At 47.1% G+C, this 57,671-nt stretch carries 51 protein-coding genes, 1 other RNA gene, 1 riboswitch and 1 other annotated feature; of the genes, 12 read left to right on the top strand and 40 right to left on the bottom strand.

Annotated features, from left to right (window positions below; genetic code table 11):
- Positions 1-139 precede the first annotated feature (139 nt).
- Entirely contained in the window at positions 140-1,528 is a 1,389-nt protein-coding gene (locus tag ACWP87_RS05205; protein WP_005714714.1) for a hemolysin family protein, read from the top strand.
- A 227-nt stretch (positions 1,529-1,755) separates the two neighbouring features.
- Here the strand turns inward: ACWP87_RS05205 and ACWP87_RS05200 are convergent, their stop codons facing one another.
- A complete protein-coding gene (locus ACWP87_RS05200) occupies positions 1,756-2,553 on the bottom strand; it encodes an alpha/beta hydrolase (protein WP_005684645.1) in 798 nt (265 codons plus the stop codon).
- The gene (locus ACWP87_RS05195) at positions 2,540-3,541 is read right to left on the bottom strand and encodes an acyltransferase family protein (RefSeq protein WP_005684644.1); all 1,002 of its coding nucleotides are present in this window, start codon (positions 3,539-3,541) and stop codon (positions 2,540-2,542) included. The genes ACWP87_RS05200 and ACWP87_RS05195 overlap by 14 nt, the downstream gene beginning before the upstream one ends.
- 162 nt (positions 3,542-3,703) lie before the next feature.
- On the opposite strand from ACWP87_RS05195, the gene ACWP87_RS05190 reads away from it, so the two are divergent.
- Together ACWP87_RS05190 and ACWP87_RS05185 are read left to right on the top strand one after the other, a co-directional pair.
- Complete coding sequence (locus ACWP87_RS05190; RefSeq protein ID WP_005692504.1) at positions 3,704-5,161, top strand: MDR family MFS transporter; 1,458 nt, start codon at positions 3,704-3,706, stop codon at positions 5,159-5,161.
- Positions 5,158-5,652 (top strand): DUF4811 domain-containing protein, encoded by a 495-nt coding sequence (locus tag ACWP87_RS05185; RefSeq protein WP_014569991.1) that lies wholly within the window; start codon positions 5,158-5,160, stop codon positions 5,650-5,652. The genes ACWP87_RS05190 and ACWP87_RS05185 overlap by 4 nt, the downstream gene beginning before the upstream one ends.
- Before the next feature lie 109 nt (positions 5,653-5,761).
- On the opposite strand, the gene ACWP87_RS05180 is transcribed toward ACWP87_RS05185, so the two are convergent.
- The 7 genes from ACWP87_RS05180 to groES all read right to left on the bottom strand — a co-directional run bounded on the left by ACWP87_RS05180 (position 5,762) and on the right by groES (position 15,928).
- Positions 5,762-6,310 (bottom strand): Maf family protein, encoded by a 549-nt coding sequence (locus ACWP87_RS05180; protein WP_014569992.1) that lies wholly within the window; start codon positions 6,308-6,310, stop codon positions 5,762-5,764.
- Complete coding sequence (gene mutL, locus ACWP87_RS05175; protein ID WP_014569993.1) at positions 6,307-8,259, bottom strand: DNA mismatch repair endonuclease MutL; 1,953 nt, start codon at positions 8,257-8,259, stop codon at positions 6,307-6,309. The genes ACWP87_RS05180 and mutL overlap by 4 nt, the downstream gene beginning before the upstream one ends.
- Positions 8,260-8,263: 4 nt before the next feature.
- On the bottom strand, positions 8,264-10,837 hold the full coding sequence (mutS, locus tag ACWP87_RS05170) for a DNA mismatch repair protein MutS (protein ID WP_015765033.1): 2,574 nt from the start codon (positions 10,835-10,837) through the stop codon (positions 8,264-8,266).
- Positions 10,838-11,289: 452 nt separating this feature from the next.
- Positions 11,290-13,119 carry an APC family permease gene (locus ACWP87_RS05165; RefSeq protein WP_005692494.1) on the bottom strand — a complete coding sequence of 610 codons (1,830 nt, stop codon included), beginning with the start codon at positions 13,117-13,119 and terminating at the stop codon, positions 11,290-11,292.
- 195 nt (positions 13,120-13,314) lie between these two features.
- A complete protein-coding gene (locus ACWP87_RS05160; RefSeq protein WP_005684635.1) occupies positions 13,315-13,659 on the bottom strand; it encodes a DUF1827 family protein in 345 nt (114 codons plus the stop codon).
- Between the two features lie 317 nt (positions 13,660-13,976).
- Positions 13,977-15,611 carry a chaperonin GroEL gene (gene groL, locus ACWP87_RS05155; RefSeq protein WP_005687137.1) on the bottom strand — a complete coding sequence of 545 codons (1,635 nt, stop codon included), beginning with the start codon at positions 15,609-15,611 and terminating at the stop codon, positions 13,977-13,979.
- A gap of 35 nt (positions 15,612-15,646) precedes the next feature.
- Positions 15,647-15,928: a co-chaperone GroES gene (gene groES / locus ACWP87_RS05150; RefSeq protein WP_003567052.1), complete on the bottom strand. Its 282-nt coding sequence runs from the start codon at positions 15,926-15,928 to the stop codon at positions 15,647-15,649.
- Positions 15,929-16,080: 152 nt separating this feature from the next.
- On the opposite strand from groES, the gene ACWP87_RS05145 reads away from it, so the two are divergent.
- Both ACWP87_RS05145 and ACWP87_RS05140 read left to right on the top strand, forming a co-directional pair.
- Positions 16,081-16,725 carry a CPBP family intramembrane glutamic endopeptidase gene (locus ACWP87_RS05145; RefSeq protein WP_005687126.1) on the top strand — a complete coding sequence of 215 codons (645 nt, stop codon included), beginning with the start codon at positions 16,081-16,083 and terminating at the stop codon, positions 16,723-16,725.
- Between the two features lie 78 nt (positions 16,726-16,803).
- Complete coding sequence (locus ACWP87_RS05140; protein WP_014569996.1) at positions 16,804-17,862, top strand: LCP family protein; 1,059 nt, start codon at positions 16,804-16,806, stop codon at positions 17,860-17,862.
- A 150-nt stretch (positions 17,863-18,012) separates the two neighbouring features.
- Here the strand turns inward: ACWP87_RS05140 and ACWP87_RS05135 are convergent, their stop codons facing one another.
- The 4 genes from ACWP87_RS05135 to ACWP87_RS05120 form a co-directional block, all read right to left on the bottom strand.
- A complete protein-coding gene (locus ACWP87_RS05135; protein ID WP_014569997.1) occupies positions 18,013-19,083 on the bottom strand; it encodes a hypothetical protein in 1,071 nt (356 codons plus the stop codon).
- The gene (locus ACWP87_RS05130; RefSeq protein WP_014569998.1) at positions 19,083-19,970 is read right to left on the bottom strand and encodes an ATP-binding cassette domain-containing protein; all 888 of its coding nucleotides are present in this window, start codon (positions 19,968-19,970) and stop codon (positions 19,083-19,085) included. Before ACWP87_RS05130 ends, ACWP87_RS05135 begins: the two co-directional genes overlap by 1 nt.
- Entirely contained in the window at positions 19,967-20,332 is a 366-nt protein-coding gene (locus ACWP87_RS05125) for a GntR family transcriptional regulator (protein WP_005687119.1), read from the bottom strand. The genes ACWP87_RS05130 and ACWP87_RS05125 overlap by 4 nt, the downstream gene beginning before the upstream one ends.
- A 110-nt stretch (positions 20,333-20,442) precedes the next feature.
- Positions 20,443-21,096: a redox-sensing transcriptional repressor Rex gene (locus tag ACWP87_RS05120; RefSeq protein WP_005687118.1), complete on the bottom strand. Its 654-nt coding sequence runs from the start codon at positions 21,094-21,096 to the stop codon at positions 20,443-20,445.
- 218 nt (positions 21,097-21,314) lie between these two features.
- Between ACWP87_RS05120 and ACWP87_RS05115 the strand changes: the two genes are divergently transcribed.
- The gene (locus tag ACWP87_RS05115) at positions 21,315-23,267 is read left to right on the top strand and encodes an ABC-F family ATP-binding cassette domain-containing protein (RefSeq protein ID WP_014569999.1); all 1,953 of its coding nucleotides are present in this window, start codon (positions 21,315-21,317) and stop codon (positions 23,265-23,267) included.
- Between the two features lie 125 nt (positions 23,268-23,392).
- Here the strand turns inward: ACWP87_RS05115 and ACWP87_RS05110 are convergent, their stop codons facing one another.
- The 6 genes from ACWP87_RS05110 to ACWP87_RS05085 all read right to left on the bottom strand — a co-directional run bounded on the left by ACWP87_RS05110 (position 23,393) and on the right by ACWP87_RS05085 (position 27,979).
- Positions 23,393-23,719 carry a PTS sugar transporter subunit IIB gene (locus ACWP87_RS05110; protein WP_005698355.1) on the bottom strand — a complete coding sequence of 109 codons (327 nt, stop codon included), beginning with the start codon at positions 23,717-23,719 and terminating at the stop codon, positions 23,393-23,395.
- 98 nt (positions 23,720-23,817) lie between these two features.
- A complete protein-coding gene (gene tsaD / locus ACWP87_RS05105) occupies positions 23,818-24,840 on the bottom strand; it encodes a tRNA (adenosine(37)-N6)-threonylcarbamoyltransferase complex transferase subunit TsaD (protein ID WP_005687115.1) in 1,023 nt (340 codons plus the stop codon).
- A 35-nt stretch (positions 24,841-24,875) separates the two neighbouring features.
- Positions 24,876-25,409, bottom strand: a complete 534-nt coding sequence (rimI, locus tag ACWP87_RS05100; RefSeq protein ID WP_014570000.1) for a ribosomal protein S18-alanine N-acetyltransferase — start codon at positions 25,407-25,409, stop codon at positions 24,876-24,878.
- The gene (tsaB, locus tag ACWP87_RS05095; protein WP_005715381.1) at positions 25,393-26,115 is read right to left on the bottom strand and encodes a tRNA (adenosine(37)-N6)-threonylcarbamoyltransferase complex dimerization subunit type 1 TsaB; all 723 of its coding nucleotides are present in this window, start codon (positions 26,113-26,115) and stop codon (positions 25,393-25,395) included. The genes rimI and tsaB overlap by 17 nt, the downstream gene beginning before the upstream one ends.
- Before the next feature lie 182 nt (positions 26,116-26,297).
- The gene (locus ACWP87_RS05090; protein ID WP_029943834.1) at positions 26,298-26,903 is read right to left on the bottom strand and encodes a hypothetical protein; all 606 of its coding nucleotides are present in this window, start codon (positions 26,901-26,903) and stop codon (positions 26,298-26,300) included.
- 557 nt (positions 26,904-27,460) lie between these two features.
- The gene (locus ACWP87_RS05085) at positions 27,461-27,979 is read right to left on the bottom strand and encodes a folate family ECF transporter S component (protein ID WP_005687111.1); all 519 of its coding nucleotides are present in this window, start codon (positions 27,977-27,979) and stop codon (positions 27,461-27,463) included.
- Between the two features lie 37 nt (positions 27,980-28,016).
- Positions 28,017-28,111: riboswitch (THF riboswitch) on the bottom strand.
- A 464-nt stretch (positions 28,112-28,575) separates the two neighbouring features.
- Here ACWP87_RS05085 and ACWP87_RS05080 point away from each other — a divergent pair.
- A complete protein-coding gene (locus tag ACWP87_RS05080) occupies positions 28,576-29,550 on the top strand; it encodes an asparaginase (RefSeq protein WP_015765036.1) in 975 nt (324 codons plus the stop codon).
- A gap of 88 nt (positions 29,551-29,638) precedes the next feature.
- Here the strand turns inward: ACWP87_RS05080 and ACWP87_RS05075 are convergent, their stop codons facing one another.
- The 15 genes from ACWP87_RS05075 to mprF all read right to left on the bottom strand — a co-directional run bounded on the left by ACWP87_RS05075 (position 29,639) and on the right by mprF (position 41,596).
- Positions 29,639-30,382, bottom strand: a complete 744-nt coding sequence (locus ACWP87_RS05075; RefSeq protein ID WP_005687109.1) for an acyl-[acyl-carrier-protein] thioesterase — start codon at positions 30,380-30,382, stop codon at positions 29,639-29,641.
- A gap of 63 nt (positions 30,383-30,445) precedes the next feature.
- On the bottom strand, positions 30,446-31,303 hold the full coding sequence (rsmI, locus tag ACWP87_RS05070; RefSeq protein ID WP_014570004.1) for a 16S rRNA (cytidine(1402)-2'-O)-methyltransferase: 858 nt from the start codon (positions 31,301-31,303) through the stop codon (positions 30,446-30,448).
- Position 31,304: 1 nt separating this feature from the next.
- Complete coding sequence (locus tag ACWP87_RS05065) at positions 31,305-31,643, bottom strand: DNA replication initiation control protein YabA (protein WP_005687107.1); 339 nt, start codon at positions 31,641-31,643, stop codon at positions 31,305-31,307.
- Between the two features lie 4 nt (positions 31,644-31,647).
- The gene (gene holB / locus ACWP87_RS05060) at positions 31,648-32,625 is read right to left on the bottom strand and encodes a DNA polymerase III subunit delta' (protein WP_014570005.1); all 978 of its coding nucleotides are present in this window, start codon (positions 32,623-32,625) and stop codon (positions 31,648-31,650) included.
- Positions 32,625-32,954: a cyclic-di-AMP receptor gene (locus tag ACWP87_RS05055; protein ID WP_005687105.1), complete on the bottom strand. Its 330-nt coding sequence runs from the start codon at positions 32,952-32,954 to the stop codon at positions 32,625-32,627. Before ACWP87_RS05055 ends, holB begins: the two co-directional genes overlap by 1 nt.
- Before the next feature lie 56 nt (positions 32,955-33,010).
- Positions 33,011-33,658, bottom strand: coding sequence for a dTMP kinase (tmk, locus tag ACWP87_RS05050; RefSeq protein ID WP_005687104.1), 648 nt, complete (start codon positions 33,656-33,658; stop codon positions 33,011-33,013).
- Between the two features lie 246 nt (positions 33,659-33,904).
- Positions 33,905-34,168: a YaaL family protein gene (locus ACWP87_RS05045; protein ID WP_005687103.1), complete on the bottom strand. Its 264-nt coding sequence runs from the start codon at positions 34,166-34,168 to the stop codon at positions 33,905-33,907.
- The gene (gene recR, locus ACWP87_RS05040; RefSeq protein WP_005687101.1) at positions 34,168-34,767 is read right to left on the bottom strand and encodes a recombination mediator RecR; all 600 of its coding nucleotides are present in this window, start codon (positions 34,765-34,767) and stop codon (positions 34,168-34,170) included. Before recR ends, ACWP87_RS05045 begins: the two co-directional genes overlap by 1 nt.
- Positions 34,768-34,894: 127 nt before the next feature.
- Positions 34,895-35,203, bottom strand: a complete 309-nt coding sequence (locus ACWP87_RS05035) for a YbaB/EbfC family nucleoid-associated protein (protein ID WP_005687099.1) — start codon at positions 35,201-35,203, stop codon at positions 34,895-34,897.
- A gap of 16 nt (positions 35,204-35,219) precedes the next feature.
- Complete coding sequence (dnaX, locus tag ACWP87_RS05030) at positions 35,220-36,917, bottom strand: DNA polymerase III subunit gamma/tau (protein ID WP_014570006.1); 1,698 nt, start codon at positions 36,915-36,917, stop codon at positions 35,220-35,222.
- Between the two features lie 144 nt (positions 36,918-37,061).
- Positions 37,062-37,148: signal recognition particle sRNA small type (ffs, locus tag ACWP87_RS05025), an RNA gene on the bottom strand.
- 16 nt (positions 37,149-37,164) lie between these two features.
- The gene (gene tadA / locus ACWP87_RS05020) at positions 37,165-37,671 is read right to left on the bottom strand and encodes a tRNA adenosine(34) deaminase TadA (protein ID WP_015765037.1); all 507 of its coding nucleotides are present in this window, start codon (positions 37,669-37,671) and stop codon (positions 37,165-37,167) included.
- 190 nt (positions 37,672-37,861) lie between these two features.
- A complete protein-coding gene (locus ACWP87_RS05015; RefSeq protein WP_014570008.1) occupies positions 37,862-38,188 on the bottom strand; it encodes a hypothetical protein in 327 nt (108 codons plus the stop codon).
- 56 nt (positions 38,189-38,244) lie between these two features.
- On the bottom strand, positions 38,245-38,841 hold the full coding sequence (locus tag ACWP87_RS05010) for a class I SAM-dependent methyltransferase (RefSeq protein WP_014570009.1): 597 nt from the start codon (positions 38,839-38,841) through the stop codon (positions 38,245-38,247).
- 145 nt (positions 38,842-38,986) lie between these two features.
- A complete protein-coding gene (gene mprF / locus ACWP87_RS05005; RefSeq protein WP_014570010.1) occupies positions 38,987-41,596 on the bottom strand; it encodes a bifunctional lysylphosphatidylglycerol flippase/synthetase MprF in 2,610 nt (869 codons plus the stop codon).
- Between the two features lie 505 nt (positions 41,597-42,101).
- Here mprF and ACWP87_RS05000 point away from each other — a divergent pair.
- Together ACWP87_RS05000 and ACWP87_RS04995 are read left to right on the top strand one after the other, a co-directional pair.
- Positions 42,102-42,515 carry a hypothetical protein gene (locus ACWP87_RS05000; RefSeq protein WP_014570011.1) on the top strand — a complete coding sequence of 138 codons (414 nt, stop codon included), beginning with the start codon at positions 42,102-42,104 and terminating at the stop codon, positions 42,513-42,515.
- Between the two features lie 113 nt (positions 42,516-42,628).
- Positions 42,629-43,564, top strand: a complete 936-nt coding sequence (locus ACWP87_RS04995) for a LacI family DNA-binding transcriptional regulator (RefSeq protein ID WP_014570012.1) — start codon at positions 42,629-42,631, stop codon at positions 43,562-43,564.
- A gap of 157 nt (positions 43,565-43,721) precedes the next feature.
- Here the strand turns inward: ACWP87_RS04995 and ACWP87_RS04990 are convergent, their stop codons facing one another.
- Positions 43,722-49,643, bottom strand: a complete 5,922-nt coding sequence (locus tag ACWP87_RS04990) for a S8 family serine peptidase (RefSeq protein ID WP_014570013.1) — start codon at positions 49,641-49,643, stop codon at positions 43,722-43,724.
- Positions 49,644-49,928: 285 nt separating this feature from the next.
- On the opposite strand from ACWP87_RS04990, the gene ACWP87_RS04985 reads away from it, so the two are divergent.
- Positions 49,929-50,831: a peptidylprolyl isomerase PrsA gene (locus ACWP87_RS04985; protein WP_014570014.1), complete on the top strand. Its 903-nt coding sequence runs from the start codon at positions 49,929-49,931 to the stop codon at positions 50,829-50,831.
- A gap of 201 nt (positions 50,832-51,032) precedes the next feature.
- Here the strand turns inward: ACWP87_RS04985 and rplL are convergent, their stop codons facing one another.
- Together rplL and rplJ are read right to left on the bottom strand one after the other, a co-directional pair.
- Entirely contained in the window at positions 51,033-51,401 is a 369-nt protein-coding gene (gene rplL / locus ACWP87_RS04980; RefSeq protein WP_005687079.1) for a 50S ribosomal protein L7/L12, read from the bottom strand.
- Between the two features lie 40 nt (positions 51,402-51,441).
- Positions 51,442-51,948, bottom strand: a complete 507-nt coding sequence (gene rplJ / locus ACWP87_RS04975; protein WP_005687078.1) for a 50S ribosomal protein L10 — start codon at positions 51,946-51,948, stop codon at positions 51,442-51,444.
- A gap of 31 nt (positions 51,949-51,979) precedes the next feature.
- Positions 51,980-52,101: a sequence feature (ribosomal protein L10 leader region), on the bottom strand.
- A gap of 169 nt (positions 52,102-52,270) precedes the next feature.
- On the opposite strand from rplJ, the gene ACWP87_RS04970 reads away from it, so the two are divergent.
- Positions 52,271-53,503: an MFS transporter gene (locus ACWP87_RS04970; RefSeq protein ID WP_005688269.1), complete on the top strand. Its 1,233-nt coding sequence runs from the start codon at positions 52,271-52,273 to the stop codon at positions 53,501-53,503.
- 102 nt (positions 53,504-53,605) lie between these two features.
- Here the strand turns inward: ACWP87_RS04970 and ACWP87_RS04965 are convergent, their stop codons facing one another.
- The gene (locus ACWP87_RS04965; RefSeq protein ID WP_014570015.1) at positions 53,606-54,427 is read right to left on the bottom strand and encodes a hypothetical protein; all 822 of its coding nucleotides are present in this window, start codon (positions 54,425-54,427) and stop codon (positions 53,606-53,608) included.
- Complete coding sequence (locus ACWP87_RS04960) at positions 54,420-54,950, bottom strand: hypothetical protein (RefSeq protein ID WP_005688267.1); 531 nt, start codon at positions 54,948-54,950, stop codon at positions 54,420-54,422. The genes ACWP87_RS04965 and ACWP87_RS04960 overlap by 8 nt, the downstream gene beginning before the upstream one ends.
- A 264-nt stretch (positions 54,951-55,214) precedes the next feature.
- On the opposite strand from ACWP87_RS04960, the gene ACWP87_RS04955 reads away from it, so the two are divergent.
- The gene (locus ACWP87_RS04955) at positions 55,215-56,438 is read left to right on the top strand and encodes an MFS transporter (protein WP_005688266.1); all 1,224 of its coding nucleotides are present in this window, start codon (positions 55,215-55,217) and stop codon (positions 56,436-56,438) included.
- Positions 56,439-56,788: 350 nt separating this feature from the next.
- Here the strand turns inward: ACWP87_RS04955 and ACWP87_RS04950 are convergent.
- The coding region (locus ACWP87_RS04950; protein WP_463843714.1) for an LPXTG cell wall anchor domain-containing protein at positions 56,789-57,671 on the bottom strand (883 nt) is incomplete at its 5' end.

Genomic DNA, 57,671 nt, shown 5'->3' with positions numbered 1-57,671 from the left:
GCCGCCGCAACTACCCCAAAATAATTTCTGACCGATCTCAGCATAACATAGAAGCAATCAACTCATGAATTATCGTTCATCCGGCCAATTCAATGTTAAAATTAAGTTTGTAAGTAACATGAAATGAGGAATGGAATACATGGAAAGTGGCCAAATCGTCCCCAATTTATTGGTGATGCTCGTCACCTTTTTCTTCGCGGCATTTTTTGTCGCCTGTGAATTTGCATTGGTTCAAAGTCGTCCGAGTGCCTTGGAAGATATGATTGACAAAGGCACAGGCCGCAAAGCGAAAATCGAGCGCGCCTTGCGAATGGTCCACAACTTGAATGAATATTTGTCCACAACCCAAGTCGGCGTTTCGCTGGCAGGTATTATTTTAGGGTGGATTGGTGAAACCACCGTTGAATTCCTGCTGGTCGATTTGTTCGGGTTGACGCATTTAAGCTTGCCTAATGGTAGTTTACATGCGGTAGGTGCAGTTTTAGGGGTCATTATTTTAACTTATTTGGAAGTGGTGCTTACCGAAATTGTGCCGAAAAACATTTCGATTGACTATCCAATTAAAACTTTAATGTTAGTTGTCACCCCTTTGCATTATTTCCACATTTTGTTCTTCCCCTTCGTCTGGTTACTGAATGTCAGTGCGACCGCCATTGTCAAAATGATGGGCATGAAGCCGGCTGATGAAGGTAACGAGGCTTTTTCGCAAGCCGAAATTTTGAGTCTTAGTAAAAACGCCGTAACATCAGGCGATATGGAACAAAACGATGTCATCTACATGCAGCGGGCATTCGAGTTAAACGACAAGACCGCCAAAGATATCATGGTTGATCGCACCAGCTTGTTTGTGATTGATATTAATACCACCGTTAAAGAAGCCTTACGTGATTATTTAACCCAAGGCTATAGTCGCTTCCCAGTCGTTGCAAATGGCGATAAGGACAAAATTTTAGGCTATGTCTACATCTATGATCTGGTTAAACAAGGTCAGGTAGATCCGTCCGTCAAGGTTTCCAAACTCTTGCGCTCCATCATTAATGTACCGGAAGTAACGCCGATTCATAACATCTTAGCCCAGATGATCAAGAAGCAAACGCCTATCGTTGTCGTTGTGGATGAATACGGCGGCACCAGCGGTATTGTGACAGATAAAGATATTTATGAAGAACTTTTCGGCACTGTTAAAGATGAAATTGACGATGTGTCTGATGAATATATTCGCAAAACCGACAATCCTAAAGTTTTCCGAGTCAGCGGCAAGACCACACTTTGGGACTTTGAGCGCTATTTCCACACCGACATTAAAGCGTTCACCGACTCCGAAATCATTACCATAGCCGGCTTCATCATGGAAACACATCCGGATCTAAAGTTACATGACAAGGTCAAAATCGATCACTTTAACTTTACGGTTGCCGATTTCTCCCGCGGTTTTGCCAACTGGTTTGATGTGACTGAAGACCCAAAGCCGGTTAAGCAAACCGTTGCCGAAGAGGTTAAGGAAGCCAAGAGCCAGCGTCAAGACTAATGTTGTCACGTCATCTGCTTTTGTTGGTGAAGTTTTTAGCTCAAGACAAAAATATGCGGCCTTATTAAAACAATCAAGACCCATCATTTCAAAATAATAGCGTACCATTTCTCGACTTTTGCAAGAAATGGTACGCTTTTTGACTCTTTCGTATTAGTAACGTTAACTTTAACGATTTCAGCGCCCGCTACCTCCACGCCACTGCCTCACGCCTCATCATTCGGTGGCTACTTGCCCCAGATAAACTGCAACATCGCGCGGTCAACGGCGACATTGTGTTCATGCAAGCGGCTGTGTTGGGCATGCGGTCCGGTCACTGCTAACGTTTGATACTTCGTTAGCCCTCGCAACAAATAGCCTAGACTCAAAGCCGAATTAACGCTTACGACCGTATCTGTGTCACTGCCGTCTTGAACATTACCATAAATATTCAAAACGGATTTAGCTCGGAAGTGTTCACGGCTTTGCAAAAGTCGCGCGTACTCGGGTCGAATTAAACTAGGCCGCCCATCAGCTGCCAATTGCAGTTCATGGGGTTTGTCATTCCATCCCAGTAAACCATCGTACGGGCCGGCAATCACAACTACCTTTTCCAGTTCTACCGGTGTTTGTGCCATCGCGGCGGCAATCACGGCATAAGCGCCCATACTATGGCCAACCGCATTTAACCGGGTAACGCCATAGCGCTGATGCAACATAGTTAGAATTTTGGCCAGCCACTGACTATCGACTTCTTCGCCAGCCGTATTGTTTTGAAAAATCACCTGAATAATGGGTGCAGCTGTGGCATGCAAGTCTCCTTGCACATTTAATTGGCCATTTGGACTGACGGTCACGACCATGCTTCGTTTGGCCACCCCCGCAGCCTCCGCCGATTCTATAAGTTGGTTAGTGGAAAACGCGGTCCCCCGATAACCATGAACAAATATAGTCGGTGTCGTGTCGGCTTCGACTAATTGACCGCTTGGGGCCAAGCCAATGATTAGAACCGCCACAACTAGCAGTATTCGTTTAATTAAACGCATATAATCCTCCACCTTGCCAGCGTTCGCGCACATAGCGGCCCGCGTAAGCAAGGAAAAGAGGAATCGTCACACCAGCAGCAACTAAAACAAGTAAATTCGGATCGCCCAACTTTTCCAGCACATAGCCGACCGCCTTGTGCCCATACATTATGGGTAGTGTACTACGACCAATGCGATCTAGCCAGTCTCCAAGCACGGTTCCGGTTAATGTTTTCGCACCGGCAAATAAACCGCCGCAGATAATAACCGGCACAAAGCTAGCAAGTAATGGATCCGTTAGATGGTGCGACTTCATGTAAAGCAAGAAGTCGATTTGACCGCGCGACTGGGCAACAAATAAACCGGCAAAAACACCAAGCGCAACTAGCATAAACCATGGTTGCGTGACAATATGGCGAGCGTAATGAAATAACCACCAGCCCACAAACATGTAAGGCAATGCAACCAATACTAAATCAAGATTGCCGGGAATCGGAAATCCCAAAACAGTTTCAGCGTTAGGGTAACTAAACCCTAACCAGAACAATCCGGCCATTAAAATTGCTTCGTGCCAGACTTTTGGCAAATACCCGCGCAATAAGCTAAACAGCAAGCTACTGAACGCATATACCGTCACAAACCAAAAAACTGACAAGTAGCCATTCAATTCGGTCCCACCATAAATTAACCGTCGCAAATAATCAACGGTAAACGCTGGGGTGCGCTGTTCAATAATAAAGTTCAACAAGATTAAACCGACGCCGTAACCAAAGTATTGTTTCAATAATGGCCAAAAACGTCGCGCTAGAAAAGCTTTTAAGGTTGGCAGCGTTGTCGGCTTAACAAAAAAACCGCCAATCATGAAAAACAACGGCATGTGCCACCAATACAGACTTTCATAAAAGGTTGTGTTGCGCGGATAGAAATGTCCCAGCACAACCGCAATGATTCCGAGGCCCTTGGCAACATCAATCCATTCAATTCGCTGATGCGATGATCGGACTTTCACGTTTTTAAACGCCCCTTTCGTTCGACTAACTTACTTTTAGCCTAACAAGGTGAGTGGGGTATTTCTTTGATCCCTTTTTAAAGATTTTGTGAAGGCCATTTACCCAAAATTGTCAGTTTACGTGCTAGACTAGATTATAATGTTTTTAGAAAGGACACGATATTGTTGACAACAACTGATGTTAATGGTCATCCTTACAATCGTTTGCTGCTTGTCATTACGCTACTGATCGGGACCTTTACGACTTTTTTGACTCAAACGATTCTGACGACTGCCTACCCGACCTTAATGGCGGATTTTCACATTAGCGCCAGCGCGGTTCAATGGTTGACGACCGGCTTCATGCTGATTATGGGGATTATGATTCCTGTTTCGGCTTGGCTGCTGGATAAATTCAACGTTAAACATCTTTATTTAACCGCTATGACGATTTTCTTTTTGGGGTCGCTGCTATGTTGGCTCGCCAATGATTTTCAAATGTTGCTGCTTGGGCGACTCATTCAGGCAATCGGCGTTGGGATGTCGATGCCAACTTTCCAGACCGTCATGTTCACCATTTTCCCACCTGAAAAACGCGGTAGTGCCATGGGGTTGGCCGGCATTGTGATCGGGTTGGCGCCGGCAATTGGCCCGACGCTTTCCGGTTGGATTCTGCTGCATCACACCTGGCGCGCATTGTTTGCGGTCATTATGCCTATCGCTGCCGGTGTTGTTCTTCTGGCGATTTACAGCATGCGTCAGGTGCTGCCTACCTCACATCCCAAAATCGATGTGCCGTCCATTATTGCCTCAACGTTAGGTTTTGGTGGCTTATTGTATGGCTTTTCAACGGTTGGTGACGCTGGCTGGACAGACTCACAGGTACTCATCAGTCTTGCGATTGGGATCGTTTTTGTGGCTCTTTTTTGCTGGCGGCAGTTGCATCTCAAAACCCCGCTGTTGGAGTTACGGGTTTTTAAATCGAAAACCTTTACTTTGAGTGTCATTTTGACCGCTGTTGCTTTCATGTCCATGGTTGGCGTGGAAATGGTGCTGCCGATGTACATTCAAACGATTCGCGGCGAAAGTGCTTTTCACTCTGGAATGATCCTTTTTCCAGGCGCCATTATGATGGGGATCATGAGTCCGATTACTGGCCGGATTTTTGATAAAATCGGAGCTAAGCGTTTGGCCGTTGCCGGTTTATTTCTCTTAGTCGCCGGTACGCTGCCATTGATGACTGTCACCGCAACAACACCACTGATTTACATCACGGCCATTTATACGGTGCGGATGTTTGGTATCACCATGGTAACGATGCCCGTCACTACTGCCGGTATGAATGCACTGCCAACCCATCTCATCAACCACGGCACTGCGGTTAACAATACGATTCGGCAGGTCGCGGCTTCAATCGGCACCGCCATCTTGGTTTCGGTTTTATCCGTCGTCACAAAAGGGGCCACGCCCTCGGCTAGCGGGAAAGTCCTGGATCCAATTGACTACACCAACGCGATGCATCAAGCAACTCTTGCCGGCTATCGTGCTGCTTTTGCAGTTTCGTTGGTCATGGCCGCTTTAGGGTTAGTTCTGAGTTTCTTTTTGAATAACGATGCCATGGATCGGAGGCACCCATCATGATTATTCTGCTGTTGATTATTGGCGCCGTTGCCTTCTTTTGGACGATGGTATTGATGAAACCCAACCGGCGTCGACCCTTGGCAATCGCTGTGAGCGCCTTGCTAATTATGATACCGGTTGTACTTTTGAGTTTGAATGATTTGTATCACATCGGCTTTACGATTGACGAAACCACTGAATTGCAACCGCTAGCACCCATGAATGACCAGTTACAAATTCAAAGCCACCCCATCGGCACGGCTAAGAAACACATGGCCTATCAATATCGTATTTCGGGTGATGCAACGATTCATACCGTTAAACCAAGTACTACCGTCAAAACCAAACTGACACACGGTACGATTCCGCAAGTCGCCGTGACTGCGCAGAAACTCCAGTACACCAATATTTTCACCGCTATTATGTTCGCCGGATCCGGTGAACAAGGCAAAACCATTGGCAAGATTTACACGTTCACTTTACCGAGTAATTGGCAGGTTGTGAGTTTTTAAAGTATCTATATCCGTAAAAAGCCGTCTAAAAAGCCGTCCCTAGATTTCTCTAAGGGCGGCTTTTTATAACCTCTGAATTTCCATACGGTTGAATAAAAGCGCAAACGCCTTACGCCAACAACATTCGATACAACGTACTGATCGGCAAACCCATGACGTTGTAAAAATCACCATTGATCGCCTTAACCAGTAAAGCTCCGGCGTCTTGAATGCCATAAGCACCCGCCTTGTCTTGATAGGCGTCTTCTTGTAAATACGACTCAACTTCGGCTTCATCAAGCGGCCAAAAAGTGACATCTGTGGCCACGACTTGCTGCCGAATCGTGCCATTGTCCAGACGCACCCACAAGCCCGTATAGACTTGATGGGTTTGGCCGCCGAGTGCAGTGATCATTTGCTTGGCTTCTGCACGACTATGCGGTTTACCCAGTAACTTTCCTTGAAAAGCCACCATCGTATCGGCCGCAATAATTGTTGCCCCCGGATAGCTCGGTACTAACGATTCTCCTTTGGCTTTGGCCAGACTCTGGACATACTCCGGTGGTGGCAAAATCGGCAACGCCCGTTCGTTAATTGCTGCAGGATGACTTTCGAATGCAGGAATAATACGCTTGAGTAATGCTTGGCGCCGTGGTGAATGACTCGCCAGAATAATCATGCCTGCATTTCCCCGCTTTCATGACTGTCTTGAATCCGCTTGAACATTTTCTCCAGATCGGTGTTGGAAAAGTGGACCAGAACCGGCCGGCCATGCGGACAATTGAATGGATTTTCGCATTGTGGCAGTTTCTGCAATAACGCCCGTGCCTGCTGATCGTCTAAATGATGATTGGCTTTGATGGCCCGCTTACAGCTCATCATGATCGCCGTCTTCTCCCGAAAAGCCGCGACAGAGATCTTGCCGTCACGCAAAACCCAATCAACCATCTCTTTGATCGTGTCTTCTTCCTGACCGGCTTTGAACCACGTCGGATGATGCTCGACCACAAAACTATTTTGGCCAAAATCCTCTAGATACAAGCCGACCGCTTCCAACACATCCCGATGCGTGCGGATATTGATCGCATCGGCCGCGGAGTAATCCAGCACGATGGGAACCAGTAAATGTTGCTGATCGTTGCTGACTTCACCAATTGCCTGGCGATAAAACTCATAATTAACCCGTTCTTGGGCCGCATGTTGATCCAAAATATACAAGCCGTCCCCAGCTTCCGCCAGCAGATAGGTCCCGTGAACTTGGGCAAGGTAGGTTAAATCGGGAAAACGTTCAGTCGGCTCCGGTCGCTTCAAATCCGAAGCTGCGGTATCCTCCACCAAGGCAGGCGCAACATTGGCGTCTAACGTTTGATAACGCTGATCCCAAGCAGCCAAGCGCTGTGGCTCATCAAAAATTGGCCGATCATCTAAGTCGTTGATGGTTAAATCGACTGCTGCTTCTGTCTGCGCTGCTGGTTGAGAAGTCGGCGTATTGCCAGTGTTAGTGTCGGCGTTTTCGCGCACTTCAGCACCTTGATTCGGCACTGCTGTCGTTTTAGGACTGATTTTATTGAGGGTCAGTTCCAGTTGATCAAGATCATAGCGCTCGCGTTTAGGCAAATTATCCATGGCATCGGGAATCAGATTTTCCTTGGCTAAGCGCGCACGAATGGCCTCACTGAGCAAGTGGCTGAGCTGATCTTCTTTACTTAACCGCACCTCGGCTTTGGTTGGGTGCACGTTGACATCCACCAAAGCGGCATCCATCTGAATTGAAATCACGCCCATAGGATAGCGCCCGACCATGAGTTTGGAGCCATAGCCGGCAATCACGGCTTTCGTCAACTGAAAGTTCTTGATATAGCGGCCATTGACGACCAAGCTCAGATAATTACGCGACGCACGCGTGGTTTCAGGCAAACTGGTCAAGCCACTCACCTTAAAATCAAGATCCTCGGCCTGAAAGTCGACCATTGACCGGGCGACCGGCAAACCGTAAATGCCGGCCAATGTCTGGCGTAGATCACCTTGACCGGCTGTCCGCACCATCATATTGCCGTCATGGCTGACCGTAAACGCAATCTTAGGGTTAGCCAATGCCAACCGACTGACAATATCAACAATCTTGCCAAGTTCGGTCTGTTGCGACTTCATATATTTCAGCCGTGCCGGGGTGTTAAAAAACAGATCGCTCACTTCGACATCGGTTCCGCGACGATGCGCCGCTGTCGTTTGACTTTCTACCTGTCCGCCTTTGACATGAATTTTAGCGCCAATCCCGGCATCGGTAGCGGTCGTTAGCGTCACATCGGCAACCGCTGCAATACTTGCCAGCGCCTCCCCGCGAAATCCCAGTGAATGAACATTAAATAGATCACGCGTGGTCAGAATTTTACTCGTCGCATGACGCAAGAAAGCTGTCGCCACATCGTCAGGGTCAATGCCGATCCCGTTGTCGCTGACATGAATGGTTTGCAAACCAGCCGCTGACACCTTCACGTCAATTTGGGTGGCTTGGGCATCAATACTATTTTCCACCAATTCTTTCACCACGCTGGCCGGCCGTTCAATAACTTCCCCAGCAGCAATTTGGTTACTTAAAGTGGCAGATAGTTGGTGAATTTTTGGCATAAAATCACTTCTTCTTTAAATGCTTTTGCAGGTCAAAAATTAAATTCATCGCATCCATCGGCGTTGCATCCATCAAATCGAACTTAGCAAGTTTGGCTAAAATCGGACTATTCTTGGGTGCAGGTTTAGGTTCCTCAAACAGTGATAACTGCTGATCCTCGACTTGGCTGGTAGCTGCCGGGACGGTTTTTTCCGGAGTTGCCGCTTCGAGTTGTTTCAAAATAGTATCCGCACGGCTCAATAAGTCAGCTGGCAAACCGGCTAATTTGGCAACGTGAATCCCGTAACTTTTATCAGCCGGACCCGGCATCATCTTATGCAGAAACACCAGATTGCCGTGTTCTTCAACTGCCCCGACATGGACATTTTTCAGCTTTGCCAATGAATCCGATAAACTGGTCAATTCGTGATAATGCGTTGAAAAAAGTGTCTTGGCATGGACATGATCGTGCAAATATTCGATAATCGCCTGAGCCAATGCCATCCCATCATACGTTGCCGTGCCGCGACCGATTTCGTCAAACAGGATTAAACTCGATGCGGTTGCATGACTCAAAGCCGCATTTGCTTCCAACATCTCGACCATAAAGGTACTTTCGCCATTTGCTAAGTCATCGGCAGCGCCAATGCGGGTGAAGATTTGATCAAAAATCGGCAAATCCGCCGTGTCAGCCGGGACAAACGATCCTGCTTGAGCCATGATGACAATCAATGCCAGCTGCCGCATATAGGTGCTTTTCCCGGACATGTTTGGACCCGTGATCAGCAGCATATCCGTATCCCGGTCCATGATGACATCGTTAGGAATATAACTGTCCTGCCCCAAAACATGTTCAACCACCGGATGCCGGCCGCCTTTGACGTTAATGTCATGGGTCCCGGCATGCATCGTTGGCCGAACATAATGGTTATTCTCGGCAACGGTCGCAAAACTTTGCAGCACATCTAACGCCGAAATTTGAGCGGCTAAATGCTGCAGCCGTTTAATCTGAGCCTTGACTTTTTCCCGAATATCCTGGAAAAGGTCATACTCAAGCGCGGTTGAACTTTCCTGCGCCTCTAAAATCAGCGTTTCTTTTTCTTTAAGTTCCGGCGTAATAAAGCGTTCGGCGTTAGTCAGCGTTTGTTTGCGTTCATAGCGACCTTCTGGCACCTTATCCAGGTTTGACTTGGTCACTTCAATAAAGTAGCCGAAAACCTTATTGTAACGGATTCTAAGATTGTGAATGCCCGTCGCTTTCCGCTCTGAAGCTTCAAGTTCTGCTATCCACTGCTTTGAATTCTTCATGGCATCGCGGTAAGCATCTAGCTTTTCATTGTAACCGCGCAGAATTAAGCCGCCATCCGTCACGGAAATCGGTGGCTCCGGCTCGATTGACCGCCGAATGAGTCCGGCCACGTCACTAACCGGGTCTATCTTACCGCGAAGTTCTTTAAAACTGCCATCGTCAAGCTTGCTCAAAACATCCTGAATCGCCGGGACTTGATCCAGCGAGGTTTGCAACTGAATCAAATCGCGCCCGTTAACGGTTCCAAAGGCCACCCGTCCTGCTAACCGCTCAAGATCATACACCTTTGTCAACCGCTCTTGCAGCTCACTCCGCTCAAAAAAGTGTTCCAGCAAATCCTGCACCTGATTTTGGCGCACACTGATGGCATCAATGTCCAACAATGGCCGCTCCAGCCACTGCTTCAATAAGCGCCCGCCCATTGCGGTTTTGGTCGCATCCAATAATGACAACAGCGTATCACCTTTGCGTCCGGTACGACTATTTTGTAGGATATCAAGATTGCTGCGTGCATCCTGATCCATTTCCAAATACGCGGACGGTTGATAGGCGACTGCTTTTTGAATATGTGCCAGACTGCGCTTTTGGGTGTTCAACAAATACGCCATCAACATCTGCACCACCGCGGCTTCGGCAGGATCAGTTAAATCTTGGGAAACATAACTGCCTTCACTGGTCGGCTTCGTGTCTTGCTGCACTGATAGCAGCCGCTCCCCTTTTTTTAGCATCGCGGCATCTTCGTCGTTCAGGTCTTCTGGCACCACAATCTCTTTGGTGGCCAACGCACTTAATTCATTTTGTAAGGCGAACTTGCTTTTCAGGTCCGTGACTTTCAGTTCGCCAGTGGACACATCCCCGTAAGCAAACGCATACCCGGCTGCGTGCGGCAAAACTGCTGTGATATAGTTATTGGTCTTCGCCGCACCGGCCTTAATATCGATATTCGTGCCAGGCGTGATTAATTGAATGACCGCACGCTTAACCATACCAACCGCTTTTTTAGGATCTTCCATCTGTTCACAGATTGCTACCTTATAGCCATGATCGATCAAAATATCGACATAGCTTTGCACGGCGTGATGCGGCACCCCTGCCATTGGAATCGGATCATCCGCGCTTTTATTCCGCGCCGTCAAGGTCAGCTCAAGTAACTGCGCCCCCTTGATCGCATCATCATTAAACAGCTCATAGAAATCACCAATCCGATAAAATAAAAATGCATCCGGATACTGCGCCTTAATCGCATTATATTGTTGCATCATCGGCGTATCGCTGGTTTTTTGCGGCACAAAATTCACCCTTTATCCTTTGACTTTCTCTGACGTTCTATTATTCATATTTTACCAGTTCCGTCAATCCCACAGTTTAAAAAGTAAGTGTCAACTTCTTCTCGGTTCTAATCTAATTAAGTGATTTCCGAGACTCCGAGCTGGCTCCGCGGTGGTGAAGGCTGGCGACCGCGCAGCTAGAGTGGTGGGCACGACTTTGAACCCGCAAAGTGCTGTATTAAAGCTCGGCCTTGGTCTAAAGCGGAGAAAGGCACTCCGCTTAAGACCAATTTCACAGCTGAGCCCATCGCCGCTCCGCCAGCTCTTGCTTTCTATGTCAATATTCATCACAACGCTGCTGGAATCGTCTAAACTGAGAAGCACCTTTATTTGCCATACACGTACTCCAAGAGAAACGCTAATGCCTAAAATCCGGCCAGATTCAACCAATCCAGCCGGCAGCTTACCGAAACTTATTTCTTCAAATGATAACTGTACGTCGCAATAATCACATTTTCCCGGCTAGCAAAAGCAGCCCGTAAGCGGAAATTGGTTTGGTTGTGGAGAATGTTCTGCCACTTTTTGCGCGGGACGAACTGTGGAATGAGCACCGTGGTCGTGAAATTACGCTTAGCTGCATTGCGGGCTACGATGTCCACAAACCGAATCGTAGGCGCTTCAATCGAGCGATATGACGAATGGATGTCTACAAAGCGAACATCCGGAAAGTCTGCCCGAAACTCGCTTTGGGTCTCCTTTTCCTTGTTAGGATTCTCATCCATCGACACATGCATCGCAATGACATAATCGCCAATCGACTGGGCATAATTCAACGCTGCTCGGGTAACCCGCGTCACATTGCCGACAAGGACGATAACGGTGCTACCGTCATAGTCATGCTCTTCAACATCGGCCGGCAACCGTAACTGCGCCGCCACTTTGTCGTAGTGATCCCGAATCTTGTAGAACAAGAAGATGGCAAGCGGCATGACGATGAAGAACGGCCAAATATCAAACAAGCGATAAGCAAAGAGAATGACTAAAATGGCAAAGGAAATTAAGGCTCCGGAGAAGTTGGCGACTGTTTTGCCTATCCAGCCTTTACCACGATTGCGGAACCAGTGAATGATCATGCCGGTTTGCGACAGCGTAAACGGAATGAACACCCCGACAGCATACAACGGAATTAATCGCTCCGTGGACCCCTGGAAAATCGTGATCAATGCCGCTGACCCCAGCGCCAGTGTCAGGATCCCATTGGAATAACCCAAGCGATCCCCACGATCCAGGTACATATGCGGCATGAACTTATCTTTGGCTAAATTAAAGGCCAGCACTGGAAACGCAGAAAAGCCCGTATTCGCAGCGACCGCCAAAATCAGCGCCGTTGCAAACTGAACGACATAGTACATGATTCCAGTACCGCCAAATGTTTCTTTGGCCACCTGCGACAATACCGTCACTTTTGCCATTGGCACCAAACCATACCAGTAGTTTAAAAATGTGATCCCGGCAAAGAAGAAGCCCAAAATAGCCGCCATAATGGCCAATGTTTTCGCCGCATTTTTTTCTTTTGGCAACTTAAAGAATGGCACCGCATTGCTGATCGCTTCAACCCCGGTCAGTGAACTGGAACCACTGGAAAAGGCGCGGAAGATTAACGCCATGGAAACGCCGGGAATTGCGGCACCGACCATCGATGTTGCCTTATAAGGAATGGCCCCGGTCACAACTTGGTACAACCCCCAGATAATCATCGCGGTCATAACCAAAACGAAGAGATACACCGGAATCATCAGGAAATTAGCGGATTCACTCATTCCGCGAAGATTCATGCCCATTAAAATAAAGATAATGACAAGCGAGATGGCAACTTGATGGCCATAAAGCGCTGGGATCGCACTGGTAATCGCCTCAGCCCCCGCCGAAACGGAAACCGAAACCGTCAGCATGTAATCAATCAGAAGTGAAGCGCCCGCCGTCAAACCGGCATTCTTGCCCAGATTTTCGCTCGCAACGACATAAGCTCCGCCGCCACTTGGATAAGCGTGGATAATTTGCCGGTAAGAAAGTGTCAGCGAGATCAGGAGAATCAACACAAACGCCGCAATTGGCAACGAATACCAGATTGCTGCAGCTGACAAGGTTGTCAAAACCAAGACAATCTGCTCAGTACCATATGCCACACTTGACAAAGCATCTGACGACAGCATCGCCAACGCTTTGAAGATGTTTAGCTGTTGTCCGCCTTCTTCGGAAGATTTCAATGGCCGTCCAATAAACAGCCGCTTCAAATGCATCATTTTAAACTCCTATTAACCTTAATTGAAATTTTAAAAAGTAAACATGCACCAGTCTACGCTAAAAATTGCCCAGCGCCTACCCTCTTCCATCTTAACCTATATTGATTGGCAACAACACCGCCATTTTACGAACTCGCACAAACCAAAAGAAAAGCGATCACTCTTTCGTCTGACCGAAAAAGTAACCGCTGGCAATTAAGCCTTCTCGACTATCACAACATCATGAACCTTTAGCTTGCGATGGACTTCATGTTCAATCTCGCTTTTGGCAGCATGATCGATTTTCAATTCATCTTTTGGCGTATCCGGCAATAACTTTTCCAAGACAAAATCAATCTCGGTATCTTTGATTGTCCGTTTATCATGCGTCAGCACAATGTCAATTTGGTCAAAGCCTTCGACATAATAAACATGTACTGAACCAAGTGTGTAAAGCTCAAAGTATTTAACCGGTTTGCGACTATAGAGATAACGCATGGTATTCGGTAGCATTTTATGCAGGCTGGCGTTAAGTCGAATCGGATTTTGAACTAGTTTCATATCAACCGCTCCCTTTGCTAATGTGAGCGCGAGAAATTCATTATACGGACCCCACGCATTGCTTGACTGTCGCTATCCTGGCAACTTTAAAATGATAACCAAGATGACTTATTTATTTTATTTTACCAAGGAAAGCCGGTCAATGCCTATTATTGCGCTTAATGCCTCTCAGTTGCCATCTTTATTTGTTAATCATGGTCATCTTGTTTCACGCCTCAATGACCGTCAGAATTACCCGAATCTGTTCCTTATGTACAACAAAACACCAGCCCGGTTGGGGACTGGTGTTTTTTGCAGCCTTAAACGCCGAGGCGAAATTACATCATACCGCCCATGCCAGCTGCTGGGTTTGCGCCGGCAGCGGCAGCGTTGTTATCTTTTGGTTCAGGCTTGTCAGCCACAACTGCTTCTGTTGTCAGCAACAGTGCTGCAACTGAGGCAGCGTTTTGCAATGCGGAGCGGGTAACCTTGGTTGGGTCGATAATACCTGACTTAGCCATGTCTTCCCATTCGCCGGTTGCAGCGTTATAGCCGATGCCTTGCTTTTCTTTCTTCAACTTTTCAACAATGACAGAGCCTTCTTTGCCGGCGTTTTCGGCAATCTGACGAACTGGTTCTTCCAGTGCACGTTGAACAATGTTGATCCCGGTCTGAACATCGCCGTCTTCTTTCAAAGCAGCAACAGCAGGCAATACGTCTACCAAGGCAGTACCACCACCAGCAACATAGCCTTCTTCAACCGCAGCACGGGTCGCGTTCAAAGCGTCTTCGATCCGATACTTACGTTCTTTCAGCTCGGTTTCCGTTGCGGCACCAACCTTGACAACAGCAACGCCGCCAGCTAACTTAGCTAAGCGTTCTTGCAGTTTTTCACGGTCGAAGTCGCTGGTCGTATCGGCAATCTGCTTCTTGATGATGTTAACCCGTTCAGCAATGGCATCCTTGGAACCAGCGCCATCAACAATGGTGGTGTCATCCTTGGTAACCGTAACCTTGCCTGCACGGCCTAATTGTTCAATCTTGGTATCCTTCAGATCCAAGCCAAGATCGGAGCTGATAACAGTACCACCTGTCAAGGTCGCAATATCTTCAAGTTGAGCCTTGCGCCGATCGCCAAAGCCAGGTGCTTTAACGGCAACAACATTGAAGGTGCCACGAATCTTGTTCAGAACCAAGGTCGGCAGTGCTTCACCGGCAACATCGTCAGCAATGATCAACAGTGCCTTACCTTGTTGCACGATTTCTTGCAAGAGTGGCAGAATATCTTGAATATTGGAGATCTTCTTGTCGGTAATCAGGATATATGGATCATCCAGATCAGCTTCCATCTTGTCGTTGTCAGTAACCATGTACTGGCTCAGATAGCCGCGATCAAATTGCATCCCTTCAACAACAGAGAGTTCAGTATCAATCCCTTTGCTTTCTTCAATGGTAATCACACCATCATGGCCAACTTTTTCCATCGCGTCAGCAATCAGGTTGCCGACTTCTTCATTAGAAGAGGAAACGGAAGCAACTTGGGCAATTTCCTTCTTGCCGTTAACCTTGTGGCTGATCTTGTGCAATTCGTCAACTGCAGCCTTGGTTGCCTTTTCGATCCCGGTCCGAATGCCGACTGGGTTAGCACCGGCAGTGACGTTCTTCATACCTTCACGAATAATGCTTTGTGCCAAAACCGTTGCGGTGGTCGTACCATCACCGGCAATATCATTAGTCTTGGAAGCAACTTCTGCGACTAACTTGGCTCCCATATTTTCATAGTGATCTTCCAAGTCAATTGACTTTGCGATCGTGACACCATCATTGGTAATTTCCGGTGCACCATAGCTCTTGTCCAAAACAACATTGCGGCCTTTTGGTCCTAACGTTGTCTTAACTGTGTTTGCTAACTGATCCACGCCACGCAGCATTGCGGCACGTGCATCCTCAGAGAATTTAATTTCTTTTGCCATTGTTTTTATTCACCTCAAAATTGATCGATTATTTTTTACGCAATTGCCATAATGTCTTTTTCGTGCAGTACGAGGTAGTCTTGACCTTCATACTTCACTTCAGAGCCGGCGTATTTGTCGTATAATACAGTATCGCCAACTTTAACGGCCATTGGCAGACGCTTGCCTTCCGGTGTCAAAGCGCCTTCACCTACAGCAACAACTTTGCCGGTTTGCGGTTTCTGTTTTGCATTGTTGGCTAAAACGATGCCGCCAACGGTTTGTTCCTCTTCTTCAACGACCTCGACAATCACGCGATCTCCTAATGGTTTTAACAAGGCAATCCCTCCACATTACATTTTTTGATTTAGCACTCGTTGTGTCTAAGTGCTAACTACAAAAGTAACTATAACGAGTTTTGCGGGTGAATGCAACCCCCAAACTCCGGAATGTTATACTAATTTCAGACATTTTTTAAAAGGAGTCGTTTATGTCACTTCAAAAACATGCTTTTTCTATTATTGGCGCCTACTTGGTTGCCTTCATCGCTAACCTCCTTATTTTTCAGGTATTGCCAGTTGGGCGCCTTAGCCTTGGTATTGTTACCTTAATCAGTATGGTCGCACTCATTATCGCGATTTTGAGCGAGCGTAACTTAGTGATTGCCAACGCGATTGAAGCACCTGGCGTTCTTGCCCCGCAGCAACGCGTCTTCTGGGGCGTGATGGGCATTGCCGGTGTTTTGGCAGCGCAACTGGTTGGTTCGTGGCTTGAAACCATTTTATTCAAAATGCCGCAAACCAGCAGTCAAATTCATCAACAGCTTTCCAGTATGACGACTAATCCTTGGTACTTTTTGACCATTGGCTTAGCATTGCCGATCTTGGAAGAGTTGGCTTTTCGTAAAGTTCTGTTCGGCAATCTCGTCAATGTCACCGGTATCTTTGGCGGCGCGCTCATCGCCAGCCTCCTATTTGCCGTGACCCAACCCGGTGGCCACTGGCTTAGTGCAACTCTGGTCGGGTTGGTACTTGCTTACGATTATCGCCACACCGGCGCCATCAGCACGCCGATCATCGCCCATGTCGGTGCCTTATGGATGGTTTGGCTTTATTACATTGCCCATGCCCTATAAACGTAACCGAATATTAATCGCACCCATCACCACAATCTCCTATAATGGAAAATAATGCTTTTACGAAGGAGTTAAATTATGGAGACCCGCTCAAATCACCGTCAGCGTCAAAAACCCCGCCGATTTCACTGGGGAAGACTCATCGGTTTAATCCTTGTCGTCGGCCTGTTTACAGTCGGAGCTTATGCGTTGCGCTTATACAGTCAGGCAAAATATGCGATTGACAATACATACCATGCCACCAAACACGTCAGCACGGATATTGCCCAAAAGAAACCATTTGCTGTTTTGCTACTGGGGGTTGACACGGGGGCAGACGGACGGATTGAAAAAGGTAACTCGGATACGATGATTGTTGCCGTCATTAATCCCAAGACTAAAAAAACCACCATGGTCAGCATTCCGCGGGATACCGCTGCTGAACTGATTGGTACCAAAGAATTCAATATGCAAAAAATCAATGCCGCTTATAACGTCGGCGGTTCGGACATGGCCATCAATACTGTCTCCAAGCTGGTCAATGTCCCGATTTCTTACTACTTAACCATTAACATGGGCGCACTTGAAAAGGTAGTCAATGCAGTCGGCGGGATTGACGTCAACGTCCCATTTTCATTCCAAGACCCGTATACCGGCAACCAGAAGTTCACTAAAGGCAACATGCACCTAAACGGCAACATGGCCCTCGCCTATTCCCGAATGCGTCATTCAGACCCAGAAGGCGATTACGGGCGCCAAAAACGCCAGCAACAAGTGATCAAAGCTATTTTGAAAAAAGCCATATCAGTGGGATCACTCGGTAATTTCACCAAACTTATGGACACGGTTTCCAAGAACATCGCCACTAATATGAGTTTCGCAGATATGCAAAGTATCTTCTTGAATTATCGCGATGCCGCCAAGACCATCTCAACCGATCATTTGCAGGGCGTCAATGCCTGGGTCGGGGACGGCGCCTATCAGATTGCCTCCGATGTGGAAATGCAGCGAGTCTCAAATAAACTCCGCACAGCTCTCGGCTTACAAACCGAAACGATTAGCAATGAAGAAACCAAACAAAACGCGAAGAACTCGCAATTTGACTTTGAAGCCACAACGGATCAAAACTACATTATTTATACCCCTTATGATCGTTAATGGCCGTTAACTGTCTGGCCGAACAATCATCAAAATCAATCAGAACCCACAAAAAAGTCGGCTCCGGCGCTGCATTTTCATGCGTGCTGGAGCCGACTTTTTTACGCCATAAAGGCATGTTTGCATAAACTTCATGACTTAAAGCCAGTTTCAAACTGTTTTGGTTTTCAACGATGTTTGCGATCCTACATGTTCTCGCCGCTGCCACCATACGCCTAACCCAATCACCATGCCAATTGAGACAACATATGATATTAAGCGATTTTGTAAGATCCAATCATCAAACGTATACGGAATCACCACGAGTGCATATGCGAGAATTAACCATCGCAGCTTCGGCAACAATAGGACATCGCCTGAATGTTCTAAGGAAATCCGATCAAACAACCACCTTATCAGGAAATAACCGCCGACACTCGCCAGTATCGCCCCGATAAATAGTAACCAAAAAAGTTGGTTGCCACTGGGAATCAGCGTATGCCAAAAGCTCTTTTTGACTGGGCCGTAAAATCTAATCGAATTTATAAACCGTTCTATTGCGCTCATGCCAAACCACGTACCAAACAAGCCAAAAACGCCCATCCAAAATAGCGAGGCAAAGATCGTGCCAACCCCAATGCCGACTGTAAACATAAAACTGTTGACGGCGAGATTGATTAATAATGCACCCACAATATTAGCCCCGCTTAGACCAACATACATCGCAGGTACGGCGGCATAAAAACCTAAAAGCGTGATCCCAATACCGATTGTTGTTGCCCCTAATAAATACGCAAGACCATAGCCATAGCGAACTGAAAACAGTTGTCGGCGCCGAAACCGGCTCGTAAACAGTGCCGCATTGAGACCACTGGCTTGATCAACGCCGGCCATCGCTATTCCGACAAGCAAAGGAATAGCATACGAAACAATTGTCATGACCAGTCCCGTGAAGGATGGTGCATACAATTTCTGCTTGTCTTGCGGAGCGATTAAATACTTTTGTTGTTCTTGATATTGGCTATAAGACATGTTGGCAAACGTGTCATCATGATGCTTTGCTGCCTGCCTTTTAGTAGCGGTAAATTCGCTAGGACTCAGCATGTACTCCTGACGATTCTGGTAGCCTTGTATCGTTCCGCCAAGATTGAGAAATGCCAGTAAAATAACAAACACAAACACAACGCGCAACAGAACTTTGTGCCGTGATTGAACCAGCTTCAGTAACTGATGGTCATACATTATTTCACCCCCGAATGATGTGGTCGAAATTCAACTTTGAACAAATCTGACAACGACAGCGGCAAACTTTCATTCAGTACCGGTTGCTCCGCTGCCAATGCTGCTTGAATCTCCTGATTGAAGTCCGGGAAAACCGCCTCAATCACCCGCCCGCGAATATTCAGGATTCGGCCATACTGCTTGACTACTGCCGGAATTTTATTGGTTTTAAACACCAACTGTAACTTCACCGCTTGCTGCCGAACATCTTCAAGGGTCAAATCGCGACTGATGCGTCCCCCTTTAACAAACAAAACCCGATCGGATAAGCCGTCCAACTCAATCAGATTATGCGAGGCAATCAGAAACGTACGCTGGCCATCCGCAACCGCATCCACAACCAGATTGACGATTTTTTCCCGAATCAAAACATCCAAGCCATCGAATGGTTCATCCAAGAAAACATAAGGTGCCTGACTCGCTAAGGCCAACGCGACCATGACCAGTGCCTGATAACCTTTAGATAGGCTCTGGAAACGGGCGGCCCCATTTAGCCCAAACTTTTCAATCAAGTGCAGAAACGCGGCTTGGTCAAAGTCGGTATACAGCAATGCGTAGTTGGCGGCAATTTTAACCAGTGAATATTTGCGGAAAAACAAATGCTGCTGGTCCAAATAAAAAATGGCTTCTCGCTGGGCCGGTTCGGTTGCCAAATCATGATCGTCAACCTTCACCGTTCCGCCATCCGCAATATACTGATGGGTGATGGTGCGAAAAATGGTGGTTTTGCCAATACCGTTGGGACCGACTAGACCGACGACCTGACCGCGATCTAACGAAAATGTAACGGCTTCTAGCACCGGTTGCTGATCAATCTTTTTTTGCAAATTCGTGATGGTGAGACTCATGCAGGTTCCTCCTTTTCATTTAGCCAGGTATGCAGCGTGGCAAGACTGATACCGAGACTCTGCGCCTCAACCACCAACGCATCAAATTTAGGGCGAAAGGTTGCCACTGCTGCTGCGTTGGCATGTTTCAACGGTTCGGCAATAAACGAGCCACGTCCCGGTTCAACAAAGATAACCCCGTCAGCTTCAAGCTGCTTGTACGCCTTCGCGACCGTATTAGGATTTAGCTGTTCCTGCTTCGCCATTTCCCGTACGGACGGTAATTTGTCACCTGGCTGCATGATGCCTTGAACGACTCTGGCTTTAATTTGGAGCACCAGTCGTTCATAGTAAGCCAAGTGAGCATAAGACTCAGTCGCCATGACCGCGCCTCCCTTCGTATTATGTGTACTATTATACGCAGTACACTGAAAAGTGCAACATAAAAACGCCGCTTGCCTGCTAAAGGTAAACGACGCCATTACGGTCTTATTCAGGCTTCTGGTTCGTTGAGCGTTGGCCCATAATGTTCCAGGAAGTAAATCAATGTTTGCAGCTCGGTGGCTAAATCCACATTCTGCACGCGAACATAACTCGGTACCGAAATCCGAATCGGGGTAAAATTCATGATCCCTTTGATACCTGCTTTAACCAAATCATCGGTAATGTGCTGAGCAGCATCAATTGGCACCGTCAAGATCACAATTTCAATTTGCTGATCTTTAATCTGTTTAATCATTTCATCCATCGGGTAAATCGGAACACCGCTTTGAATCGTTCCAGCGAGCTTAGGATTAATGTCAAAACCGGCGCTGATTCGGATGTTGTTTGCCTGTCGAAAATTATAATTCAACAACGCATGCCCCAGGTTGCCGACCCCGACTAAACCGACATTGGTAAGTCGATCCTGATTCAGAATCTTTTTGAAGAAATTGAGCAAATCCTTCACATCATAACCATAACCGCGTTTGCCGAGTGCACCGAAATAGGAAAAATCACGTCGAATCGTCGCCGAGTCAACCTTTACCGCGTCCGACAGTTCAGTTGAACTGATCTTGGTTGTCCCGGAATTAGCCAAGAAATTCAAGTATCGGTAGTACACGGGTAGGCGTTTCGCCGTTGCTTTGGGGATGATCGTTTCCGCCATGTAAGCAAGCCTCCTGTAGAAGTATTCCCATGCAGAACATGTGAACTGTCCAACATAGTATCTTCTGCTTATATTAGCTGGTTTATGGCCTGAACGCAAGCGGATACATCTTCACAAGCAGATTTTGCCAGCTAAATGTATCAGCGGGGAATGCGCGCCCATGAACGAAACTATGTTATATTAGGTCTTAACGATTAATTGTGAAAGAAGGTATTCCTGTGATCATTTTGCAGGCACAACAAGTTGGCCGCAGCTTCAACGGCAATGAATTATTTGCCAACGTGAACCTGGAGATCCAAGACGGCGCCCGCATCGGCCTTGTTGGTCCCAATGGCATTGGCAAAACAACGCTGCTGGAAATCCTGACCGGCATTGCTCCCCCGGACGCCGGTCAGGTCACCACCATGAAGAATCTATCAATTGGGTATTTAGCTCAAAACTCCGGGCTTGATTCCGACAAAACGATTTTCAAAGAAATGCTGACCGTCTTTGCTCCGCTTCAAGCGATGGCGCGTCAAATCCATGATTTAGAGGCCAAACTTGGCGATCCTAAGCTGATTGCCGATCAAGCTGCTTTTGCGGCCACTATGAAACAATACGATCAACTGCAGCATGACTTTAATGAACAAAACGGTTATGGCTACGAGGCCGAAATCCGTTCGGTTCTACACGGCTTTCAGTTTGGTGAAGACACCTATGATAAACCCGTGGGGACCTTGTCCGGTGGTGAACGCTCACGGCTAGCATTGGCCAAACTGCTGCTGGAAAAACATGACTTGATTATCCTTGATGAGCCCACGAATCATCTCGACATCGAAACGCTGAGCTGGCTTGAAGGTTATCTCAAAACATACCCCGGTGCGATCTTAACGGTCAGTCATGATCAATATTTTCTTGACCACGTTGTCACGGAAATCTATGAACTGGATCATCACCACGCAACCCATTATAAAACCAATTACAGCGGCTATCTCAAGCAAAAAGCCGAGCGCCAGGCCCAAGCGTGGAAAGCCTATAACAAGCAACAAGAAGAAATCGCCAAACTACAGGATTTTGTCGATAAAAACATTGTCCGCGCCAGCACCACCAAACAGGCACAGGCACGCCGAAAACAATTGGAAAAAATGGACGTGCTGGAAAAACCGACCGGCGATGATAAAACCGTCCATTTTAATTTCACGCCTAATCGACCAAGCGGTAATGAGGTCCTCAAGGTTAATCAGGCAACAGTCGGTTATGAAGCCGATCAGCCAATGGCAGGTCCCATCGATTTTCAGGTTAACAAATACGATCGCATCGCCATTATCGGTCCGAATGGGGTCGGCAAATCAACTTTACTTAAGAGCATCTTGGGAAAAATACCGTTCTTAGCCGGCACTGCCAAGTTTGGCGCCAATGTCGATGTTGGTTATTACGATCAGGAAATTCAACAACTCAATCCCAAAAATACCGTCATTGACGAGATCTGGGATGATCATCCGATGATGCCGGAAAAGGATGTACGCGCTGTCCTTGCTGCCTTCTTATTCGGTGCCGATGATATTCAAAAACCAGTGAGCGCGTTATCCGGCGGGCAAAAAGCGCGGCTGGAATTAACCAAGTTAGCGCTGAAACACGATAATTTTCTCGTTCTGGATGAACCGACGAACCACTTGGATATTAACAGCAAAGAAGTGCTTGAGCAGGCATTAAAAGACTTCAACGGTACGGTCTTGTTTGTTTCCCATGACCGTTACTTCATCAATGAACTAGCAACCAACGTTATCGCCATCGCCCCTACCGGCAGTACCACGTATCTTGGCAACTGGGACTACTACCAGGAAAAGCTGGCCGAAACCAAAGCTCAGGCCGAAGCAGCAGCGGCTGAGTCCCCAATGACCAAATCGGAAACGACTGGTGCCACTTCTTATCAGCAGTCCAAAGAAGATGCTCGAGCAGCACGCAAATTGCAGCGTGAAGTCGCGGATCTGGAAACCAAATTGCAAACATTGGAACAACAAGCAACCGCCATTCAAAAGCAAATGACCGCGCCAGATGTTTTAACCGATTATGTTAAAATGCAAAAATTGCAAACCAAACTTGATGCGGTTCAACAGGAAACCAAAACGACCGAGGATGCATGGGAAGAAAAAAGCATTCAACTTGAAACGATGCAAAATGAGTCTAACTAACCCTTTTCGTTTTGATAAAAGTTTGCCGTTGACTGTCAGATGAAAAGAATATAAAAGAACTGGTTCCAACAACAAATTCTGCTGTTAGAACCAGTTCTTTTTTTGCACGCTAATTGGTGGGATGTTTAAACCTTTTGATCAAGTAGTCCCAATGCCTGGCGTAAAACTTTTTCGCCATCCATCATCCCATAGGCTTTCATGTCGATTACCGCCATTGGAATCTTTTTCTCGTCAGCCTTGGCTTTAAACTGGCTTTCCATAAACCGGACTTGCGGGCCGAGCATGAGGACCGAAACTGGCTCTGAGGCGAGCTTGTTGTCCGCATCGGCAGCTGCAGTTGCAAAAACATCGACGTCAATACCATCTGCCGCCGCCGCTTTTTTCATTCGTTGTACCAGCATCGAGGTTGACATACCAGCGGAGCAAACTAACATGATCGTTTTTTGAGCCATGGGAATCATCCTTTCGTTAACAACCTTATCAATAAGTTAAGTCTAACCAAAACAGTTAGACAACGTCAATAAAATTGCTGTCGCGGGTGACGATTACTTTACGCGTGGGCAAAACTCAGGCCGGGATCGGCATTTAAATCTTCAGAAGCGAGATGCCGTTTTGCCAGTTCAATATGAGCTGCAGCCCCAATCATGGCACCATTGTCACCGGTCAGGCGCAATGGCGGCACAATGACATCGACATCGGGAAAATGAACGGCCAAGGTCTCATTCATCGCTTCTTTCAGCCCTTGATTAGCGGCAACGCCCCCGGCAATCACGAGCTGTTTAACCGGATATTCGGTTAGCGCTTTTTGGGTTTTGTGAACCAACACGTCCACCACTGCCGCTTGAAAACTCGCAGCCAGATCTTCACGGCTGAGTGTTTCCCCAATTTGATCGGCATGATGTACCGTATTAATGACAGCTGACTTCAAACCGCTGAAACTAAAATCGAGATTGTCTTCTTTATCCATGGCTCGCGGAAAATGAAAGGTATCATGACCAAGATGGGCCAATCGATCGACTTCTTTTCCGGCTGGGTAAGGGATACCCAATATCCGGCCGACTTTGTCATACGCTTCACCGGCAGCATCATCACGGGTATCACCGATGATTTCAAATTCACCGGCAGCGCGCATATAGACCAGTTCCGTGTGCCCGCCGGAAACCGCTAATGCCAACAATGGATAGACCAATGGCTTAACAAATCTAGCTGCATAAATATGGCCTGCCATATGATTGACCGGAATAAGCGGTAAGTGATGGGCATATGCAATGGTTTTGGCAGCCGTTACCCCGATCAACAAGGCACCTACCAGTCCCGGTCCATACGTTACGGCAACTGCGGTCAGGTCAGTATAAGTCACACCTGCTTCTTTTAATGCCGCATCGGTCACCAACGTAATCTGTTCCACATGGTGACGACTGGCAACTTCCGGTACAACGCCGCCAAACCGCTGATGACTCTTGATTTGCGTGGCGATAATGTTCGATAGGATTTTGGTCCCATTTTCGACAACGGCCACGCTGGTTTCATCGCAGCTGCTTTCGAATGCTAAAATTAATTCTCTTGCTGCCACATTATTCTCCCCTACAATCACGATGATCGCCGAAATTACGGCAATTCCCGATACATATCCAGCGCATCATCATGGTTGCTGACATAATAACCTTTTTTAATTCTTCCATCTTGAAAACCTAACGAGCGGTATAACCGTTTGGCAATCTCGTTATTGGTTCTAACCTCGAGTGTGATCTTTTGACTGCCGTAATCAATTGCACGGCCAATCATAAATTGCATTAAAAAGCGACCCAGCCCCATATGCTGGTAAGCTGGATCAACAGCAATATTCGTCACGTGCGCCTCGTTCATGGTAAACCATGTACCAATTAACGCCACCATCTGACCGGCATCTTCAACGGCGAGGTACAACGAATGCCGTACCTTGCGCAGTTCAGAGAAGAAAGCATAACGATCCCACGGCGTATCATGATAAATTCGACGCTCGATGGCCAGTGCTGCGTCAACGTCCGCTTCCGTCATTCGGCGCAACAGATATTCTTTATTGCGAACATTGATCGTCCGCGGTTTAAATTGCAATTCATCAGGCGTCGTGCGTTCAAACCACGACCTAAACTTTCTCAACATAAACATCATGTCCTTTGCCGGGATGCGCCTTAAGCCAGTTGTTTTCGGCTTCTGTTAAGCGTAAATAGCGCGGTACAAAGTCATAAACCGAAACCGGTGGCAAGTCTTTGCCAAGCTGTCCTAGTCGCAATGCTTGGGGCAAATTCAGCCAATCCGGGGCAAAATGTGCCAATCCGCCAAGTGCCTCAATAATCTGGCTCCGAAACATGGCAGCATCTACGCCAACAAAAATGACTGGCTGGTGCAAGGTCGATAACTCCGTGAGCAGCAGCGTCAATGGAACATGTCGATCCGTCACCACATTCAGCAGTTTACCTTTGTCCCACTGATAAACCCCCGTGAACACATTATTCCGGCGCGCATTCATAATCGGCACAATCATCGCTTTAGTGGCACTGATGTTTGACGCTAAAACGGCCAAGCTGGAAACACCAACCAACGCAATGTTTAGCGTATACGCCAGTGTTTTGCCAGTAGTGACCGCAATTCGAATACCGGTATAGGATCCCGGACCATCAGCAACGATAATTTTATCTAAATCTTCAGGTTGTAAGCCACTTGCAGCAACCAATTCGTCAATGGTCGGCAGCAATTGTTCGCTGTGCGTTCGCTTGTGATTAATCGTTGTTTGCGCCAATAATCGATCATTATCCAACACTGCAACCGACATCGCCTCATTTGAGGTATCAAGTGCTAATAATCGCATATTTAAACCTCCCTCCGGCGATACAATCATGGCAATAGTTTATCACAAATAGCCTCGAAGCGTGAGCATGTATATGCAGAGCTTAGAATATAGGTGTGTACTTATACTGCTATGATTGAGCAACCAATTGACAGCAAAACCATCACTTTTTGAAAGAGTAGCAGGGTTAGATTAAATCAACATTAAATCCACGCTTGACCAGGATCAGGCAAAGCACCGTTTAAAGCCGCCAGCAAAAGAAGCACGCTGCCGACAATAAGCAGCACCTGTAACAAGATCTTAAGCCACAGACGTTGATGAATCACACCTTCTGGAGTCCAATACAAGTCGGTTGCACTTTGAATCCCAGTAGCTTCATTCTCCGCTAACAAGCGATCGTGTAACCATTTTGCCAACCAAATCCAGGCCAAGCCGGCAACTATAACACTGATCATCACGACCCACAAAGCAAGATCACGCGTTGTCAAATAATTCGTAGCCATCACATAAAGACGGCTAATAAACGGCAAATGGCGCAACTCGGTATAAAATTGATTTCCAAGTGCCACGGCAAACGCCAGCCCGCTGATCCAACTACCAATCAACCCAACTCGACGAACCAGACGCGCACTCGCATCTTCACGATACAAGTTACGAATATAAGTCTTCCGCCCGCTACGCACCTGATTCGGATACATCATTTTATGCGTTGTCAATTGCATCGCCATAATCTGCCGTTCCAACTGCAAGGCCCATAAACCGACTCCAGCCAAAGCCAGTGCAGTCAAACCTATCAACAAAAGATACATAACCGGCACCCTTTCTGTATGGTGAGCGCGAGCCGGCGCGTTTAGAAACCGGAGTGTAAGTGGCCTCAGGCGTGATGGCCCGCTCTTGGCCATTGCGACTGAGGTCCTTACACGCAGGTTTCTGCGCCGGGGAGCGCGTTATGGTGAGCTGAGCGCGAGCCAGCGCGTTTAGAAGTCGGAGTGTAAGTGGCCTTGCGCGTGATGGCCGGGCTTTGGCCATTGCGACCAAGGTCCTTACACGCAGACTTCTGCGCTGGCGAACGCGTTATAGTGAGCTGAGCGTGAGCAGGAGCGCTTAGCAATCGGAGTGTAAGCGGCCTTGCGCGTGATGGCCGGGCTTTGGCCATTGCGACCAAGGTCCTTACACGCAACCTTCTGCGCCGAGTAAATCCTCCGCCTAAACCTTTGATTGTCTATTCTAACAATTAACGGCCCCACTGACCAGTCAACCGCTCAGCCACCTGCTTAACATCAAAAAAGCACTGACCCTCTGCCATCAAATCATGGCCAGAAAATCAGTGCTGTTTTTAGCCGGTTTCAACAATCAACAATGTCAATTAAAGATGTGGTCGAATCCGTTCAACACTTTTTAGCGTTGCGTAGGACAGCGCCGTTTGAATTGGCAACATGACCACGTTTTTAATCGTGCGCGGCCAGATAATACCTTGCCATGGCGTGCCCATCATGTTTAGCCACAGTGTCGTCAAAATAATATTACTAATCAACAACACTAAGCCAACCCCAAGCAATGTCCGAATAACCGAAACCTTCTTACCGTGGAAGAACATCCCGTAAATCATGGCTGCAATCGCTGCACTAAGCGTAAACCCAGGAAAGTTAGCGCCAGGATTAAAGATCATGATCGACAGCTGATCATTCAATGCTGCTGCGGCTGCTGCCATCCATGGTCCGAAATAATACCCCATCAAAATAGTGGCAAAAAAAGCAGGACTAATCTTCAACCACGGGGTGCCAAAAGAAAAACGGCTCAAAACAATCTGCATAGCCATCATCATGGCGAGATACACAATGTTTCGAGTGGAAAGCTTGGGACTACTAAACGATAAAACTTGCATTAGCTGCAATCTCCTTTTTTGCGGAGACGCCTAAACATCAGGCGAATGCGGAACCTGCACCGCGACATCTGTCTTCGTCTGCCGTTCACATTCCGTTCCGGCAGCACTTAACGCACAGGTTCCTACTCCTAGATTTTTGTAACGAGTCTTATCGTACACCGAAAATTATCTAAAGGGAACCCCTTAAATGTTCGCATTGCCGTTCAAAAAAGCCGTGGTGAAATTTATCTCACAACTTTCACGGTATTTTCTAGCGTGATACCAACGATGCTGCCAGACTCTTTTGCTAAAATATTGACTCGTAATCACATCTTTCTGGTTGCTCTCATTCCCTCATGTAGGGATTCCCTTAACACTTCACTATCGAAGTGTTTTTTTAATCTTTTATTTTATTAATCACTTTTCAAACACCCTTGGCATCGCTCATCATCAGCTGCGCCACAGTATTTACAGCCAAACGGGAAAAAGTCCAGACTTATTTAGCAGCATTTCAAAACCGCTTACCAGTGGTTTTGACACGTGACCATCTTAACAGTCACGCCTGGGAAAAAAGCCGTATAATGAATCTCGATAACGTGTGAAAGGAAGATCCAATCGTGACCAAACACATTCTTGTTTTACATACTGGGGGCACCATCTCTATGACCGAAACTCGAGATGGCGATATTATGCCAAGTCAGCATAACCCTTTGCTTGGTGCCGACAGCTTTGTTCCTGCCGGTGTTGAACTGACAAATGAAGAGATTTTTAACTTGCCTTCACCGCATATGACGCCTGAACGGATGCTGACCTTGGTTAAGCGTATCCGCCGCGCCGAAAAGGAAGGGGCAGATGGTGTGGTTGTCACACACGGTACGGACACACTGGAAGAAACAGCCTATTTCCTTGATCTCACCCTTGATTCGGCAATGCCCGTTGTTGTGACGGGTGCCATGCGCTCGAGTAACGAAATTGGCAGTGATGGCCTGGAGAATCTCCAGAGTGCGATTAAAACAGCTGCCAGCGATGAATCACGGAACAAAGGAACTTTAGTGGTCATGAACGATGAGATCCACACCGCGCGTTTCGTGACCAAAACCCACACTACCAACGTCGCCACCTTCCGCACCCCGACATTTGGACCAGTGGGATTGGTGACTAAAGATGGTGTGCGCTTCTTCCAGGAATTAATCAATCAAGAAGTCTGTGCGATAGATCATCTTGTTGATCGGGTTTTCTTAATCAAGGCCTATGCCGGAATGGACGGCACTTTATTTGACGCCTTACCGGATAATATCAACGGTCTTGCCATCGAAGCGCTTGGTGCCGGTAATCTTCCTCCCACAACGCTGCCAGCCATTCAGCGGCTGCTAGACCGCCACGTTCCGATTGTGCTAGTTTCCCGTTGTTTCAATGGCGTCGCTCAAGCCGTTTACAATTACGAAGGCGGCGGGGTTCAGCTTAAAAAAATGGGGATTATCTTCTGCCAAGGTCTCAATGGACAAAAGGCACGCATTAAGCTGCAAGTGGGCCTAAGCGACGGCAAACGCGGGCAGGCATTGGCTGACTTTGTGGATAATGTTGTGAGTTAAGTTTGGGTAATTAAAAAAGCAGTTCTAAGTGATGAAAATTGCTTAGAACTGCTTTTTATTTTCAAACAAAAACTTTTCCCTACGATGTTTAAGCACTGAAGTCATCCCAGATCATCTGTGCCTCGGCATTCACCTGGTCATTGGTTACAACCCGATGCAAGGTGCGCGTCGGGTCATCAGGGTCACGTTGAAATTGCGCGGTCGGCGTGGTGCCATATGCGACTTCACGTTCATATCGAATATCTGCGCCCCGTAAAGTATGCGTGCTCAAGAAGTCATACCCCAGGCTGTTTTCCATCCATTCCAGATAATGAGCGTTATTCACATGACCATTGCTATCAATGTCAAAATAACGAACATGAAAAGCTTCTTCACCATCCGGATCGGTCACCTTTTTAAACCGTGGAAATCGATTAATTTTTCGGTTTGAAACCGCCCCGACACGTTCAACCAGTTCAGGGATCACATCAACGATTTTACGGGTGCGCAAATCCATAATCACCCAATTGCTGCTCACTGAAACCAACCGATTGCCTTGCGCATCATCGATCCAGTAATCGCGGTAAGTAAAATACTTATTGTAGGTGGTGGCTTCCGTTCCGACGCGTAACCGTTCTTCAATCTTTGGCATGCGGTGGATATCCATGTGATACTGGGTGATCACCCACCCGGCATGAAACTCACTGATCGCATCAATACCGGCATGCAACTGTTCCAATTGGCGTTCCGACACTTCCAACATGACATTCATCATATTGGCCAATCCAGCGCGGCCAAATCGATCTCCTAGAAAACCCGGAATTCGATAATCTTCTTCATAAACTGCTCCCATGAAAACCCCTTCTCTTTCAAGCTCGGTTTTGTCTCAGTCCTCAGATTCTAAAAATACATTCGTTTACTTATCCAATTCATGATAAGCATCATAAACCACTTGCTTAGCCACGCCATTTTGCTTGGCAACCAACTTGATTGCAGCATTGGGCTTGGCACCGGTTGCCACAATCGCTGCCACCTGTGCTCTAAGCGGCAATTGACTGTTGACAGCCGGTTTGTCCGTCGCGCCGGCTACCATGATGACAAATTCGCCTTTTAATTCGTTAGCAGCATAGGTTTGTAATTCCGTTAACGATCCACGGATAAAGGTTTCAAACTTTTTAGTCAACTCCCGCGCCAAAACCGCCTGCCGATCGCCAAACACCGCTACCATCGCCGCAAGCGTTTTGCCCACTCGATGGGGACTTTCATAGAATAGCAAGGTCGCCGGTTCGTTTGATAGCTTTTCTAACACGCGCTGCTTTTCTCCCGTTTTGCGCGGTAAAAAGCCGTAAAATAAAAACGGCTGCGGTGGCAACCCTGACGCAATCAATGCGGTAGTGGCCGCATTAGCACCCGGCAGTGGAACAACCGGTATGCCGGCTTCAATCGCCGCGTGTACCAATTCTTTACCGGGGTCCGAAATAGACGGCATACCGGCATCACTCACTTGGGCAATAGTAACACCGTTTTGCAGTTTTGCGAGCAGTTCGGGAATGCGCATTTGGGTATTATGCTCATGGAATGAAATCGTTTTGGTAGCAATTTCAAAATGGTTCAACAACATCTGGGTATGCCGGGTATCTTCAGCCGCAATAAGATCAACTGTTTTCAAAAGCTCAACTGCGCGAATCGTCATGTCAGCTAAATTGCCAATCGGCGTCGGGACTAAATATAACGTACCGGTTGTATGGGTACCAAAGCTTCGTTGCTGCTCCAAATCAATTCTCCCCATAAATAATATCAAGACAAAACGCACATGGCTCGTCATTGACCCGGCGCTGGCCATAAAACATTGGGCAAACATGGAAGCCTTCATTATAGAGGCTTTCTAGGTTTTGCTTTGATTTTGATAATTCAACGCCGCCGTCACTGGTTTTGTTGTCGTCTTTTTCCAGTTCAGCCAAGTGTTGACGCAGATGCTTATTCTCGATTTCAAGTTCCGCATTGCGTTCAAGCGTCTCCGCCATATCATCTTTCATCGCCGCAATTTCCTTGAGCATCTGCTGGGCGTGTTTCTCAAGGACTAGGAAACCATCGTACAGTTCTTTCTTTTCCACAAGATCACCCTTCTAAGAGTTTAAGCATTAACTGTTCTGTTGCCGATTGAAACGTCACATTCTGCGTTAACCGCACCTGAGCTGTCAAAATAGCTTGCAAGGAAGCAGTTAACTGGCGGCTTGATAACTTAGCCAAAATGCCAATTGCAGGAATGTCCAGCTGCTGCAGGGCATTCACTTGAAAATGGCGATTTAAGGCATCCGCGTAAGCCAGCCCGATCAATGCCAAGACTTGTCGCTGTGCCTCGGCATCCTTGGCAACCGGCAGTAACTGGGTTTGCACGCGCACGAAACTTTCCGGATCATGATCAGCTAATCGGTCTAATAACTGAAAAACCCGATTAACCCGATCCTGAAAATCATCTGACGCCAATAGTTCCTGTGCTTCACTGACATTACCGGTTAAGCGCCCTGCCACTCGCGCCAGCTGCGAATTGGCTCCGCCTTCTTCCAGCTTGGTAATCACAGCGTTACGATCCGGACTCTGAAAAGTAATCACCTGTGCCCGCGATAAAATTGTCGGCAATAACTGATTCTTAGCCGTCGCCGTTAAAATCACCGTCATCCCCGGAACCGGTTCTTCAAAAAATTTTAGCAGTGAATTGGCCGCTCCTGCCGTCATTTTATCAGCATCTTCCACAATAAACACGCGCTGATTGCCTTCAACCCCGGTTTTGCTCATTTCCTGTTTCAAGTTGCGAATGTCATCCACCTTGATACTTTGCGTACTGGTTTTGAGCATCATCACATCCGGATGATTATGGTTTAAGATGCGCTCGCACTCAGGACACTCGCCACAAGGAGCACCGTCTTGGACATGCTGGCAAAATAGGCGCAGCGCAATCCACTCAGCCAGCGCTAACTTCCCTGCTCCTTTTGGCCCCACAAACAAATAGGACTGGGCCAATTGGTGCCGATCAATGACGCGGGCAAATTGGGCAACAAGCTTAGGCTGCAGCGTGTTAATCAGAAAATCAGCCATTAGAAGCGATGAAAGGCTTCAATCGGCAGCACGAAGACGGTAGCCCCACCGACTTGAACCTCAACCGGATACGCAATCGAACTATCTGATGTCGCATCAAGATTAACTGGCGGCGTCATAAATTGTTGCCGCGTCTGGGAAGTCTCTTTAATAATCTTAAGCACTTCATCAACCCGTTCGTCAGCGACACCGATAATAAAAGTGGTGTTGCCGGCTTTTAAAAATCCACCAGTCGTCGATAACTTGGTCGCTTGAATATTAGCATCAATAAATTGGCTGCTTAACAGGTTACTATCTTTGTCTTGAACAATTGCAAGAATCAGCTTCATAATATCCTCCCTGCACTAGTTAGCATTGTCGCACACGACCTAGCGCATTCCATTCCTTACTTCGCAAATAACTCCGGGAACCGCTCTGTAATCGTCATAAACGCCGCAGTGACAACCGCCGCAAGTGGCTGAGTCGCATCAACGGTGACGATTCGCTTAGGATTATCGGCAACCAGTTTCATGTACGCAGCATGAACCCGCTCGTGAAAGGCCAGACTTTCCTGATCAAGGCGATCATATTGACGTTCGCCTTGATGAGCCATGATCCGATCCAAGCCCACCTGTACAGGCACATCCAAATAAACCGTCAAATCCGGTTCCAGCCCCGCGGTCGCAAATTGGTTCATTTGTAACACCGCTTGCGTACCGATTTGCCGACCGCCACCTTGATAAGCAACGGAACTGTCGACAAATCGGTCACAAACAACGATGTCCCCGTGAGCAAGCGCCGGCTGAATCACTTCAACCAAGTGCTGGCGCCGTGACGCTGCGTATAGCAATGCTTCCGTGCGTGCATCCATGGCCGTATTCTTGGGATCAAGAATCACATCCCGAATCGTCTCGGAAATTTTCGCGCCCCCGGGTTCACGGGTAAGATGCACAGAAGTAACCGAACACGCCTTTAATTTAGGAATTAATGTATTCAAGACGCTGGTTTTCCCTGCGCCATCGGGACCTTCGAAGGTGATAAAAGTGCCTGTCACGATATGCCGCTCCTTTTTTGGAATTAAGTCCATTTTACTTGAAATGTTTCACAATTAAAAACTTATCTTTAAATCCGTTTCATAAAAGTCATGCACCAAGATTTGCAGCGACATAAAAACGGTAAATGCTTAGATCTGAAAAAGAGATCATCGCCATTTACCGTTAATGTAAAATATTGCGTGCTTCTAACATCACCGCGAAGCACTTTTCCCGACTAAAGGGAAGCCGGTTCGAGCACCTGACTGTTACTGATCCCGGAACTCCGCAATTTGTTCAGCCGCAACTTTGGCTACAATTTCACCCTTGATTTTGCGGGTGCGCGCCTCACGATAGAGAAAATCGAATAAAGCTGCCTGTAGCGCGACTTGTGATTTTGTCTGGTCATCAACTTCACGGAAAGTTGCCACGAGCTTCCGTTGTGCCGCCATCTGATCACGAACTCGATAAACAAGCATCATGAGTTCTTCGTCTTTTTCTTCTTTGACCTTGATCTGCTTGCGTCCGAACATTACAGCTCAGTCCTTCCTTCAACCGCCTTCATTAAGGTCATTTCATCGGCATACTCAATATCGCTGCCAACCGAAAGGCCATGAGCTAAACGCGTCACTTTAATCCCAGCCGGCTTGATAAGGCGCGCAAGGTATTGGGCTGTTGCTTCCCCTTCTGGCGTTGCATTGGTCGCAATAATGACTTCCTTGACGGCGGTATTCTTTTTCAGCCGCTTCAAAAGGCTTTCAATGTTAAGGTCTTCCGGGCCGCGACCCTCGATTGGCGATAGCACCCCATGCAACACATGATAAAGGCCATGGTAGTCTTGAGCCCGATCAATACTCATGACGTCTTTGGGCTGTTCGACGACCAAGATGGTGCTTTGATCGCGATTTTTGTCACGACAAATTGCACACGGATCTTCATCGGTAATATTGCCGCAGATCGAACAATAATGCAGATCTTCTTTAGCCGCGACCAGACTTTTAGCAAATGCCGTAACATCGTCTTTGTTCATATCAATGGTATAAAAAGCCAGTCTAGTAGCTGTTTTAGCGCCAATGCCGGGTAAGCGCATATAACTATCAATTAACTTACTGATCGGTTCCGGATATTGCATAGTAACCCCTCTTGCTAAAATCGTGATCGCTATCGTGCTAAATGACGAACAGCTTTACCATCTACATGATTCGACTAACCGCTATTAACCGCGGCGTCTTCGCTTACAGAATCCGCTTGATGGTGGGTTACATCGGAAGTCCGCGTGTATACTTGCCAAGTTTATCCTGCGTTTGCTTGTCAATGTCGGCCATTGCCTGATTGACTGCTTCAATGATCAAATCCTGCAACATATCCGGATCATCCGGATCAATTGCTTCCGGTTTGATCTGAATATCTTTCATGACTTTCTCACCGCTGAATTTAACGGTCACCATGTCAGAAGCAGATTTACCTTCGAATTCTGTCGCGTATAGTTCTTTTTGCGCAGCCTGCATCTCTTTTTGCATTTTCTGCATCTGCCGCATCATACTTTGCATATTACCCATTCCACGCATATTTGATCATCCTTTACTAGTCATTTTTGATTGTCACATTAGGTGCATCTTTGCCAAAAAGTTCAGTCAGTTTACTGACAACCGGGGGCGTCTGTGGCTTAGTCTCTTTCGTTTCTGCCTTAGCTGCCGGTGCCTTGAGTTCCTGAATATATTCCTTGCGAATGGTCGGCCAGACATCGCTTTGTACCAAAACAATCTTGGGCTGCTTGCCGGTCAACTTCTGCAATCCGGTTTCTAGTTCTGTCATTAAGGCCGCATCGTTCATGGCCCGTTCAACTAAAATATCATAGTCGAAGCTGACAATCACGCCATCCGGACTGGCTGCTACCGGCTCACTGACCTTCATCATCGCACGTTTGGTAATACTCAGCATTCCCAAAAGGTCAGGCCAGACATCTTTTAAATTGGTTAAATCCTGCTTGGTTGCCGCGCCAAGAATCGGATAAATTGCCTTACGATTAACATGATTGGCTTTTTGTTTTTTGACTCGGCGGGTACGCGGTGGCGGTGCAATCGTACCACCATTTGCTTCTACCCGCTTAAGTTGATCGCTCAACTGTTTGACTTTGGCCGATAGCTGCTCAAGTTGCGGCGTCACGGCAGGCTCAGGCGCAGCTTCGACAACCGGTTTAGCGGTCTCGCTTAGCCGAACCGTGGCAACTTCCAGATAAATTTCCGGGTGATTGGTCATCCGCAATTGTTGCTGCGTCGTATTTAACACGTCAATCATATGGTAAATCTGCGTCGGTTTGAAGTTTTCGCTCAAAATCTTGAATTGATCGTCTAGCAGGCTTTTTTCTAACTCGCCTAATAACGCAGGTGCTTGTTGATTGACCAATAAATCACGCAGATACTCAATCAGGTCTTCAATGAGGCGGCCGGCATCTTTACCGGCTGCCAGCAAATCCTCGACCATTTTCAAAGCCTGCGCATGATCCTTAGCCAACACCGCCGCCAGATATTTGCCTAAAACGGCTGTGGTGACGCCACCGGTGACATCAAGCGCATCCTCAGTCGTCACGTGATTATCGCCAAAACTCAACACCTGATCCAGGATTGACAAGGCATCACGCATGCCGCCTTCAGCTGCTTTGGCAATGACCTTGAGTGCTGCATCATCATAGGTGATCTGCTTGTCATCAAGGATAAAACGCATCCGCTTCACAATATCTTCTGGCGTAATCCGGCGAAAATCAAACCGCTGCGTCCGCGAAATAATCGTTGCCGGAATTTTATGCGGCTCGGTGGTTGCGAGAATGAAAACCACATGTGCTGGCGGTTCTTCTAACGTTTTTAATAACGCATTGAACGCACCGGTTGATAACATGTGTACTTCATCAATGATATACACCTTAACGCGTGCTCGTGTCGGCGCATACTTGGCCTTGTCACGAATGTCCCGAATTTCATCGACGCCATTATTGGATGCCGCATCGATTTCAATCACATCGGTCAGACTGCCATCGTTAATCGCCTGACAAATTTCACAAATATTGTCCGGTTCACCATCTTCAAGGTGGAGACAATTTAACGCTTTGGCCAAAATTTTTGCGACCGATGTTTTCCCGGTTCCCCGGGGGCCAGTAAAAAGATAGGCGTGACTCGTTTGTCCGGTGATCAACGCATTCTTCAGCGTCTTGGTAATCGCATCCTGCCCAATAACATCCTTAAATTGCTGCGGGCGCCAGACCCGATACAACGCTTGATAACTCACCTTTTCGCCCCCTCATGAATGGCTTAACATTTCAATCGTTTAGCATAAAGCCTCGTTCTAGTTTACCATAGCCAAGCCAGAAGATGCCTTGTATTCTGACAACAAAAACGGCCGCTTTATAACAAAGCGACCGGTCAATTTCTCAATAACAAAAGGCACATGACGAACCTACCTTAGTGCTGCTTCCTTCCGGACCTGACACAATTCGGAAAGCCATCATTGCCTTAAGGCCTTGCGGCAAAAACCATTATACCTGATTTCGATCCGTTTGACCAGCCTGTTTGGCCGCTTTTCGTTTTGCCCGAATCGCACGGAAAAAATCTTGCAATAAGGCAGCACTTGCAATGGCTTGAATCCCGGGGACAACAGCAACTTGGTGATTGAATCGGGTATCTTCCAGCAAATTATAAAAAGTACCCGCTACCCCTGCTTTCGGATCAGTCGCACCAAAATAACAGGTAGCAATTCGTGCATTAATCATTGTCCCTGCGCACATGGGACAAGGTTCTAATGTCACAAACAAACTGCAATCTTCTAAACGCCAGGTGCCAAGTTGACGGCAGGCTGCCTGAATCGCCAAGATTTCCGCATGCTGGGTTGCATCCTGCGTTGTCTCGCGCAAGTTATACCCACGACCTATGATTTGCTGGTCATGCACAACGACGGCTCCAATTGGCACCTCGCCGATAGCCGCTGCTTTTTTTGCTTCGGCCAGTGCCGCGATCATATATTGATTGATTTCCGAATCCGTCATTGCCATCGTGAAAAAGCAGCCTCCATTTTAGTGTGATTGTCAGCACAAGCCTCCAGCGGTTTCATATACCGCCAAACTCGCCTCATACCGATTCTTCTTATTGTAACCATTTAAAAGAACCGCCCACAAGGAAATTTTCCCATGGCCGGTTCTTTTTAGATGATTGATTCTTTAAAACTGTTTCAAACGCTCAACGACTCAATGCTGCTTTCAAGCGATCAAATGCGGCCAGCCCTTGTTCGCGGGCTGATCCGGCATACTCACTGGCGCTGTCTTTGAGGCTGCGCAACTTATCACTGACCCGGAGCAGATTGGCCACGTCATCATCGCTTAATTTGTCCAAAATGCTTTGAACCCGATCATTGTCACCAAAAATCTTCTTGACGAAGCCTTCAACCTGTTTCCGCTGATGCCTGCGTTCAAAATATTCCGTTAAATTCTTGGCACAAACAAATGCGCCGGTTGCAATGACAGCAGCGGCAACGGCACCTGCTGCTAGGTACTTCGAATTTGCCATCTAAATCTGCTCCTTTCTATCCTAGTATGAGTGTACCACGTCACGTATTAAAACTGTTATTTACTCGCTTTGAGAATGTAATAACCGTGCTCTTTCTTAATAACTTCCGCGTTAGCATAAGTGGCTTTCATTAACTTTAATGCAGAAGGCGCACCTTGCTTTTTTTGAATGACCGCATACAGCTGGCCGCCTGGCAAAAGATGCGCGGCTGCTCCGGAAAGAATGCCGGAAACAATGGCTTTACCCGCACGAATCGGCGGATTGGTCACGACGACCGCAAACTGATCATCAATGCTGTCGTACATAGAACTTTCGATGATCGAAACATTGGTGATGCCATTATCAGCCGCGTTTTGCTTTGCCAAGGCAAGTGCCCGTTCATTGACATCACTCATCGTCACTTGCCGGTTCGGAAAATGCTTTGCCAGTGCCAACCCAATTGGCCCATAGCCAGCGCCAACATCAAGAATCGGCCCATCAGGCAAGGTTTCGGCCAAGACCGTTGCAATCAGAACCCGGCTGCCGAAATCCACGGTATGCTTTGAAAAAACACCGTTGTCTGTGGTGAAACGCAACCGATGACCGCCAAGTTCGAAATCAAAAGTGCGTTCATCGTGGGCAAGATCAGGATCGTTCGTATAATAATGCTGCATAAAAGCCTCCTTGAACATGAGCATGCGTGCAACTCGGCACAGGTAGATCCGAGCAAACAATCGCGTTTAGATTTACTTTAACGACTATTTTACACTTTGTCCGCAAGCATGCGTAGCTCACTAGCCCGCATCTACCGCCAACTGTTTATTTGTCAATTCCCTGGCCAAGCCGGCTTACCCAAGCCAAACGCTTAGGCCACCACTTAACGGGCGATGCAATGGTCACTTTTTGATTAACCACCATCATAATCTGCAACAACGTGAATAGTAAAGATGTCCGCTTGCGATAAGCGACATATTTAGGAACCCACTCTGTTACGTATTTGTTTTTATATGAGCGTAATCCTTGGAAGCCATAAAACCGATAGCCGTATTCATAAACCAAGTGGGCAATCTTTTCCTCGATGAAAGAATAGTCAGACGTTCCCACATTGGCAAGTGGCGCCATGCCCATATTGAAATACTTAAAACCGCGCTGCTTGGCTAATTGGAACAGGTTGATAAACACCTCATCCATAATTCCTGACGGCGCATCAGCACTTGAACGCATCAAGTCAATACTGGTAACTTCCTGATTACCACTTGGCATATCAGAAGCAAACGCAACGATCTTACCTTCCGGGCCGCGAACAACCGCAATCGGTGCCTGATTGAGATAATGGCGATCGAAAAAGCCGAGACTAAACCCTTTTTCACTACGCCCAGCCAACCACGAATCGGATACCGCTTTGAGTTCCTGCATTAACGCATCGTCAAACGGTGGTTGCAGTAATTCAACCGTATACCCTTCCCGTTCGAATTTATGCATTAATGCGCGTTCGCCTTTGCGTTTTGATCCCGCCAAGGTAAAGGTCGTGACATCCACATAACCTTCCTCACCAAACTTCATAAAATCAAAACCAAACTCGTGCAACTTCATCGTTAGGCTTTCATTGATTTCATAAAACACCAGTGATAGATCCTGCTTATCGGCCTTTTTCATGAAATCACCAATTGCCGCAGCCATTTGGGTTTCATCCCCGATCGGTTCGCCCATGATAATCAGTTTGTCCGCTTTCTTTTTGAATAAGAAGAAAACCCGATCCTCACCGTCTACTTGGTAAAAGTGCAGCGACTTATCACGCATCAAAGCCAAATGACTGACTTCATTGCCGCCATATTTTTCAACCACTGCCTTTAAGCGCTCCTCATCATAAGGATCCGCCAATGGTTTGGAAGGCGCCGACAAGTAACGGAAAATTAAGTACACTGTTAACGCCGCCAGCATGACCCCGATTAAAGTCGTGAAAAACATGCGCTCGGACGGGAATAAGAAGACGTCCGGCACATGACGATGGTGAATCGCCGGGGCATTATAAAACGCGGCGAATGCATAAAAGATGAATGTCAGCCCAAAAACCGCCCCATCAATCAGCTTATTGCCCCACGATAAGGCCAGCCGTTCACGAGTCAGTTCCCGCCGCGTCAAAATCAAGGCCAGGACAACCAATACCAAAAAAACGATAAAACGCAGGTGATTGTCCTCGCGCAATGACGCAATCATGGCGACGATCAAGACGATGACAGTCGGCCAATAAGCGCGTTTGACCCGACTGGCAATACCACGCCCAAACCCCAGAATCAGGAATGCCACAACCACATTCGTCACCCGATCCAAAAATAGGAATGTATACGGATATAGTCGTTGATAAAGCGTATTCCGAAACGCCAAGTCCGGTGCTACCCCGCGCAACAGCAACATGATCCCGGAAAAGTACAGGAAAATAACCAAAAAGCCGAACGCGACTTTACGAATCAGCTGAACCGGCAAGCCTTCAAGATAAGCATTCAAACGTTTCCCTGCATCTTGAGCAAACAGACCGGCACCAATCAGAAATGGAATCACATAGTAAAACAATCGATAAAACAACAGCCATACAACAGCAACATTGCTATCCAGTCCCAACTGTCCGAGTTCAAAGATCATGAACACATCAAATGAACCCAGCCCACCTGGCACCATTGAAATAACTCCGATCACATTGGCTACCATAAATAGCGGCAACACTGACATCAACGGAATCCGGACCTCAAGAAAATAACCAATGAGCAAGAAGAAAGCTGCACACCCACCCCACTCCAGAAACGAGCCTAATGTTAAGCGCAACTGCCGCTTTAATGGCATATCCGCGAAGAACTCACTGTCGCGCACGTGGGAAACTAACATCAACAATGGAAAGTATGCAGCCCCACCAACTAGCCAAATCCAATAATTGGAAAATTCAGCGCCAATCCCGAAAACAAAGATAATCACAATCCCAATCATCGACCACAGCGACAAGCCAGCCAACAAGAACATGGCGATCTTAGAAATAGCAAATAGAACCTGCTTTTGCGTTGCCTTTTCATGATAGAAATTGGCCCGCAAACTGGCTCCTAACAAACCACCAAAACCGGCAATGTTCGTAAACGTATTAACAATCCAACCGGACTTAATAACATACCGGCGTGGATAGTCGCCCGGCAGTAATTCGGTAATAACAAAATCATACGTCAGCATCGGCGTCACAGCAATCAAGCCCACGATTAGCAAAATGATCAGTGACCCGGGACTTTGCGTGGCTAGACTCGCTCGCATCTGTTCGCCGCTGAGATCTTGACTAATGCGGCCTACCTCGAAAATCACAAACACAAGGACTGCCAGCACAAATAGCACCTTTAACGTTGTGAGATGTTTTTTAAAAAACGTTCCGACTTTTCGAAAAAGTCTCTTCATTATTTTGCGCCCTCCGTGTTTGTATTCCCATCCATTATATGGAAAACACGACCCGCCCGCACTCATTCTGACTTTTTTGTAAGACACTGTAAGTTTGCAGAACCTTAACGCGTTCACTGAGTCAGAGATCTGCGTGTGAGGACCTTGGTCGCGAGGGTCAAAGTGCGATCATCACGCCCAAGGCCGCCTACACTCCGCTCCCTAAGCGCGCCGGTTTTCGCGCTCCATATAAAAAAGGAAAATTTTTAGTGTGAAAGCGCTTGACCTGTAACGCGTTACACAAATTACACTGTGTTTGCAGTTAGGAAATGGTTTTGTTGGTTGTTAGAGAAGACAGGTTAACGAAATTTGGTTGCGCTTATCATCACGCGCTCCCCAGCGCAGCAGTCTGCGTGTAAGGACCTCGAACGCGATGGCCAAAGCCCGGCCATCACGCCTGAGGCCACTTACACTCCGATTGCTAAGCGCTCCTGCTCACGCTCACTTTCATTAGGAGGCTATTTTCATGTTAATGCAAACACATTTTTACTCTGAACTTCCCTTTTATCACCCTACACAAATTGGGGCTTTGAAGGCGATTGCGTTAAAGCTGACCACTGACTATGACTTTGATTATCAAGAAGTTCTCAGTTCACTGTTAGCAAGCGCCGCAGAGGAGACACAACTGCTCAGTGATCGGATTGTTTTGACTTACGGACACGTTAGCAAGCTATCCGCGCCAATGGTGATCGGATTCGACTTTGGGTCCCAATTACCGTGGGCGGCTGGACAGCAGATCAGCGGTGCAGTCGTGCTGCTAGTGCCAGTCTCAACTGCTGATCAAACCATCCATGATTGGCTTGATGCGATTGCAACGAACAGCCGCGATAATCAAGATTTAGAAGCTGTAACTCAAACGGCAACTGCTGCTATTGCTTAAAGTCCGCAGTCGCGTATCCAAGCCGATATGCGTGCACGTTAAACGCGCTGCATGCCATATCGGCTTTTTCGACTGGGTGAATCGACTGGTATACTGTGTGTGGAGGTACTTTCATGGCGAATATTCACGACATTGCACGCCTATCTGGTTACTCAACAGCAACGGTCTCGCGCGTGATTAATGGCCATCGTTATGTTTCGGCTGCTGCCCGCGCTAGAATTCTGACTGTTATGAAACAGCTTGATTATGTGCCGAGTACGATGGCCCAGAATCTAAGCGCTGGGAAGACCCGGACAATCGGTGTCACTTTACCTCATACCGATCATCCCTATTTTGAACAATTGGTAACGGGAATCTTAAACGCCGCTATGATCGGCAACTACCACGCCGTTATTTTACCCTCGCGTTACGATCAGGAACTTGAGCGCACTTATCTGGAAGCACTGCGCAGACAAGCCTATGATGGACTGATCTTCACATCCCACGGACTTAGTTTAAGCACCATTGCCGGTTACCAAAGATATGGTCCGATTGTTGTTTGCGAAGATCCGGGCCAGGTTAAACTTGCCGCTGCTTACGCTGACCGCACTCCCGCTTATCAAGCGGCATTTAGCTGGATGAAGCGGCAAGGCCACACTAGAATCGGTCTCTTGCTGAGTCGACCTTACGCGCAAAGTGCCACAAGCAAACTCACGATTAATAGTTATGTGGATGTCTTTGGTCACCGTCCCGAGCAATCTTTGGTGGTTTATCAAATGCGTACTTTTCAAGATGGTTATCGCGCTGGAAAGATGCTTGCGGCGAAACAGCCTGATTTTATTTTGGGTAATGGTGACGATATTACGGCAGGATTGCGGCAATATTTTGTTGATCAGCATCTCCCTATTCCGCCATTAATGGGTCAGGAAAATCAACTTTCCAGTCGGCTACTAAACATGAGCACGATTGATCATCATGTAACCGCCATTGGTGCCGCAGCTTTAAAACTGGCCTTGCGTGCAGAAGTTGCTCAGACTGTGATTCAGTCCGATTTAATTCTTCGTGATTGATTTTTGTCTATTTTAACCAAAAGAAAAACCGGCATTCAGCATGGCGTTTACACACCATATCTGTATGTCGGATTTTTTAAACCATAGATTCATAACCGAGCGTTACAACGCTTGACCGGTAGTCGATACTTGTAACGAATCGTTTTAAAGATAGTGATTAGCTTTGCTTGCGTTTACGCTTGATGCCAAGAAGACCTAGACCACCCATGACTAAAGCTCCTAAGAAAGCAAGTGCCGGCCGTGGCGATTCATTTGTACTTGGCAGCGTATCTTTAGTGGAAGCTTGACTGCTGGCACCATTACTATTGGCGTTTTCGGTCCCTGTTGGTTGTGCCGGCGTTTCTTGCGTCTGTTTCTTGTCGTCGCCGCCCTTTGGATTGGTTGATGGTGTGGCTTTTGGTTGATTTCCCTTGTCAGTTCCAGAGCCTTTACCGGCATCTGAACCGCTTCCGGTGTCAGAGCCTTTACCAGCTTCGGAACCACTTCCAGTGCCGGAACCTTTACCTGCTTCAGAACCGCTTCCGGTGCCGGAACCTTTACCTGCCTCAGAGCCGCTTCCGCTACCAGATCCCTTACCTGCTTCGGAACCACTTCCAGCGCCGGAACCTTTGCCTGCCTCAGAGCCGCTTCCGCTACCAGATCCCTTACCAGTATCAGAGCCACTTCCGGATCCGCCTCCAGGTTGCTGTGGTGTCTTGGCAGCTGCCTCAACCGCTGCGGCAATTTTAGTCTTCAAACCAAACAAACCTTGCAATTGTGCAATCTTTTCAGTATCCGTTTTAGCTGCTGTACCTGCAGCAATGACAGCATCAACATCACCGTACCAGGTTTTACCGGTAGTGGTATCTTTGGCATTACCAACTTTGACAGGCGTTGCCGCTTTAATTGTTTTTGCCAATTGATTCAATGCAGCATCTAATACCTTGTTGAAGTTGGTTTCAATTTGATCGGCGGTGCTAGTTCCTGCTGTCGTTTGCGCAGCGACAGCGTCCAGTTCGGCATTTAGCGTTTTACCGGTGCTTGGATCGGTTTGGCCACCTAAATCAGTTCCAAACGCCTCTTTGGCAGATTGTATCTTGTTTAGTAATGCAGCTTGTTGGTCTGCTGGCAGCTTATCAACCAACTGATTCACTGCGGTGGTCAGCTGCGTTGTTGCCATTGTGAGTGTTTCAATCGTCGCATCAGCTTTATCTAAAGCAGTCTGCGCCGATCCGATAGCGGTATTCAAAGCATCAGTTGTGGCGTCAGTATATTGAGCGCTCGTTGCTTTTGCCTTTGCTTGAGTAAGCAAATCCTGCAGCGTTGTTTTGGCCTTTTGTAACTGTGCCGGGTCATCCGTCTTAATATTCTTAACCGCGTAATCTACTGCCGGCGATTCGTTACCGTATAAATCAACAGCCTTAAATTTAAAGTCTGCGTTTGCCGATACACTCAGTCCCGTTGTAGGTAAATCTTGGTAAGTCTTGCCGCCATCAGTACTGTATTGAACGGTCTCACCTGCTGCCGCCTTGGCTGTCAACGTCACTTCTTTAGCTGGATCAGTCGTATTTGGCGTAATTGTTGGCGCTGCGAGTGTCTTCTTAGGCTCATAATAAACCGTAATCTTTTTAGTTGTGACATTACTGCCGCTATCTGTTGCCGCAACGGTTAAGACGTTCTTGCCCTCTAATAGTTTAACCGTCTGATCAATTGCCATATGACCCGGCTGCCCGCTGTTTAAGTTAATGTCTTCATATTGACTGGCAACCTGACTACCGTTAATTGCCAGTTCCAAATAATTAACGTTATCTGTCGCTGTTCCGGTGATACGGAAATTCGGATCATTCGTATAGACAGGTTTGTCCGTTGAGCTATCGAGTGACAGTGTCGGGGCAACAGCATCTAAAATAAAGGTCAAGCTGTCTTGAACCGTTTTATCTTGCGTGGTATCACCGATTACAACGCCAAACGGTTTCTGACCGGCTGTCCCCAGATTCAACTTAAAACTAAAGGTTAGATCATCTTTAATCGGTACTTGTTTGCCATCTACTTGCAAAGTCGTCGTCGGATGCTTGACTTTGCCGGTAATCGTTGCAATCCCGGTCTTAGGGTCATAGTACTTAGCATCTTTAACTTTCAGTTGATTTGCTCCGAAAGTGACGCCTTGGTCGAAGGTCACCGCATTTTTTAGAACATCGGCATCATAAGTTGAGTTTACCTTCTGCTGCTTGGTAACGGTATTGCCATCTTCATCTTCTGCCGTCACCGTAATGGTATTATCCCCATAGTTAACGGGTACATCGCCACTAAAGTGATGTTTGGCATCCAAAGTAACCGGTGTTGTCGTGCCACCGTTAGTAACCGTTACCTTCTTAGTGTCGGCACTAGCTGTTCCGGTTACTTTAACGGTACTTTCGGACGTTTGATCTTGATTATCATTAACCCGCAAGTCACTAAAAGTAGGTGCCGCCAACCGGACATTCGTATCAAAATGCTTAACTAACTGGGTATGTGCTTGGTCAGTATAAAGATCAACCTTCGTCGCATAGTCGCTAGCGTCAAGTGCCATAGTGGCTTTGAAACTATTGGCATCAGCGTCATAAGTGGTCGTCAAATCATGCTGCTTTCCTTGCGCATCGGTATAGGTACCATAAACAGCAGCTGGATACGTCCCGGTAAAGGTGTAAGTGCCACCTTGCTTCCCTGCTTGATAGTTAGCCGTTTGACTCGTGATTTTATCTGGTAAACCACCACCATTAATAATCAGATCATAAGCAGTTGATCCGGGCTTTTGTGCGGAAGCTGATTGATCCGTGGCGTTTGAGGCGTTATCGGTCAAATAAAGTTCAACATTATTATCGCCTTGACCCAACGCTTGTGCCTGCTTATCCGTCAGTGGCGTTTCGAGTTTTGTGTAGCCATCAGCAGTTGTCCCTGTCGTCGTAAAGGTGCCATCAAGATTGGTGACTTGATTAACCGATGTTTTTGCACTCTTAGTGGCATCCAAACCGCTTCGATCGTCTTTTGCTTCAGCGGTGAGATAGTAAGTGGTTTTGCCTTTTTCCTGTCTAGACGTTAAAGCGACATGACGAACCGTTGGCGCCTTAGAGTCCAGTGTGAATGCTACATCGTATGTCTGCCGCTTGTCGCCGCCTTCAGGAACACCTGAAATACGATACGTGTAATTGCCATCCGCGGCTGTTTTGATGTTGCCATCTCGTTGATCATAATACGTGCCATCCCAGGCCGGTGCGCGGTAATAAGTATAGTTGCGACCAGTTGAATCATAATAAGTCTTAGTCTGGTTATTCGAGCTGCTGAGTGTTGTTACTTTGTTGCCGTGATTATCCAGCACATCGACTTGCACGTCGCTAATATTGCGTAACAGGTAGTATTGCATGCTGATGTCGTTATAAAGTGCGTTCTTATCGCTCGAAAAGGCCACTGCTTTATCATCAACCGTTTGCTTGCCACTGGCATCCGTGACTAAGCCGCCGTAATATTGACTGCCGGTTTTCTTATTGGTGAGCATCGGAACAGTCCCATAATTGCCACCAGTTGGATCGTAAGTCACACCATTCAGACTATCCACGATCTTCCCGTCATTCCAATCACCAAAGAAGCCCATATATGGCAAGTTGAGACTCGAGCCATCATTTCCCTTGAAGTTCAAGAACCCTTCAACAAACTGTTGCTGATCAAAAGTCTTAGGCAGTGAAAGCGTGAACGGTACCTGCAGGGATTTTCCAGCTGGTACCACAATATCGGTATCCGGCTTGACTGCCGCATCAGTAATTTTCTTGTCATAGAGCACGCCTGAATTCGGATCGGTAGCCGAAGTATAAACCGCATTGGTATCTTCATTGCTAGTCATTTGATACGTCAGCTGATGTTTGGTGCGGTTGGTAAACGTCAACTTAAACGTTTTGGTAGTGCTTGTGAAATCTTTCAATTCAACAGCAGGATAGCCGTTTTCCGAAACAACCGTTGATGGATTCTTCTCCAAAGCATCAATCGCGGCTTTGACATCCACCAACCCTGCTCCCTGTCGGCGTGGAGAGACGATGACATTATCATAGTTAATATCATTAATCGGCTTTGCAGTATTCATTTCAACTGTTTTGAGAAAATCGGTTAATGCTGTGCCTTTAAGTTGCTTATAATCGGCATAGAATTCATTGTCTTTATTATTTAGCGCTTGTTTTAGAAGTGCCTGAGAGCCGGCGATAAATGGAGATGCCATTGAGGTCCCCGACATATTCGTATAACCATTGTTGTTTTGCGTTGACCAAATATTACCACCCGGCGCTGTAATATCAGGCTTAAAGGAAAGATCAGATACAGGGCCATATGAAGTGAAACTTGACATCCGATCTGCTTTATAATTTTGATTTGGCAACAACGCCAAGGCAATTTTTACGCCCAGACTGTCATTTGGATGCGCAGTTACCCAGTCAACCAGTTTTTGACCAGTCGTATTGGAAAGACCAAAAGTAGGAAAAGTAGCCGTTAGAGAAATCGAAGTCAAAGGTGTGGATGTGCCATCATTATTAACAATGATTAAGCCTGCTGCCCCAGCGGCCTCGGCATATTTCTGCTTGTCAGTGAAAGTCAGACTGCCACGTTTGACAATCGCAATTTTCCCTTTGGCATCCGCCGTATAGTCGCCAGCATCACCTGTACTCAACTTACCGCTTGCGTCTTTGACAACGTAGAATTTCTTCTGATCAAAACTGTCAACAAAGTCATTGCTTGAAAGCTGTACGGTTTCAGGCCCGAGTTTTAACCCACTGCCGTCAGTAATCGTAACAGCTTGGTTGATGACATCTGTATTCTCGGCCGATGCGACAGTTGTTGCCCCGCGTGATGTCCCCGGTGTGCCAACCGTCTCATTATCCTGCAGGCCATAATAATCTTTGTTGACGCCTTCTGTACCTGACCCGGATGTACCGGAATTCCCTGCTGAAATAACCGCTGCGGTCCCGGATTCATTGGCGTTTTGAACGGCCGCAATTTCAGGATCCTCCAATGTTTGATTGCCGGAAACAGACCCAAGGGACATATTCAAAACATCCGCGCCCAGTTTGGCTGAATCTTCAATCGCAGAAACAAGCGTTGACGAACCAGTCGTCGCTGATGTGTCTGAATTGGTAAACACCTTCATCGCTAATAATTGTGATTCTGGTGCTACACCGACAACTGACTTGGTTGGATCATCACCTGTACCGTTAGCCCCGATGATCCCGGAAACATGCATCCCATGCTGTTCATCAACCGTGTCGTCGGTAATCGTGTCATTGTTATCTGCGTAATTAAAGCCATACGGAACCTTAGCCGTGAAATAACGCCCGTGTTTAGCAGTACTGGTGAATTTTTCAACGTCTGTTCGGGTCAATTTGGCCTTTTTAGTATCACTAAGCCGCATGTCCTTATGGTTGGGGTCAATCCCAGTATCAATGACCGAGACAACCGTGCCTTCCCCTTTATACTTGTAATTAGACCAAACCGCCTGCACATTTGCCATTGAATTGGCCTTAGCATCGGTTGGGTAATAAACCTTGGCTAAAGTAACGGTTTTAACGCCGGGGATTTGTTTCAACCGCGGAATATCAGCGACTTTGACTTTGGTGGTAAAGCCATTAACAACGTAACCATAGCTTTCTCCAGCTGTCTGATGCGTCACTTGTTCAACGGCTGATTTAACACTGGCTTGAGCCGCGATGACCTGATCTGTTGCCTGCTGAATTTCGGCAGTACTGGAGTAATCGGGTTTCAGCGTGCCATTTTCGGAAGCCGGTGCCGCGCTCATCTGCACAATAACATCGACATAAGTATCCTGTTGCTGAACTTTATTTAACTTGTTGTAATCAATGCCTTTTGCGGCTAATTGGGTTGCAATGGCTTGATTGGTCACCGCACTGGTCGTGTCTTTGGCAGTTTGTCCAGCTGAGGCAGTCTTGGCTTTCGCTAAATTTGTTCCTTTAGTTTGTTGCGAGATTGCCGCTTTAGCTTGAACTTCACCAATTGGCAAAACAGAAAGTGCTCCTAAAGCAACTGTGCTGGCTAAGAGAATTGATAGCCCTTTCCTTTTTGTTTGCATCCTATACCCTCCGATTCCCAGTAATTTCAAAACTATTCAAACCTTGGCTTGATATAGTTAAGATTATATACAGACACTCAGGAGTTTCAACATAATTTTTAATCTTTTATTAATTTTCTTATTTGTAAAAAGCCTCTCATGGCTGAGATACTAGGCGATTCAGGTATGTCGAGGAACGAAAATGTTTAAATTATGTGATTATGAGGAATGTGTTGAGTTTTTTAATATCCAACGTTAGAATGTAGCCACGATCTATTCCGCAATCTGTAAAAGGAGATTGATTTCATGAAGAAAAAACTGCGCGTTCCATTCTTAGCCGCAATGATGGCATCTTCAATCATGCTATTGAGCGGCTGCCAATCCAAACAAGCCGATAGTACAACGGTTGCTACATACTCCGGTGGTCAGGTCACACAAGCCAGTTTTTATAAAGAGCTCAAACAATCCCCGACCACCAAAACCGTTCTCGCTAACCTGCTTATCTATCGCGCGCTCAACAAAGCGTATGGAAAATCCGTCAGCACCAAATCAGTGGACAATACTTATAACAGCTATAAAAATGAATATGGTGAAAACTTCACTTCTTTTTTGAGTCAAAACGGGTTTAGTAAGAGCAGTTTTCGCCAAAGCATTCGAACCAACCTCTTAAGCGAAGTGGCACTAAAAAAGTTAAAGAAAGTCACCAACAGTCAACTTAAAACCGCTTGGAAAACCTACCAACCCAAAGTGACCGTTCAGCATATTCTAACTAGCGATGAAAGCACAGCTAAACAAGTCATCAGTGATTTAGCAGCTGGCAAAGACTTCACGACGTTGGCAAAAACTTATTCAATCGATACCTCAACTAAAGATAAAGGTGGCAAAGTAAGCTTTGAATCGAGCAGTAAAAGTCTCGATTCGACTTTTAAAGATGCCGCCTACAAGCTTAAAAACGGCGAATATACACAATCACCGGTTAAAGTCACAAATGGGTATGAGGTCATTAAAATGATCGAGCACCCGGCTAAAGGAACATTTTCAGACAGTAAGAAAGCCTTAACTGCTAGTGTCTATTCAAAATGGTCGCGTAATTCAAGTGTGATGCAACGTGTCATTAGTCAGGTGCTGAAAGATCAACACGTCACCATCAAAGATAAAGATCTAGCGGATGCGCTTGACAGCTATAAACAAAGTGTCGCAGCCAATTAGTCCTTAGTTTGCGCATATGCAATGAGTTTCTTCCTATTTAAATAACAATTTTGTCATTGATGTTGTTATTTAAATCAATGACGGCATCATGAGTTTGAGTTGTTATCTTCGGCAGCCGTTTAACTTTATACAAAAAGCACCTCGCCTTTCGCGGTATTACCACGATTAAGCGAGGTGCTTTTATTTGAAAATGAGACTAGATTATTTCAAAGTTACGGTTGCGCCGACTTCTTCAAGCTGTTCCTTGATCTTGTTAGCGTCGTCTTCGGACAAGCCTTCCTTGATAACCTTAGGAGCGGCATCAACGAGACCCTTAGCATCCTTCAGACCTTGGCCAGTGATTTCACGAACTGCCTTGATAACCTTAACCTTTTCTTGGCCAGCTTCGGTCAATTCAACGTCATAGGTATCCTTGGTAGCAGCAGCATCGCCACCAGCAGCGCCGCCAGCAGCAACAGGAGCAGCTGCTTTAACACCGAATTCATCTTCGATCGACTTAACTAAGTCGTTTAGTTCCAAAATGGAAGCATCTTTAAGTTGTGCAATGATGCCATCTACATCTAAAGCCATGTTTGTTTCCTCCGTTTTTTAAATAGTTTGTAACGTAAAATTATGCAGCAGGTTCTTCGTCTTTGGATTCTGCAATTGCCTTGACAACCAATGCAAAGTCGCGGACAGGTGCCTGCAAGACAGAAGCAAGTTGCGACAGCAGACCTTCGCGATCTGGCATCTTGGACATTTCCATAATGGTGTCCAATGAAGCAACCTTGTTTTCGATGATGCCACCCTTGATCTTCAATGCATCAAATTGGTCAGCGTACTTGGCCATGATACGGGCAGGGGCAACAGGATCGTCATTGGAGAAGGCAACGGCTGTAGGGCCCTTGAAAACATCATCCAATGCTTCGTAACCGTTGGCATCAGCGGCCCGACGCAGGTAGGTGTTCTTCAAGACTTCCATCTTGACACCAGCCTCGCGCAGTTCCTTACGTAATGCGGTTACTTGCTCAACTGTTAAGCCCAGATAGTCGACAACGACAGCACTGGTAGCATTCTTGAATTGTTCAGAAATCGTCTTAACGAGTTCAGCTTTTTTTGCGATAGCTTGTTCACTCATGTTTTTCACCTCCATTAGTTTGGTTGAAGTTTTTAGCAATAAAAAAACTCCATGTCTACCAAGACATAGAGGTATCTACTGTTTCCGATACCACCTCGGCAGGATGATTAAGGCTTGCGCCCCCTGAGTCTTAGGCAGAGTGACTAATCACAACGAGTAGAATACCATGGTCGGAGGTTGATGTCAAAGTGTTTCTGCAAAAATATATTTTGTGCGAATGCCGAGACTTCAACAATCGTAAACTGACACGTTGAATTGTAAGCACTCACAGATTGCGTTATATTAGTTAGGTAACTAATTTTTTGAAAGGAAGTTGGCGATCTTGCCAAGTAAACTTAAAAGTCTCGAGCCATGGCAGCAAAATTTGGCTGTCTTATGGCTTGGCACCTTCATCGCCGGCATGGGTTTTAGTGAGGTTTCGCCGTTTATCTCACTCTATGTCGACCAGCTCGGCGATTTTACCAAAGGCCAACTCAGTATCTACTCCGGTATTACGTTTGGAGTCACCTTTATGGTAGTTGCGATTGTCAGTCCGCTTTGGGGCCGACTGGCGGATCGTCGCGGCCGTAAACTGATGCTGCTGCGCTCCAGTTTCGGCATGGCAATCATTATTGGTGCGTGCGGGTTTGTGCATAATGTTTATGCGCTCATTGCATTACGCTTTTTACAAGGATTGGCAGCTGGTTACATTCCTAATGCCAGCGCTCTGATTGCCACCGAAACGCCGAAAGCAAAAAGCGGAACTGCCATTGGAATTCTGACAACTGGCTATGTTTCCGGTAATCTGATCGGACCGATTCTAGGCGGATTTTTGGCCCAGACGTTTTCAATTCGGCTGACTTTCATTATTACCGGAGCCTTACTCATGATTGTCTTTGTGCTCAGCTTAACCATGGTGCATGAACACTATACGCCTGATCCGCGCTTGCTGAACAAGCAAAAGCGTCCCGGATTGCTCACTCAAGTCGGCAATCCCAAGGCCATCATGGTGTTGTTGATTTCAACTGCCATCATTCAGCTCGGAAACATGTCTATTTACCCAATCATCAGTCTTTATGTCAAGGAATTGATGCATAATGTCGGGCCGATCACAGTTGTCGCTGGTATCATTGCCGCATTACCAGGTATTTCAAATCTGATGGCTGCACCACGCTTGGGGCAGCTGGGCGATCGGATCGGATCCGGAAAAATTCTGGTCAGCGGATTGATTTTTGCCGTGATCATGTACATCCCTCAAGGTATTGTCGGCAGTATTTGGGCATTAGGCTTTCTTCGCCTCATGATCGGGGTTTCAGACGGTGCCTTATTCCCAACGATTCAGACGTTACTTTCGAAAATGACACCGGTGAGCTATACCGGCACCGTGTTTAGTTGGAATCAGAGTGCTCAGGCGTTCGGCTCAATGGCAGGTTCACTGGCCGGTGGTTTTATTTCCAACATTTTTGACTACAATGGCGTCTTTATTTTTACTGCATTATGCCTAGCGCTTGACCTTGCAATGGTTTGGATCTTCATCCCTCATATCTGGTCAAGCCGGCCACGACAACAGGAATAGCGATAAGGTCGCATTTCATCAAGATATAACTGCACATCGGTATCACTAAAAGCGGGTCTAGCACTTAAACTAGAGCCGCTTTTTGCATGCGATTTGTGCCAATTAATCAAGTTTCATTTGCCAGGTCATCAGCGGATGCGGATCCGGTACTGCCAGCTGCTGATAAACGGCCCACGCGAATGAATCAGTATCATCAAATTCACCGTTCACCACCGAGAATGCTGCCTGAAGCCGCGGTAGAACTGCGCGCATCAGCCGAAGCGTATCAGCAAGCCCTGTTCCACCGAGCCAAGCACTCGTGAGTTCACCTGGCTCGTCTTCAAACCAGAAGACATAAGCCAAAATGGTGCCGCCTTCAACCAAAAAGCTCGGCTGGTTCGGATCGGCTTCTCGCAACGATTGTTCAAATTGCGTCTGTGTCATCGTGGCCGGATTAGCGGTATGCGCGTCCACATAATTTTGATAACTTAACCGAACCACGGCTTGCCACTGAGCTTCGGATAGCTGTGACCGTGCCACCACGGTATCATTAGAAGTCGCTGCTGCAATTTTCCGGTAGTGACTCATCGCTGTGTGTCGGATAAGCTCAAACCCTGTCCGTTGCAATCGCTGCGTCAACGGCGATGCTGCAGTATAAGTGCTAAATTGCAGCCGATCCTGCTCGTCCGTCATTTTCTTGAGTTTGGTGAGCAATAAAGGAAGCCATGAGCTTTGACCGATGACATTAAAATATAGTGCATGATGATGATAAGCGTTTTGCCATACAGCTGCCGCAAACTGTATCGGACCGGTTTTTGGGAAACCCAGCAAAGTCGCCGCTGAGTTGGCAAAAAGTCCTTTCGTCCAGTCATCGGCTGTTTCCAGCAGCGGCCGGATGTCAGCTAAAGTAACCTCGCGGCAGCCCGCGTGATTCAAATTAGTCATGATGATCGGTATCCTTTTCCTGCTCCTGATTGCCGTGCAAGTGCATATACCCATAAGCAAAGCGAGCCACACCATAAATCACCGGAACCACAACCCCGATCCAAAAATGGTTTGTCAGATAATACTGCGGCAATGGATTCATATCGAGCGCGGCTTCGTAAGCCATTTCGATTGCAAAAATAATCACGGCCAGCAACAGTGCTGATAAAACCCCGCGCGCAACCGCAAACCAAACATATTGGCGATAGGCTTCCGGTGTGTCCGCTTCAATTACCTGCAAACGATAGTAGTACAAACTTGTCACGTTCAGTAACGCAATTGCCACCGTCACTAACAGTAAAATCCACGTACTGGCAGTAATTAGCTTAAGGCTATTGGCGTCGATAAAAACAGCAATGACACTTGCGATAACTAACATAAGCTCGGCGGTTAGCATATTGCGGCCCATAATGGCGTCATAAGTGCGCTGTTTGAACCGATCCTTAAGTGAAATACCATAATACCATTCCATGATTTTCTTCATCAATTATTGCCTTCCTCACTTTTTACAATGTCGTTTTATCTTACCATGCCTCACGATTGCTTTTTCCTTGAATCCTCCAAGCTTTGAAAATTATTTGGCTTTTCACTCGCTACTTTTTGTTAACGCCACGATCCCTTCTTCACCTCAGACGTGCTTACTATGAAAATTTTCATTGACAGACCCGCCTTTTTTTGGTGAAATAAGTAACATGTTTTAGGGTGTCAAGACACCTAATTAATGTTGGATTTCTCAAGGGGGATAACGATGTCAAAGAAAGCACCTAGCCATACGCGGTTAATTATCGGAATCGGCATTGCCTGGCTGTTTGATGCCATGGATGTCGGCATGCTGAGTTTTGTGATTGCCGCTTTACATAAGGAATGGCAGTTGAGTACAGTTGAAATGGGTTGGATCGGAAGTGTTAGTTCAATCGGAATGGCAGTTGGCGCCATCTTGTTTGGCATGATGGCAGATCGTTTCGGGCGCAAAGCCATTCTCATCCTTACATTATTAGTCTTTTCGATTGGCAGTGGCATATCTGCTTTTGCCACGGGTTATGGTATTTTTCTTGTACTAAGATTTATTATTGGCGCTGGTCTTGGCGGCGAACTACCTGTTGCTTCAACGTTGGTTTCCGAAAGCGTCCCGGTTGAAAAGCGCGGGCGCAGCGTCGTCTTGCTTGAAAGCTTCTGGGCTGCGGGGTGGCTACTGGCAGCGATCATTTCATACTTTGTCATGCCACTCTGGGGCTGGCGGGTCGCCATTTTTGCCACTGGACTAGCCGGGTTGTACGCATTTTACTTCCGTGAAGGCATCCATGAATCGCGCGCGTTCAAAAAAGTGGCGCGGCCGGGGTTAATCAAAACCCTGACAACCCTCTGGCGGCCACCATATGTTCGTTCAACACTCATGTTGTGGATTGTTTGGTTCATGGTGGTCTTTTCTTATTATGGCATGTTCCTGTGGTTGCCAAGTGTCATGGTGCTCAAAGGGTTCAGCCTCATCAATAGCTTCGGTTATGTGCTGATCATGACCCTTGCACAGTTACCGGGTTACTTTGTGGCTGCCTGGTTGATCGAAAAATGGGGTCGAAAAACTGTTTTAAGCCTTTTTCTTCTCGGCACTGCTGGTAGCGCGCTAGGCTTTGGCATGGCAACCAGCTTACCGATGCTTTTGACTGCCGGCATGCTACTTTCCTTCTTTAACCTCGGTGCGTGGGGCGCGTTGTATGCCTATTCGCCAGAACAATACCCAACCATTGTTCGTAGCAGCGGCTCTGGCATGGCTGCAGGTATCGGCCGAATCGGCGGCATTGTCGGTCCGTTATTAGTCGGTCACCTACTAGGCGCTAATTGGTCCGTCACGGGTATTTTCGGAATCTTCACGGCGTCTATCCTCATTGCCATTGTTGCGATTATTTTCCTTGGTAAAGAAACTATGGGCGTTAAGTTAGCTGACACCATTGAAACTTCTGCAGCGAAACAGTAGCTGTCATTGAAAGCTCATTTTCTTTATAGGAAAACGGTAGAGTATACTAAGATGGTTTTTCACTCAGTCGTCAAGATAGTTAGTTAGAGACAGTTTATAATAATCATAAAGAAAGGCGTACTAAAAACAGTACGCCTTTCTTTGTGGCCATGGATTATTTCTTAAAGTGGCTAGATTACCCGCAAAACCAATTTAACCACATCAATTTCAAACATTTGTCACACAGAATCCATAAAAAAACGTGCTTAACAAAAAAGTGGTGCAAGAGAATAATCATCTCTTACACCACTAGCTATTTCCATCAGATTTTGGTTTATCACCAGTGTATGGGCGACATTAGTGATCCAATATTACTTTGATGGCTTATTGTCCTTCTGATGTCTGGTTCCCGCAAGACCAAACAATCCCATCAGACTAACAATCAGCAAACCCAAAACAGAAGTACCGCTTTCAGCATCATCACCGGTCTGCGGTAGCATATGCCTCCCTGCATGATCCGTTTGCGGTAATGAACCTGTCTGGGTTGTTTGACCGGCTTGTGTTGGCTTCGTTTGTGTTGGCTTCGTCTGTGTTGGCTTCGTCTGTGTTGGCGTCTGACCCGATGGTATACTACCTGTCGTCTCTCCACCAGTACTTGGCAAAATATGGGAGCCAGCGGTTGACCCTGTGGCACTCTGATCAGCCAAGGATGTGGCGGAACTAATGGCAGCAGTTGTAGCGCTGGATGCTACATCGGCGGCGCTACTTGCCTTAGCATCGTCAGACAAAGCGGCACTGGCAGCGCTAGAAGCTACCGAATCATCAGAAGCAGCAGCACTGGCGGCACTGCTTGCTTGACTTTCAGCGCTCTTAGCACTGCTTGCAGCTGCACTTGCTGCATGAGAGTATATACCCGCAGCACTACTGTTACCAGCCTTTGCAGCACTGGATGCGGCACTGGCCGCGCTGGACGCGACACTCGCAGCACTGCTTGATACAACATCCTCACTGGAAGCAATACTTGCTTGTTCACTAGCATGACTTGCAGCCGACGATGCCGTCGAAGCCTCACTTTGTGCGGCACTAGCGGCACTGGATGCAGTACTTGCTGCACTGGACGCAATACTTACATCTGACTGGATCCCACTATCACTTGGGTACCTGGACGCAGCACTGGATGCGGCACTTGCTTGACTTGTAGCACTACTTGCATGGCCAGTCGCTTCACTGGCACTGGAGCCTGCCTGATGAGCA

It is taken from the genome of Lacticaseibacillus sp. 22, assembly GCF_055413445.1.
Note: the sequence above shows the minus strand (reverse complement) of the source record. Positions and strands in the feature narration are given on the sequence as shown.

Excerpts from the sequence above, each read along its gene's own strand:
- ACWP87_RS05205 (WP_005714714.1), top strand. The coding sequence starts at position 140 with ATGGAAAGTGGCCAAATCGTCCCCAATTTATTGGTGATGCTCGTCACC.
- ACWP87_RS05200 (WP_005684645.1), bottom strand. The coding sequence starts at position 2,553 with ATGCGTTTAATTAAACGAATACTGCTAGTTGTGGCGGTTCTAATCATT.
- ACWP87_RS05185 (WP_014569991.1), top strand. The coding sequence starts at position 5,158 with ATGATTATTCTGCTGTTGATTATTGGCGCCGTTGCCTTCTTTTGGACG.
- ACWP87_RS05180 (WP_014569992.1), bottom strand. The coding sequence starts at position 6,310 with ATGATTATTCTGGCGAGTCATTCACCACGGCGCCAAGCATTACTCAAG.
- mutL (WP_014569993.1), bottom strand. The coding sequence starts at position 8,259 with ATGCCAAAAATTCACCAACTATCTGCCACTTTAAGTAACCAAATTGCT.
- ACWP87_RS05165 (WP_005692494.1), bottom strand. The coding sequence starts at position 13,119 with ATGATGCATTTGAAGCGGCTGTTTATTGGACGGCCATTGAAATCTTCC.
- ACWP87_RS05160 (WP_005684635.1), bottom strand. The coding sequence starts at position 13,659 with ATGAAACTAGTTCAAAATCCGATTCGACTTAACGCCAGCCTGCATAAA.
- groL (WP_005687137.1), bottom strand. The coding sequence starts at position 15,611 with ATGGCAAAAGAAATTAAATTCTCTGAGGATGCACGTGCCGCAATGCTG.
- ACWP87_RS05145 (WP_005687126.1), top strand. The coding sequence starts at position 16,081 with ATGTCACTTCAAAAACATGCTTTTTCTATTATTGGCGCCTACTTGGTT.
- ACWP87_RS05140 (WP_014569996.1), top strand. The coding sequence starts at position 16,804 with ATGGAGACCCGCTCAAATCACCGTCAGCGTCAAAAACCCCGCCGATTT.
- ACWP87_RS05135 (WP_014569997.1), bottom strand. The coding sequence starts at position 19,083 with ATGTATGACCATCAGTTACTGAAGCTGGTTCAATCACGGCACAAAGTT.
- ACWP87_RS05130 (WP_014569998.1), bottom strand. The coding sequence starts at position 19,970 with ATGAGTCTCACCATCACGAATTTGCAAAAAAAGATTGATCAGCAACCG.
- ACWP87_RS05125 (WP_005687119.1), bottom strand. The coding sequence starts at position 20,332 with ATGGCGACTGAGTCTTATGCTCACTTGGCTTACTATGAACGACTGGTG.
- ACWP87_RS05120 (WP_005687118.1), bottom strand. The coding sequence starts at position 21,096 with ATGGCGGAAACGATCATCCCCAAAGCAACGGCGAAACGCCTACCCGTG.
- ACWP87_RS05110 (WP_005698355.1), bottom strand. The coding sequence starts at position 23,719 with ATGGCTCAAAAAACGATCATGTTAGTTTGCTCCGCTGGTATGTCAACC.
- rimI (WP_014570000.1), bottom strand. The coding sequence starts at position 25,409 with ATGTTGAGAAAGTTTAGGTCGTGGTTTGAACGCACGACGCCTGATGAA.
- tsaB (WP_005715381.1), bottom strand. The coding sequence starts at position 26,115 with ATGCGATTATTAGCACTTGATACCTCAAATGAGGCGATGTCGGTTGCA.
- ACWP87_RS05090 (WP_029943834.1), bottom strand. The coding sequence starts at position 26,903 with ATGTATCTTTTGTTGATAGGTTTGACTGCACTGGCTTTGGCTGGAGTC.
- ACWP87_RS05085 (WP_005687111.1), bottom strand. The coding sequence starts at position 27,979 with ATGCAAGTTTTATCGTTTAGTAGTCCCAAGCTTTCCACTCGAAACATT.
- ACWP87_RS05075 (WP_005687109.1), bottom strand. The coding sequence starts at position 30,382 with ATGGGAGCAGTTTATGAAGAAGATTATCGAATTCCGGGTTTTCTAGGA.
- holB (WP_014570005.1), bottom strand. The coding sequence starts at position 32,625 with ATGGCTGATTTTCTGATTAACACGCTGCAGCCTAAGCTTGTTGCCCAA.
- ACWP87_RS05055 (WP_005687105.1), bottom strand. The coding sequence starts at position 32,954 with ATGAAGCTGATTCTTGCAATTGTTCAAGACAAAGATAGTAACCTGTTA.
- ACWP87_RS05045 (WP_005687103.1), bottom strand. The coding sequence starts at position 34,168 with ATGTTCGGACGCAAGCAGATCAAGGTCAAAGAAGAAAAAGACGAAGAA.
- recR (WP_005687101.1), bottom strand. The coding sequence starts at position 34,767 with ATGCAATATCCGGAACCGATCAGTAAGTTAATTGATAGTTATATGCGC.
- ACWP87_RS05035 (WP_005687099.1), bottom strand. The coding sequence starts at position 35,203 with ATGCGTGGAATGGGTAATATGCAAAGTATGATGCGGCAGATGCAGAAA.
- tadA (WP_015765037.1), bottom strand. The coding sequence starts at position 37,671 with ATGACGGATTCGGAAATCAATCAATATATGATCGCGGCACTGGCCGAA.
- ACWP87_RS05015 (WP_014570008.1), bottom strand. The coding sequence starts at position 38,188 with ATGGCAAATTCGAAGTACCTAGCAGCAGGTGCCGTTGCCGCTGCTGTC.
- ACWP87_RS05010 (WP_014570009.1), bottom strand. The coding sequence starts at position 38,841 with ATGCAGCATTATTATACGAACGATCCTGATCTTGCCCACGATGAACGC.
- mprF (WP_014570010.1), bottom strand. The coding sequence starts at position 41,596 with ATGAAGAGACTTTTTCGAAAAGTCGGAACGTTTTTTAAAAAACATCTC.
- ACWP87_RS05000 (WP_014570011.1), top strand. The coding sequence starts at position 42,102 with ATGTTAATGCAAACACATTTTTACTCTGAACTTCCCTTTTATCACCCT.
- ACWP87_RS04995 (WP_014570012.1), top strand. The coding sequence starts at position 42,629 with ATGGCGAATATTCACGACATTGCACGCCTATCTGGTTACTCAACAGCA.
- ACWP87_RS04990 (WP_014570013.1), bottom strand. The coding sequence starts at position 49,643 with ATGCAAACAAAAAGGAAAGGGCTATCAATTCTCTTAGCCAGCACAGTT.
- ACWP87_RS04985 (WP_014570014.1), top strand. The coding sequence starts at position 49,929 with ATGAAGAAAAAACTGCGCGTTCCATTCTTAGCCGCAATGATGGCATCT.
- rplL (WP_005687079.1), bottom strand. The coding sequence starts at position 51,401 with ATGGCTTTAGATGTAGATGGCATCATTGCACAACTTAAAGATGCTTCC.
- rplJ (WP_005687078.1), bottom strand. The coding sequence starts at position 51,948 with ATGAGTGAACAAGCTATCGCAAAAAAAGCTGAACTCGTTAAGACGATT.
- ACWP87_RS04965 (WP_014570015.1), bottom strand. The coding sequence starts at position 54,427 with ATGACTAATTTGAATCACGCGGGCTGCCGCGAGGTTACTTTAGCTGAC.
- ACWP87_RS04960 (WP_005688267.1), bottom strand. The coding sequence starts at position 54,950 with ATGAAGAAAATCATGGAATGGTATTATGGTATTTCACTTAAGGATCGG.
- ACWP87_RS04955 (WP_005688266.1), top strand. The coding sequence starts at position 55,215 with ATGTCAAAGAAAGCACCTAGCCATACGCGGTTAATTATCGGAATCGGC.